Source organism: Kluyvera sp. 1366 (assembly GCF_054823405.1).
In genome coordinates this window covers 517,056-572,942 of the sequence record NZ_JBTRDW010000002.1, presented here as the reverse complement: position 1 = coordinate 572,942, position 55,887 = coordinate 517,056, and the positions used below count along the sequence as shown (strand labels likewise).

Below are 55,887 nucleotides of genomic sequence, written 5' to 3'. Positions count from 1 at the left end.
CTGGGCTTCAAAGATGGTACCGCTAATCCCGATACGCATAATCCGGCATTGATGGATCAACTCTTGTGGGTCACGCACGAACAGCAGGAACCGGCGTGGACGCACGGCGGCAGCTATCAGGCGGTGCGTATCATCCGTTTTCACGTAGAAATGTGGGACCGTACGCCGCTCGGCGAGCAGCAAACCATCTTTGGTCGTGAGAAGTTATCAGGCGCGCCGCTGGGTATGAAAAACGAGCATGACGTACCGGATTACAGCAAAGATCCCGATGGCGATTTGATTGCGCTGGATGCGCATATTCGTCTCGCCAATCCACGCACGCCGGAAACCGACAGCAGCTTGATGCTGCGGCGCGGTTACAGCTATTCCAGCGGTATTACCGGCTCGGGTCAGCTGGATATGGGTTTATTGTTTGTTTGCTACCAGCATGATTTAACCAGGGGCTTTATTACCGTACAGCAGCGTCTCAATGGCGAAGCGCTGGAAGAATATATTCGCCCGATTGGCGGCGGATACTTTTTCGCGCTGCCGGGCGTGGCGGATAAAAACCATTATCTCGGGCAACCTTTATTGCAGGCCTGATTAATAAATGTGCAGCGCCTGCGATGGTCACCTCTTCGCAGGCGCATTTGTTAAGTATTCCTTAAACTTTTCGCTGGAAGTAATCACTTCCGAATGTTCTTAAAAAGTTATGTTACCCGTTAATAAATCATCTATATGATAAATATGAGAAATTTAATTTAAGGTAAAACACCTTAGGCTTCGCTTATCTTTTTTTCTTTACTGCTACGTAAAAATAATGTTGCAAACCACCGCAAATATGATGCACTTTATTCATAAGCGTTGTCAGTTGTGTGGCTAAGCCACTGGAGTTCGCGCATGATTCGTCTCTCTTTGGGACAGTTAAATAGTTTCACCACACGCAGTCCACTGCGGGGGATTTCTTCCCTCCAACGTAACCTCGCTACTTTTCAAACATCGTTCTTGTTCAATCTCATTTTCTTTACCGGTGCGCGCCTGCGTCTCGGCGCTGATGCACACCATTCTCACTGGCTCGACACGGCTTACAAGGAAGCCAACTAAACCTCTAAAGCGTTCAAGTCATCGCCGCGGGTGATCCGCCGCGATAAATGAAACCAACTGTAAGGTGCCACTATGGGAAGACAGAAAGCAGTGATCAAAGCACGTCGTGAAGCAAGACGCGTTATTCGTAGCGACTCTCGCAGTCACCGTCAGCGTGAAGAAGAATCGGTCACTTCGCTGGTGCAAATGGGTGGGTTGGATTCGATTGGTATGGCACGTGATGCACGTGACCGCGGGCCGATTGAAGCCAGAAATGAAGCTCAGGCACACTATCTCCATGCCATAGAAACGAAACAGCTTATTTTCGCTACTGGTGAAGCCGGCTGCGGAAAAACCTGGATTAGCGCAGCCAAAGCGGCTGAGGCCCTGATCAATAAGGATATCGAAAGGATTATCGTAACGCGCCCGGTTCTGCAGGCGGATGAAGATCTCGGTTTCCTCCCCGGAGACATTTCCGAGAAATTCGCGCCTTATTTCCGACCGGTTTATGACGTTCTGGTTAAACGTCTCGGCGCTTCCTTTATGCAATACTGCCTGCGGCCCGAAATTGCCAAGGTAGAGATCGCGCCCTTCGCCTACATGCGTGGACGTACCTTTGAAAATGCGGTGGTGATCCTTGATGAGGCACAAAACGTCACCGCCGCACAGATGAAGATGTTCCTGACTCGCTTGGGGGAAAACGTGACGGTTATCGTCAACGGCGATATTACCCAGTGCGACCTGCCATCTCACGCCAGGTCTGGCCTTGCCGATGCGTTAGCGCGCTTCGAAGAGGATGAAATGATCGGCGTGGTGCGTTTCGGCAAAGAGGATTGCGTCCGTTCAGCGCTGTGCCAACGCACGCTGCACGCTTACAGTTAACCGTTTGATTGAGAATGTAGCTTAAGTAAAACCCGGCGCGCGCCGGGTTTTTTTATTGTGTCCCCCCTCGGCTCGACACCATCCCCCTGCGGTAACAATTAGCGCCATTGTATTATTGATGCCTGTAAAAGTATTTTTGGTGATAAATGGCACTTCCGGTCAAAAATAATTTTAAGAACAATCCTAGTCACTTTATCAGGGTTCATCAGGGGCTTAACTCAAATCATAAGAAATTTCCTATATAAATCAGACCGCAAAGATCATCTCGCTTTATTGCCTTCCTAAAATTCCAGCTATATATTCGCGCGGTAACACACAGGGAAAGTGTGCCTACGCGTGCTTTCCGCGCCATTTTTACAAGGAGTAAACATGAGCAACTCTTACCAGAATGAAATCCCTAAAGCCCGTATCAACCTCAAGCTAGACCTGCACACCGGTGGAGCGGCGAAGAAAACCGAGCTCCCTCTCAAGCTGCTGGTGACCGGCGATTTCAGTAACGGCGCGGAAGACCGCCCGCTGTCTGAACGCGAAAAAATCAACGTCAACAAAAACAACTTCAACAGCGTGCTGGCCGATATCGCGCCAACGGTGTCATTTGCCGTGCCGAACACCCTGGCCGGTGACGGCAGCGAAGAGAACGTTCAGCTTAACTTCCGCGACATGAAGGATTTCGAGCCGGAGCAGGTTGCCCGCCAAATCCCTCAGCTGCGCGCCATGCTGGCGATGCGCAATCTGCTGCGCGACCTTAAATCCAACCTGCTGGATAACGTCACTTTCCGCAAAGAGCTGGAAGCCATCCTGAAAGATCCGGCACTCAGCGACGAACTGCGCAGCGAGCTGTCTGCGTTAGCCACCGATCAAGCCTGATCATCCCCGTACGCCGTTTGCCGATGAGGTGACGCTCGGCTGGATACAGCAGCAGGTCATGAACACCGAACCCGGTTGGGGCGAAGGGGCGTCAGCTTCTCCCGGTGCCAGCAATGAGGATGACATTCTGCAACTGGAAAGCGAAGCCGTAGAGCTAGCCGATCGCGAAGGTATCGAAACGGCGCTGACATGGCTGCAGCATCGGCCGGGAACTGCTTTACCGCGACAGCAGTGGCTGCTGCGTCTGCTGATGGCGCGCGTCGCCGAGCAGTTTGGCCGTCAGGAAATGGCGCTACACCTGCTTAGCGGGCTGGATAACAGCGCAGATGACATGACGCTCGGTCAGTGGGAACCGTCACTGCTGTTTGAAGTGAAATCAAGAAGGCTGAAATTAATGCGCGCCCGCGCTGGGCGCAGTGAAGCGGATAAAGCGCGAGTGCAGCCGGAAATGGAACAACTGTTAGCTGGGCTGGTTCATATCGATGCGGCACGCGCTGTGGTGTTACTGGGTTAAAACAAAAGGGATTTATTATGCTGATTTTACGCGCGATTATTGTAATGATGGTTTTTTCATTAACAGGCTGTACTTATTACTTATGGAGCTTAAGTGACACCCGATCAACAACTGTGCGAGAAATGAATTTCTCTGATCGAATTAGCGGGATGTTTGAGTATAAAAATGTAAATCTGACTGAAGAAGATAATGGCACTGGAAAAGACATTATCAGACTTCCAGATGAAGGCGTAGGATTCGTTGGGGACGATAATATCTATTTTGTGACGGTTAACGGTAATGAATTATTGGCATTGAACGATTTGATGAAGAAAGTGCCATTAAGAATGAACAATGATGATAAATTTATCGATATGAATCTCAAAGGCCACTACAGTAAGAACACTAATGCAGAATTCCAACAAACAATGAGCGTTAGAACTCGAAAACCTGTAACTGCATTAACTCAATCACAAAAGAAAGCGCTTGAGGATAAGCGGTTTTCATCAGTGGACGGTTATTTACAGCGTTCAGTGACCGTTGAGGGCATCATTATCAATAGAATGAGGTTAGGTTCATCTTTCCCTCAGACAACATCACTCGATGAAAGCTATCAGGTGCGATTTTATTCATCATATCGTTACGATAAGTTCGACAGTGGCTCGTTAGCCTTAAAACTTGCATTGACACCTGTCACGTTAATTGGGGATGTTGTTTTTATTCCGCTATATCTACTCACTGCAAAGTAGTAATAGGATAGGGATATTCATCAATCTAATAAGAGGGTGAGATGATTAGATGCATCATCAGATGTTACATCGGTGGGGGGCGAAACATATTTAATTATAATGGATGCGCAAGTCGGAAAGAGTTTTGGGTTTTCATTTTGGTAAACTTATTAGCTTTGAATTTATATTCAGCAATAACTGGAATGCTGACTCTGACCGGCAGTGGCATAGTTGATGTCTTGTTGTTCCTTTCAATGGGTTTTTCTCTTCAACTGTTATTTATATGCATCCTTATCATCCCTGTAATCTCCTTAGGCGTAAGAAGAATACATGATATCGGCAGGAGTGGCTGGTGATTTAGTAGCCTGCTACTCAGCAATATTTTTATTATTCCTGTATTTCTTGGTGCTATGGTCAACAGTATTGCAAATCACTTTTCATGGGATATCGAACTCTCTATATCGATTTGGGCAAGCCTGGTATTGAATTTGAGCGTTATTTTTTTCCTGACATATCTGTGCTGCAAGCCTCAGTAGAGCCATCACCGCTTCCACATTAACGCAATAAAAAAACAATCAGAGTGCCGTAATGAAAGATCTCACCCTGCGCTATTACGACACCGAAATGCGCTAGCTGCATAATGCCGCTAAGGAATTTTCCGCCACGCAACCTGATAGCACTAAGAAGGACAAAATAGACCGGGCTGGCGCGCCGTATCCGATAGGTGGGTTAACTGTTAGGGATTAAATGATGAACGACCGCTTAGCGGAATGTTACGCCGGAGCCTGGCGTAAAACATTCGATTATAAAAACTGCGCCACGCGCAAGGAATTCTGGTCATTTATTCTGGTCAGCACGCTCCCATCTTTATGCTCAGGCGCCGTGCTTCTTATTGCTCTTATTTGGGTTGATTTATGGGTGGTTATATTTTGTGGAATTGGTCTTGCGACTGTTATGTCATTTTTCAGCGTAATCATTATTTTTCTTTTATGTCGCTGGGAATTCGACGCATGCACGATATTGGCCGCTCAGGTTGGTGGTTTGGCTTCCTGTTTATAGGAAGTGTTTTTTTCTTTCCTGTAAGTCTGTTTTTATTATACCTATGCAGTAAGCCTTTGCTCCATCTGCATCCGGTTTATCTCTGAATAAATAATTAGAGCTCTGTGTAAGATTTTTAAGATTCACTATTAAACTTAATTATTAGTATCTTTACGTCATGGAGGACATGATGAATACATCCGGTATTCTACAGAAAGTTTTGTCGGTCTCATTAAATCGCTATTATCTCGATTTACCGGGCAGCACCTTTAGTACTGATGTTGAAGAGATTGAGGGAAAGGAGGAGATGAGCGAACTGTATCGTTACACAGTTCGTTTCACCAGCGATGCTGGCGACATACAGCCTCAGCAGATGCTGCGGAAAAAAGTCTGGTTAAATATGCAAGCTACCTCAGATGAGCTGAAATCGGTATTGCCTGAAAAAATCGTTAAAGTCATACACGGAGTGATAACTCACTTTCGGCGATTGCAAGGTTCACGCGATCAAGTAAGCTATGAAATTATTATTGAGCCATTTGTTTCACTGCTAGGTAAACAATTCCACAGTCATCGATTTTTCGTCAATAAATCAGTGCCTGAAGTGGTAACGAAAATACTTACTGAACATGGTCTGGAAGCCTGGCAATACCAATTTAGCCTGAAGCAAAGCTATCCAAAGCGCGAACAAATTAATCAGTACCAGGAAAGTGATCTAAAATTTATTCAACGTTTACTGGCTGAAGTAGGAATTTTTTTCTACTTTCGCTTACAGGAGGATGCGCGCACTGAAGTAATCCATTTTGGTGACAGTCAGGTGTCATTTAATACTGTCAAATCGCTGCCGCTTAACAGCCCTTCAGGTATGGGTGATGGCGGAAAAGATTCGATCTGGGAACTAAATCTTAATCATCAGGTTGTGGAAGCTAGCGTATCCGCTAAAGATTATAACCATCGTGAGGCGCAATATATTTTACGGTCTGCGGAAGCGGATATGACACGGGGCGATGGCGATGAAACTAATTATGGCAAGGTTTATCATTATCGACCTCGCCATCCGCAATCTGGTGACAAGTACACACCAGCTGCAGAAACCGCAAACTTCTATGCACGTTTGGATCATGAACGCTTCCTCGCTAGCCGAACATCCATTACAGCAATAAGCACCGATCCCTCTCTGGCTGCTGGGCAAACGCTGATAATAACCGACAATAGTGTTCCTTCAACCTTGCCAGAGTTGCTGCATAACCCACTGCTAATTATAAAGTTGAAGTTCGTTGCCAGTCGGGAATCAGCCATGCGAGTGACGATTGGCGCCGTGCCATACAGTGAAACAATTTGCTGGCGTCCAGCAATGCTTGTACGCCCTAAAGTCAGCGGCACCATGACAGCGCGAGTCACTAGCGCAAAAGATAATGATATCTACGCCTGGCAGGACGCTTCAGGTCTTTATCGTGTGGTGTTTGATGCGGATGAAGAGAGCAAAGATCGCGGGCAGGAGAGCATGCCAGTGCGACTCGCCAAACCTTATGGCGGCGATATGTATGGCTTCCACTTCCCACTGATTCAGGGAACGGAAGTAGCGATAGCCTTCCGCGAAGGTGATCCTGACCAGCCTTATATTGCTCACGCGCTTCATGATTCGCGCCATGTCGACCACGTCACCGAAAAGAACAGCACACGCAACGTTATCCGCACCGCAGGTTTAAACAAACTGCGCATGGAAGATAAGCGCGGTGAAGAGCACGTCAAACTCAGCACCGAGTATGGTGGTAAATCACAGCTAAGCCTGGGGCACCTGGTGGATTCCTCGAGAGCCAAACGCGGTGAAGGTTTTGAACTGCGCACGGACAAGTGGGGCGGGATTCGTGCTGGAAGCGGTATTTTTATAAGTGCAGATAAGCAACCTGGCGCTGGTGCAGAAGTGCTTGAGATGCAGGATGCACTTAACCGCTTGCACAATGCAGGCAATCAAATGCAGCAGTTAGCTGATGATGGAAAAGCCGCAGGCGCAGAACCTGCGCAAGTGGAAACTCAACTTAATTTCATGCGCGAAGAGTTAGAACAGCTCAAGCAAGCAGTCGCACTGCTTAGTGCGCCGCAGGGAATCGCGTTAACCAGCGGTAAACATTTACAGCTTGCAGCGGCAAAGAACTTAATCGCCACCGCAGAGGCAGACGCTGATGTTGGCATCGTCAAACGCATGTTTATCGGTGTGGGCGAGGGACTGAATGTATTTGTGCGCAGGATGGGTATCAAGCTATTAGCAAATCAGGGGCCGGTTTCGATTCAGGCGCAGAACGATCAATTGCAATTGCTTGCAAGGCAAGGACTGGAAATTACCAGCACCGAAGAAGAAATTCATATCATTGCTAAAAAGAAAATCGTGCTGAATGCCGGGGGAAGCTACATTACGCTGGATCCGTGCAAAATTGAGTTGGGCACCGATGGTGACTTTGCGGTGAAATCAGCAGATTTCGCCTATAGCGGACCGGCAAGTATGACGGCGGAACATCCTGAATATCCCGAAATCCAATCCACCGCTAAGCAATTATTGAATCTCAAAGTACCAATGTCACCTGATGCAGAAGCCGGAAGCTGGGCTGGCATGCCGTATACGTTGTACGCCGATGGAGCAGCGATAAAACAGGGCGTGCTGGATAACACCGGCAATTTACCGGTTGAACATCAAACCGTGACGAAATCTTATCGCTTGGTAATGGCAAACGGTGTTAGCTACCAGATTCCCGTCGCCGCCACTTATCGCAATCCAGAGCAAGGTGTTCTAGCGAATCGCGGCATTCATCATCATCACTCGCAACCTGCAGAAGAAATTAATGCTCCGGATTCGCACACCGGGCACCGTTCGCTCTATGCCGCATTACTTGATGGTATTAATGACAGGGTAAAAGACGCATGAGTCAGTCAGATATCGTTTCACCTATTGCAACTGATATAACCCATCAATGTGTGATTACACCGCCGTGGTTTGTACAGGGCAGCGAATATCAACCTTTACCGGCGACCTATTTTCCGCTGATTAATGGTGAGGAAGCATTTGGTGCGGTGCATCATGCCATCGAAAATGCGCGAAAATCAGTGGATATTATTTGCTGGGGTTTTCAACCTTCAATGTATTTTGTGCGTGATGGTCAAGCCCCCTGTATTGGGCAACTATTAGAAGATCTTGCACAGAAGCGTGACATTGAAGTGAGGATCCTAGGTTGGGAAATGCCGTTTAATACCGCTGGATTTGGTGGTGAAGCTAATTTGCCGGGTAAATTTATTACTGGAGTTAAAAATAGAGCGGGTCAAACCTCGACTAATGATCAATTTTCTTTTGATCAGGATTGGTTTGAAAAATATGCGCTTGCTAACACCATTAAAGAGATATCGCGTGGAATAGGAACTACACCAAAAAAACTGCAGCAGTTCCCACAATTTGTCAGCCGTGGCTTTAATGTAGATGAGCGTGCGGAAATTGCTTATCAGATTAAGTTCAATAGCCTTGATAAAAATCTGAGCAATATGAGCACTGCTACTATGGCAGCGAGTGTTACACACCATCAAAAAACAGTGTTAGTGGATTATGAACTGCCGGAGAGAGCGGTTGGTTTTGTAATGGGTCACAACATGCTGGATGAATACTGGGACACAGACGCGCATTCAGCTGCTAATCGAGGTGAGAATAGACTCCCACCGAATAAAGGTGCGACTGGTGCACTGCCACGTCAGGACATTTCCAGCCGGGTAACCGGACCAATACTAGAGCATTTGCATCATAATTTCGCGACTGCATGGAAGAGAGAAACCGGGCAGGATCTCTTGTTGCAGCGTCACGCCAGTGAAGTGGCTAAAAAAATGAAGCCGCAAAGATCGCTTGGTGCTCCATTAATGGCACAATTGCTGCGCACTCAGGCGCAGGAAGGTAAGCGAGATATTGAGAAACTCTATTTGCAGGCAACAAACAATGCAACGCAGTTTATCTATATTGAGAACCAGTATTTCCGCTGGCCTCCACTGGCAGAATTGATCAAGAAAGTCGCAGCAGATCAGACTCGTGAAGGACGCGATCCAGGAAAACACGGATCACTATATCTTTTTGTTACAACCAATGTGAGTGAGCAGGGAATTGGGCCTGGCAAAGTGAATACGCAACGTATGCTCGAGAGTTTGGGGCGTGCTGATACTATACCTGGAATTACCAAATTAAGACGTAAAGAGATGTTGTGGAATGAAATGCCAACTCCACCATCTATTGATGCAACCTACGCTGATAAATTAAAATATATTCAGGGGCGAGATAAGAAAAAAGCTGAAATCAGAGCAAAAGAAAAGGAAGTTGATAATAGTGTGGTTGTTTCAGTAGAACATCCCGGGTTAAAAATTCATGTCTGCTCTTTAGTTGCACCTGACTCTGATCCAAATGATTGGATGCCAGTATATATTCACTCTAAGTTAATGATCATCAATGATGTATTTACCACGCATGGGTCGGCCAATATCAATACTCGAAGCATGCAGGTTGATAGTGAAATGAATATTGCTCATTGTAATACATCAGTAACAAAGGTGATGCGGAAGAGATTGTGGAATTTGCATACTAATAATTTAGGTGGGCAGGATGATGCAGGGGAAGCATACATAGAATGGGATAGATTAATTCAAAGTAATAAGGTTTTTGAAGGTGAACATCACCCTCCAGAAGTTTCTCTTATTGAGTTTTACTATGCTGAAACAAAGTTAACCGATTTGGATTAATCATGAAAAATATTTTGTGTTTTATTTTACTGCTTATTGCCTGCGATCAGAGCAGGGGACATGCTTCATTGATAGGTAAAGGCACCATGGATTCATTGTTAAATTTAAATTATAAAAAAGAGTTTGTTTGCAGCCGGCAAAAAATGATTGAGTCATCGCCTGATGCAGAGGTTATATTTAACTATGCGCGTTGGATGCAAAAAAATAATCAACTTAAACAAGATGAGAACGTGTACTCTCAAGTAGAACGCCTTTATCGTATTGCTTCAGAGAATGGTAATGCTAAAGCTAACATAAACTTACAAAATGGTTCACTTAGAGGATATTTTTATTTAAAAGATGATGAGCGTTTGCGTATGAGTCAGGAGTTAATTAATCATGGCATTGGTGCTGGGTATTATTTTGTTGCGATCTATCTTCAGCATGGTGTTGCAGGTTTACAGAAAGACCAAGAGATGGCTTTACGATATATGCGTAAAGCTGCTGATGAAGGAAATCCACAAGCGCAGGCTTATGTTGGTGATAAATTAGCACCAAAAGATATTGCTCCTGAGATTGGTTTACAACTCCGCCGTTGTGCAGCAGAGCAAGGAGAAGGAAGGTCTGCGCTTTCCTTAGGGATTTACTATCAATTAAACAAGCAATTTGAGGCTGCCATTGAAGCATTCCAATTAGGCGTTTCTGCAGGTGATGCAGCATCTGCAAGCTTCCTAAAACATGGTTTTGACGGTCCGACAATATCAGAAAAAATTAATTATTTAGGGCAACAAAAAGATACTGAACGTACTAAAAGATATGAAATTATAAGTACAATTCTGAATGATTATTCTTATGCAAACCCTTCCATTCCAGAAATAGATGAAATTGTGCCACTTCCACCCGCACCGTTACCCGCCTGGGATGGAAAATTGAAATGGCTGGAAGAAAGAGAAGCCAATATTCCACCTGAAAAGCCCAGTGAAGCACTGATTAACCAAATGGCACGAGATAAACAACTCGATCCTGCTACCGGCAAACCATTACCAGAGTCACCACATTTTGTTCGTGATGATTCCATCAAGCTATCATGCCGTAATGGTGAGGTGTGTCCCGTGAGTGGATATTGGGAAATGGAATGGTGGGATTACAATAGCCTTAATACTCAGAGGATAGTGCGTTTTAATCAGGGAGATATTCTGCCTGCTGACAGAGTACGGCGCGTGGTCACTCGTCCCTGGCCATTCGAGGACAAAATTGTGATTGAAGAGAAAATGATGGCGTGGCGTTTAATCGCTGAAGCTTAAGGTGTTCTTTTAAAAGTTCTGATGTTACCTAACTTTGACGTCCGAAGTCTGGCGGCATGCCATAAACGTTACATTTTAATTCTTCAGTAATAAAGAGGGTCATGCTGGCAAATCGCGGCATTCATCATCATCACTCGCAACCTGCAGAAGAAATTAATGCTCCGGATTCGCACACCGGTCACCGTTCGCTCTATGCCGCATTACTTGATGGTATTAATGACAGGGAAAAAGACGCATGAGTCAGTCATATATCGTTTCACCTATTGCAACTGATATGACCCAGCAATGTGTGATTACACCGCCGTGGTTTGTACAGGGCAGCGAATATCACCCTTTGCCAGCAACATATTATCCATTGATTAATGGTGAGGAAGCATTTGGTGCGGTGCATCATGCCATCGAAAATGCGCGCAAATCAGTGGATATTATTTGCTGGGGTTTTCAGCCTTCAATGTATTTTGTGCGTGATGGCAAAGCACCATGTATTGGGCAATTATTGATTGATATTGCTGAAAAGCGTGGCGTTGAAGTAAGAATACTGGCCTGGGAAATGCCATTTAATACTGCCGGATTTGGTGATGAAGCAAACTTACCTGGAAAGTTTTTGCCGATTGTAAGAAACCGCGCAGGTCAGACTTCTACCGATACACAATTTGATTATGACTGCTGGTGGTTTAAAACCTCTGCGCGCTTTAATACCATGAAAAAAATGGTCCGGGGAAAAGAAACCACGCTTGAGAAACTTTATCCTTTTCCTCATTTTGTTAGCCGTGGTTTTAATGCGAGGGATCGTGCTGAAATTGCCTACCAGGCAAAATTCAAGGCTCTTGATAAAAATCTGAGTAACTCAACGATTGCTACTATGGCAGGAACTGTCACACATCATCAAAAAACCGTATTAGTGGATTATGAACTGCCCGAGAAGGCCGTGGGTTTTGTGATGGGACATAACATGCTGGATGAGTACTGGGATACTGATGCACACTCAGCCAGAAATCGGGGTGCTCATGCACCCGAACCGAATAAAGGCGCGACCGGTGCTCTGCCACGCCAGGATATTTCAAGCCGGGTAACCGGACCAATTCTTGAGCATTTACATCATAATTTCGCGACCGCCTGGCAGAAAGAAACCGGGCAGAATCTTCTGTGGCAGCGTAATGCCAGTGAGGCGGCTAAAAACATGCGGCCGCAAAAATCACTTGGCACGCCGATTATGGCGCAATTGCTGCGCACCCAGGCGCAGGCAGGTAAGCGCGATATTGAGAAACTCTATTTACAGGCAACAAATAACGCCACACAGTTTATCTATATTGAAAACCAGTATTTCCGCTGGCCACCACTGGCAGAATTGATCAAGAAAGTCGCTGCGGATCAAACTCGAGGAGGGCGCGATCCGGGTAAACACGGTTCGCTTTATGTTTTTGTTACCACTAATGTGACTGATGGCGGTATTGGAGCCGGTACAGTTAATACGCAACGCATGCTGGAAACCCTGGGACGTGCGAATTCCATACCTGAACTCACTAAGCTAAGACGTAAGGAAGCGTTACGAAATGAGATGCTAGCTCCACCCTCAATTGATGCTTCTCTCGATGAGAAAATGAAATATATTAAGGAAAGAAAAGAGAAAGAGGCAGAACTCAGGGCCAAAGAAAAGGAAATAGAGAACAGTGTTGTTCTTCCTGTTGAACATCCTGGTTTAAAAATACATGTCTGTTCACTGGTGGCTCCTGATTCAGAAGCTAATAACTGGATGCCTGTATACATTCACTCAAAGCTGATGATTATTAATGATGTTTTCACCACTCATGGTTCAGCTAATATCAATACCCGCAGTATGCAGGTCGATAGTGAAATGAATATTGCACATTGTAATGCATCGGTAACTAAGGCAATGCGTAAGCGGTTGTGGAATTTGCATACAAATAATTTGGGTGGGCAGGATGATCCCAGAATTGCTTTTGACAACTGGAATGATCTGATAAAAGAAAATCAAGGGTTAATGGATGTGGAGAATTCGCCTAGAGCTTCTATTATTCCTTTTTTATATGAAAGTGCAAAATCTAGTGACTTGGACTAAATATGAAGTTTTTAATGATTGTTGCTTTTCTGCTTTTTGCTTTTGAACTGGATGATGAACCCTTATTAAAAAAGAACTATGCCATGAATCATTTAACAAAGGTTAATTTCGATTTAGACTTTCTCTGTAAGCATCAGACTTTGAGTGATGGAAAATCTGAAGCAAAATTATTGTTTGACTACGCTCGCTGGTTACAAAAAAACAACCAACTTAAACAGGATGAAGTTGTATATGCTGAAATAGAGCGCTTGTACCGCATAGCAGCAGGAAATGGCAATACTAAAGCTATTATCAATTTGCTAAATGGTTCTTTAAAAGGTCAGTTTTTTCTTCGTGATCAAGAGAAGTTGGGTTTAAGTCAGCAACTAATTGATGAAAAAGTTGGTGCTGGATATTATTTTATAGCTCTCTTTTTGGAACATGGAGTTGCAGGTCTTCAGCAAGACACCGATATGGGGTTACGTTATATGCGCAAAGCTGCGGATGAAGGTAACCCACAAGCTCAGGCTTATATAGGTAATAAGCTCGCCCCACTAAAAATGGCACCAAGCATTAGTCGAAAATTGCGTCGTTGCGCTGCTGAACAAGGAGAAGGTAATGCTGCAAACGCTTTGGCTATTAATTATAAAATAAGTGGTGAATTTGATAGTGCAATAGAGTTATTTCAATTGGGGGTGGCTGCTGGGGATTCAAGTTCGGCTAGTTATTTATCCAATGGCTTTGATGGAATTGATAAAAAAATGATATTTATTATTTGAATTTAAAGGAAGATAAAGAAAGATCTCGACGTTATAATGATATTAAGAAAATTTTATCCCGTTACTCGTATGCTAATCCCAAAGTTCCAGAAATAAACGAAATAGTTCCATTGCCACCCGCACCGTTACCCGCCTGGGATGGAAAATTGAAATGGCTGGAAGAAAGAGAAGCCAATATTCCACCTGAAAAGCCCAGTGAAGCACTGATTCACCAAATGGCACGAGATAAACAACTCGATCCTGCTACCGGCAAACCATTACCAGAGTCACCACATTTTGTTCGTGATGATTCCATCAAGCTATCATGCCGTAATGGTGAGGTGTGTCCCGTGAGTGGATATTGGGAAATGGAATGGTGGGATTACAATAGCCTTAATACTCAGAGGATAGTGCGTTTTAATCAGGGAGATATTCTGCCAGCTGACAGAGTACGGCGCGTGGTCACTCGTCCCTGGCCATTCGAGGACAAAATTGTGATTGAAGAGAAAATGATGGCGTGGCGTTTAATCGCTGAAGCTTAAGGTGTTCTTTTAAAAGTACTGATGTTACCTAAGTTTGACGTCCGAAGTTTGGCGGCATGCAGTATACGTTATATTTTAATTCTTCAGTAATAAAGAGGGGCATGCTGGCAAATCGCGGCATTCATCATCATCACTCGCAAAGTGCATATGAAATAAATACTCCGGATTTGCACACCGGGCACCGCTCGCTTTATGCCGCATTACTTGATGGTATTAATGACAGGGAAAAAGACGCATGAGTCAGTCAGATATCGTTTCACCTATTGCAACTGATATAACCCAGCAATGTGTGATTACACCGCCGTGGTTTGTACAGGGCAGCGAATATCAACCTTTACCGGCGACCTATTTTCCGCTGATTAATGGTGAGGAAGCATTTGGTGCAGTGCATCATGCCATCGAAAATGCGCGCAAATCAGTGGATATTATTTGCTGGGGCTTTCAGCCTTCAATGTATTTTGTGCGTGATGGCAAAGCACCCTGTATTGGGCAATTATTGATTGATATTGCTGAAAAGCGTGGCGTTGAAGTAAGAATACTGGCCTGGGAAATGCCGTTTAATACTGCCGGATTTGGTGATGAAGCAAACTTACCTGGAAAGTTTTTGCCGATAGTAAGAAACCGCGCAGGTCAGACTTCTACCGATACACAATTTGATTATGACTGCTGGTGGTTTAAAACCTCTGCGCGCTTTAATACCATGAAGGAGATGGTCCGGGGAAAAGAAAGCACGCTTGAGAAACTTTATCCTTTTCCACATTTTGTTTGCCGTGGTTTTAATGCGAGGGATCGTGCTGAAATTGCATACCAGGCAAAATTTAAGGCTCTTGATAAAAACCTGAGTAACTCAACGATTGCTACTATGGCAGGAACTGTCACACATCATCAAAAAACCGTATTAGTGGATTATGAACTGCCCGAGAGGGCCGTGGGTTTTGTGATGGGACATAACATGCTGGATGAGTACTGGGATACTGATGCACACTCAGCCAGAAACCGGGGTGCTCATGCACCCGAACCGAATAAAGGTGCGACCGGTGCTCTGCCACGGCAGGATATTTCAAGCCGGGTAACCGGGCCAGTCCTGGAACATTTACACCATAATTTCGCGACTGCCTGGCAGAAAGAAACCGGGCAGAATCTTCTGTGGCAGCGTAATGCCAGTGAGGCTGCTAAAAACATGCGGCCGCAAAAATCACTTGGCACGCCGATTATGGCGCAATTGCTGCGCACCCAGGCGCAGGCAGGTAAGCGCGATATTGAGAAACTCTATTTACAGGCAACAAATAACGCCACACAGTTTATCTATATTGAAAACCAGTATTTCCGCTGGCCACCACTGGCAGAATTGATTAAGAAAGTCGCTGCGGATCAAACTCGAGGAGGGCGCGATCCGGGTAAACACGGCTCGCTTTATATTTTTGTTACCACTAATGTGACTGATGGCGGTATTGGAGCAGGTACAGTAAACACGCAACGTATGCTGGAGAGTTTAGGCCGGGCAGATACCATTCCAGGTATTACCAAATTAAGACGTAAAGAGGCGCTGTGGAATGAAATGCCAAATCCGCCATCGATTGATGCCTCACTTGATGAAAAAATAAAATATATTAAGGAAAGAAAGGATAAAGAGGCGGAAGTCAAAGCGAAAATGCAGGAAATAGACAATAGTGTCGTTGTCCCCGTAGAGCATCCGGGATTAAAAATCCACGTCTGTTCGCTGGTGGCACCTGATTCAGAAGCTAATAACTGGATGCCTGTATACATTCACTCAAAGCTGATGATTATCAATGATGTTTTCACCACTCATGGTTCAGCTAATATCAATAGCCGCAGTATGCAGGTCGATAGTGAAATGAATATTGCACATTGTAATGCATCGGTAACTAAGGCAATGCGTAAGCGGTTGTGGAATTTGCATACGAATAGCGAGGGTGGACAGGATGATGCAGAAGAAGCATTTGATGCCTGGAGTGATTTATTAGGTAAAAATATGTTAAACAAAAATGGTGGGGACGGTGAAAGCAATGAAGTTAAACAGCCTATTTGTTCAATTTTAGAATTCCACTATTACGAATCGAAACTAACAAACTTGGATTAAATATGAGGCTAATCATTTTTTTTGTTTTTTTTATTACTGCTTGTGACCAGTCTGGTGAAAATGCATTCTTTAATGAGGGTGGCGTAATGGAACCATTATCTAAAGTAAATGTTAACTTGTCTTTTGTCTGTAAACATCAATCAATACCTGATGCTAATAGTAATGCTGATTTGATTTTTAATTATGCGCGTTGGTTGCAAAAAAATAATCAGCTAAAGCAAGATGAAAATATATATTTCGAAATATCTCGTCTTTATCGTATAGCTGCTGAAAACGGAAGTCTAAAATCCAACGTTAATTTACAGAATGGTGCACTTCAAGGGCTTTTTCTTCTACATGGTGAAGAGCGGCTGCGTTTTAGTCAAAAGTTGATAGATGAAGGCGTTGGCGCTGGATATTACTTTATTGCGTTGTACCTTCAACATGGAGTTGCTGGTTTAGAGAAAGATCAAGAAATGGCGTTACGTTATATGCGAAAAGCAGCTGATGAAGGCAACCCTCAAGCACAATCCTATGTGGGTGATAAATTAGCTCCAAGAAATATGTCTCCAAGTGTTAGCACCCAATTTCGTCTATGCGCTGCCGAACAAGGTGAAGGATTAGCAGCCAGGAACTTAGGGATTATGTATCAAGGAAGTTCAAATTATGAGGCTGCTTTAAAGATTTTTCAGGTAGGAGTAAAAGCAGGAAACTCAAGTGCAGCAAGTTTCCTTGCTAACGGTTTTAACGGTCCAGAGCCCTCTAATGAGCTCTATTACATGGGCTTAAATGAAGATAAAGAGCGTGCTCGTCGTTATGGTGTGATTAGGAAAATATTATCTAATTACTCTTATGCCAATCCTAAAGTGCCAGAAATAGATGAAATTGTGCCACTTCCACCCGCACCGTTACCCGCCTGGGATGGAAAGTTGAAATGGCTGGAAGAAAGAGAAGCCAATATTCCACCTGAAAAGCCCAGTGAAGCACTGATTCACCAAATGGCACGAGATAAACAACTCGATCCTGCTACCGGCAAACCATTACCAGAGTCACCACATTTTGTTCGTGATGATTCCATCAAGCTATCATGCCGTAATGGTGAGGTGTGTCCCGTGAGTGGATATTGGGAAATGGAATGGTGGGATTCCAACAGCCTAAATACCCAGAGGATAGTGCGTTTTAATCAAGGGGATATTCTGCCAGCTGACAGAGTACGGCGCGTGGCCACTCGTCCCTGGCCATTCGAGGACAAAATTGTGATTGAAGAAAAAATGATGGCATGGCGTTTAATTGCTGAGATTTAAATATTATGGTTTGTTTTATTTAAATGTATTGCCGCAAAAAAATGTTGGCGTTTTCTCAGTTTAAAGGAGTGATTTAATGAAAGGAATTATCCGTTTAGGCGATAGCCATACTAGTGGCGGCACGGTGTTGGAAGGTTCAACCACAATGAAATTTTCTGGTATCGGCGCAGCACGTAAGGGGGATGCGGTTATTTGTCCTATTATTGGTCACGGTAAGAATTTCATTGCTGAGGGCCATGCTACGTTTAAAGATAATGGTGTGCCAGTGGCATTTCAGGGGCATCGGTGTGCGTGTGGTTGTGAATTAATCTCCAGCCTGACACAAGCTGTGGCAGAGTAATTATGGCAATCAACTTCAGGCAGGTACCTACTGCGCTCAAACAACCTGAATTACCAAGATGGTGGATCTGGCTATTATTACTCGCTCTGTTTTTGGTATCTGGCACCGCTTATCAAATGTCAGTAAACATGGAAAATAAAGCCATCGATGCTGAAGCCTTTTGGGAAAAAGCATTAGTGATTCCAGCCGCTATTTGGTTGACTCTGTTAGTCTTGCGAATGGTTTATTATTCCTGTGATATTGCAACAGTGGATAAACTGAATGCTAAAAGAGAAAAGGCTATTCAGCAACAAGTACAATTGGGTCAGCGCTACCTCAACATCTTAGACGTCAGCCTTCATACTGCATTGCGTTTTCCTGATGATCAGGATGGTAAAAAACAATGGCAGGCGATCCAACAAAAACAGCAGGCACTGAAAACCCAGCCTTCATGGCAAAGCGAACGTGGTATTAGACATAGCCGGTTACCCGATGCACAGCTAAGCTGCCGTGAAGCTGATGCAGTGCTGCTGGGACGCACTGCCGTGCTGCCCCAGTTGAGCGCATCACATTCTAAAAGAGATGACGTTATTACTATTCAGCTCGGCCGCTATGAGCGCGTCCGGGTCAACACATCAAGGATTGAGACCGATGAAGAAGGCGATTACCGCTGGTAAAACCCTGCTCCCTATAATATTCGCGCTGGCCGTCAGCGGATGCGGACTGACGCAGAAAGTGTCGGACGGCACTGTTTCGATGACCAGAGCCATTTTCTACAAACAGATTAAAACGCTGCACCTCGACTTTGTCGCGCGCGAAGGTGTTAACCGCAATGCTCAGGGCGCAGCGCTGACAACCGTGGTGCGCGTCTGGCAGTTGAAGGATCGTAAAGCGTTCGACAGCTCGGACTATCCATCGCTGCTGGCCGCCGACAGCCAGGCGCTGAAGACCGATTTAGTGGCGGAGAAATCGGTGAGCGTGCGTCCCGGCGAGTCAGTGAGTATTGATGTGCCGATGGAAGAGAATGCAAAGTTTGTCGCAGTAGCGGGCATGTTTTTGTCACCGGACCAGCAGAATGAGAAATGGCGGCTGGTGCTAACGCGTGACGACCTCGATCCCGACAAGGCGCGCATTATTGAACTGGGCGACGGTACGTTGACGTTGCTGGCCGTGAAGAAGGAGTAATCATGACACCTTCACTTTACGACATTCTGTACGGCAATTTTGAAGGTGATCTGGAGCTGGAACGTGTTGGCGAAGAGAACCAAGTGATTTTGTCGGTGCTGGATAACATGCAGCGCATTCTCAACAGCCGCGCCGGTTCGCTGGCGCACCTGCCGGATTACGGCCTGCCGGATATGACGCGCATCCTGCAGGGCATGCCCGGCACCGCGCACCAGTTGATGCACACACTTTCCGGCGTGCTACTGAAATATGAGCCGCGTCTGAAGCGGGTTGACATTGTGATGTTGGAGCAAACGCAGCCCGGCGAATTGCGCTACGCGATTGATGCCGAGTTAAAGGAAGTAGGACTGGTGCGCTTCGGCACCGAATTTATGCCGGAAGGGCGCGTGATGATCCGTCACATGAAACAGCAGCAATATCTGGATGCCAGGGCATCTGTTTAATTTTTTTGCCTGATTAGGGCTTTTCGGAACACAGCAATGACTTCATCTCAACCTCGCTTCGTCAAAACCGGCGGCGATCCACGCGCGTTCGCGGAATATGCTGCGCTGCGTCAGGAAATGCAGAAACTCACGCATCCGGCGCGTCCGGATGTCGATTGGCCGCACGTCTCCACGCTCTGTTTAACGCTGTTCGAAAAAAACGGTGTCGAGCTGCAAAGCGCGGTCTGGTACACGCTATCGCGCGCGAACACAGCAGGATCGGCCGGTATGACGGAAGGCCTGGCGGTGCTGGTGGCATTGATTACCCGCGAATGGCCGACGTTATGGCCGCAACCGGCACATTCACGTATCGAACTGCTGGCGGGACTGAGTCGTCGGTTGCAGCAATTCCTGCGTACTCAAACGATAACCGATGCAGACTTGACGGCGCTGAGCCAGGCGGCGCGCTTGCTCAGCGAAGCCGGCGATCATCTGCAACGTCTTGAACTGCGTCAGCTTAGTCAGATTGATCCGCTGCTGGACCGCATTCGCAGTGCGGTGGTGATGCTGGAACACTGCGATGTTTCAACATCTGATGCTGTGGCTAAGCTGCCTGAAGTCGTTCCGATTGAGAAGCCCGCAATGGCGTTAGCTAGTGCAGAAGTCAGTGGCTGGGTGTACGTTCCGTCTCCGGGTGTGCCTGCACAGGATGTGAGGCGGCTGCGCCGTCGGGCATTTGTGAGTGGCGTTGGCGCGACGCTGCTGAGCGTGTCACTCATCGTCGCCACTGGCTATTTCGTTGAGCAAAATACTGAGCAGGAATCTCCGTTGCAGCAGGCATTACAGGCTTCAGTATCACCAGTTGCTGCGCCTCTCACACCGGAAATGATGGCTGAGCTCCAGGCGAATCCCCCCGAATGGCTGAACGACGGAGCATGGCTGGAGCAAATGCAGCAGCAACTGAACTGGCTGCAGGGCGCATCGCCGGACTGGAATCTGCAGCATGGTAATGCGTTAGTGATGCAGGCCAGCCAGTTGTTGCCTGATTCGGATGCGGTTAAAACGATGAGCGCACGCTGGAACAAGCAGCTTAAAGCGGCAGCAATACCAGCAGATAAAATGCAGGGATGGCAACAGGGCATGGAGCAGCTCAACATGTTGTCGCAGCGCCTGAACGGACTTGACGAGCAGCGCGGCAAATACCTGACGGTGAGCGAACTGAAAACAGCGGTCTACAATATGACGCAGGCGTTCAACGGAACGGTGCCACTGGAAGAGGAACTGCGCGTGTTGCTGCAATCGGACGATGACGCTACACAGAATCAGCTATCACAAGCGGAAATGCACCTGAAGCAGCTTATCGCCAGTTACCAAACGACAGCTACATCGTCAAAAAAGCAGGACTAACAAAATCCGCAGCCAACCGGTATTCGCAGCTATCAAACTCTGCGGGGGTTTGAATCCCCCTTGCAGAAAACAGGCAAAAAAAAAGCCTGAACTTTCGTTCAGGCTCTTCTTTAGAATGTGGCGGTGAGAGGGGGATTCGAACCCCCGATACGTTGCCGTATACACACTTTCCAGGCGTGCTCCTTCAGCCACTCGGACACCTCACCACATTTTTTTTGTCAACCGCGCTGGGTCAACGGGGCGCTACTATAGGGAGATCGCTGAAAAGGGTCAAGCGCTATTTTCTCCTTTTGTTCTATTCGCTTAAGCTCTGAGCGTATTGCCGTTGGCCTGCTCATCATGGCGATTCTGTCATCAAATCATTCCCTCTCTGTCACAAAAATGTCACCGCACTGTCGCAGACTTGTCCGCGGAAACATTTGGTTATATCTATGGAAAAGGATGCTTATAAATGAAACAGATACCTCTCTTAACGGTTACTCTGCTGGCTTCTCTGGTCGCGACATCGGCAGTGGCAGACGATGCACACTATTCCCGCGCTGCTACCGGCGATGTCACCGAGCACGGCGGCGCGCGTCGTCTCACCGGCGACCAGACCGAAGCGCTAAGAGCGTCATTAAGTAATAGCACCGCAAAAAACGTGATTCTGCTGATTGGTGACGGCATGGGAGATTCGGAAATCACCGCCGCGCGTAATCAGGCGCGGGGCGCAGGCGGTTTCTTCCCCGGCCTTGATGCGCTGCCGCTCACCGGTCAATACACGCACTATTCACTGGATAAGAAAACCCACAAGCCGAATTACGTGACGGATTCCGCCGCGTCGGCCACGGCGTGGGCCACCGGCACCAAATCCTATAACGGTGCGATTGGCGTCGACGTGAACGGCAAAGATCAGGTAACGATTCTTGAGCTGGCGAAAGCCGCCGGTAAAGCCACCGGCAACGTTTCCACTGCTGAACTGCAGGATGCCACGCCAGCAGCGTTGATCGCGCACGTCACTTCGCGCAAATGCTACGGCCCGGAGAAAACCAGCGAATTGTGCCCGACTAACGCGCTGGAGCAGGGCGGTAAAGGATCGATTACCGAGCAGATGCTAAAAACCCGTGCGGACGTCACGCTGGGCGGCGGCGCGAAATCCTTCGGCGAAACCGCCAAAGCTGGCGAGTATCAGGGTAAAACCCTGCGCGAACAGGCACAGGCGCTGGGTTATCAGTGGGTTGATAATCTCGATGGCATGAACGCCATTCAGCAGGCCGACCAGAGTAAACCGGTGCTTGGCCTGTTTGCCGACGGCAATATGCCGGTGCGCTGGCAGGGACCGAAAGCCAGCTATCACGGCAACATTGATAAGCCGGTGGTGACCTGTGAAGTGAATAAAGAGCGTCCCGCTTCGGTACCGACGCTGGCGCAGATGACCAAAAAAGCCATCGATCTGCTAAGCACTAATGAGAAAGGCTTCTTCCTGCAGGTGGAAGGCGCGTCAATTGATAAGCAGGATCATGCGGCCAATCCATGCGGTCAAATTGGTGAAACCGTCGATCTGGATGAAGCGGTGCAGCAGGCGCTGGCCTTTGCGCGCGAACATGGCGACACGCTGGTGGTGGTGACCGCCGACCACGCGCACAGCAGCCAGATCGTGGAAAACGGCACCAAAGCGCCGGGTCTGACGCAGGCGGTGAATACCAAAGATGGCGCAGTGATGACCATCAGCTACGGCAATTCAGAAGAGGATTCGCAGGAACACACCGGTACGCAGGTGCGCATTGCGGCGTACGGCCCGCATGCGGCTAACGTGGTGGGCTTGACCGATCAGACCGATCTGTTCTTTACCCTGAAGGATGCGATGGGGTTGAAGTAGCCAGGATAACGGTCGCCATTAACGGCGACCGTTATACCTTACAATCCGCGTTTTGCCATCAACCGCGCTAAATCCACCAGACGATTGGAGAAGCCCCATTCGTTATCGTACCAGGCGAGAATCTTCACCAGATTGCCGCCAATCACCAGCGTAGAGAGACCATCAATAATCGATGAACGGGCATCGCCCTGATAATCGCTTGATACCAGCGGCTCGTCGCTGTATCCAAGAATCCCCTTCAGCGGACCTTCTGCCGCCGCGGCTTTAAACGCGTCATTCACCTCTTCTGCGGTCACGTCGCGTTTCAGCGTCACGGTCAAATCCACAATCGATACCACCGGCACCGGCACGCGCAGGGAATAGCCGGTCAATCGACCCTCCAGCTCCGGAATCACCCGACCGAGCGCCTTCGCCGCCCCGCTTGAGTAAGGCACAATCGACAACGCCGCCGCCCGTGCACCGCGCAGATCTTTCTCCGGCTGATCGTGCAGCACCTGGCTGTTGGTATAAGCATGCGTGGTGTTCATTAAACCGTGCTCGATACCAAACGCCTGATGCAGCACCGCCGCCGCTGGCGCTAAGCCGTTGGTGGTGCAGCTGCCGTTACTCACCACAAAGTGCTGCTGCGGATGGTAACGTTGATCGTTCACGCCCAGAACAATTGTCAGGTCATCGTTCTTGCCCGGCGCGGAGATAATCACGCGCTTAGCACCACCGCTGGTGATGTGCACTGCGGCTTTGTCGCGTTCGGTGAAGAAGCCGGTGGCTTCAATCACGATATCCACGCCGACATCGCGCCAGCGAATATTCGCCGGATCGCGCTCGCTAAACACGCGCACCGCTTTGCCATCAATGCGTAATTCGCCTTCACCGGCTTCCACTTCCGCCGGTAACCTGCCGAGCAGGGAGTCGTGTTTCAACAGATGCGCGAGGGTTTTACTGTCGGTGAGGTCGTTAATGGCGACGATTTCAATATCATCGCTGCCCAGCGCTGCACGAAAAACGTTACGTCCGATACGGCCAAAGCCGTTAATGCCGATCTTAGTCATGATTGACTCCTTTTCCGAAGATGCTGGAGTCACTCTAAGCCGATGGTGTGATGGCGTAAACGCCAAAAAAGGATCACTTTACGCCAATTTCCGGCAGTGGAAGCGCTGGCGATATTCGCCCGGCGTGAGATGGAGCTGACGCTCAAAGCTGCGGCGTAAATTGATGCTGCTACCAAAGCCGGTCTGTTGCGCGATGCGATCCAGCGTGTCGTTGCTTTGCTCCAGCTGTTCACGCGCGGCGGCGAGACGCGCTTCGGCCACATAGTGCGCGGGCGGCGCGCCGGTTTCACGGGTGAACACGCGGGTAAAGTTGCGCGGGCTCATGGCGACGCGCTCCGCCAGTTTCTCGACAGAGAGATCTTCGGCGAGGTTGGCGCGGATCCAGCGCTGCAGTTCAGCGATCGGGCCAATGCCGCTCGGCGTCTGCAGATGAAAACGGCTGAACTGCATCTGTCCGCCGGGACGGCGCAGATACATCACCATGTCCTGCGCAATATCACGCGCCACGCTAAAGCCGAAATCCTCTTCCACCAGCGCTAATGTCAGGTCAAAGCCCGAGCTGACGCCGCCGGAGGTCCAGATCGGTCCGTCCTGAATAAACAGCGGACCGCCTTCCACCTGAATCGCTGGATAGCGCGATTGCAAGGTATCGAGCAAGCGCCAGTGCGTGGTGGCGCGGCGACCTGCCAGCAAGCCGGATTCCGCCAGCAGCATCGCGCCGCCACATACCGACACCACGCGACGCGCCTGCGGAGCCGCCAGCTTGATGAAATCGACCACCATATTGCCTTCTTCCACGCTGTCGCCTCGCCCGGTGATCATGATGGTGTCCCACGCAGTGCGCGGATCGAGATCGGCCAGTTTGAGGTCGGCTAATAGATTGAGGCCGGATTGGCCATGGATCACCTGATGCGATTGGGTGGTGGCGAGGCTGACGCGATAGCGCTGCTGATCGACGCCAGCCGGCAGATGCTGATTGGCGCGCATCAGGATATCGGCGATACCTGCCGCTTCAAACAGCATGCCGCCGTCGGGCACAATAATCAGAAATGTTTTCATGGCGTGAAATAGATATTTTGACAGGATAAGCCAGAGTGTCTCATGGCATCTGGATTATTTCCAGGCATAGCAGATCACGATATGCGGCAACTTTGATTAATGATTTTCCTCCCTGGCGCAACGTCATTTCACGCCATTATCTTCACAATCACATCCGCTAACATGGATGAATTCGATCTCGCTGGAATTCAACATGGATCACGCCTCAATGCGTACGTAATCCTTTACCGTCAAGTCGAGTGGTTTGCCGTTTATCCTCATTCTGAGTGGGTTAATGGTGATCACTTCGTTTTCCACGGATATCTATCTGCCCGCCATGCCGATCATGGCGCGCGAGCTGCACGGCGATGCGGAACTTACAGAGTGATTGTTGAACGTTATCCTGCTGCTCTGCAGGAGCGGGTTAGCGGCTAAGCCAGACTAACGTTTGCGGCGTGACGTTCAGCTGCCGCAAGCGTTGTATGTCGAAGCATTTTCGATTGCATCGACATTTTTTTGTATTTGACGTTTTTTTCTCAGTGGGTATGCTCAGCCACGTCAGGATCCCCCGGCCAGGGTTGGTTGAGACGATTACAGAGAGCCCATGAAAAACAGTAATGACAAACAGTTATGCGACATCGCGATTGGTGATGCGGTGATGGAATTATTTAACCAGGATGCGCCGGTTTCGCGTACCACGCTGCTCGCGCAATTAGAGAAGATGATACATGCGGGTGTGACGGCGGAAGAGGTACGGATCGCCAGACTGGCTTTAGAGCTGGTGACGAACAGCAGCACAGCCGACAAGGTTGAGCAATCGGAAGAGAACGTGATGAGCTTTAGGGCGAAAAACGTTTCGGCGGATGACTCAACGCAGCACTGATCGCTGTATGCCGGACAAAGGTTGTCCGGCATAACGGCGCGGCGTTACCAGCGGTACTTATTCGAATCTTCCCACTCTTTAACTTCTTTCTCCGCACGGTCTTTTTCATAACCGTAGCGTTCCTGGATTTTGCCGACCAGCTGATCGCGTTTTCCTTCAACCACGGTCATGTCATCATCGGTCAGGTCGCCCCATTTTTCCTTCACTTTCCCTTTGAACTGCTTCCAGTTGCCGCTAATACGATCTTCGTTCATGTTGATCTCCCTATTTCGTGGTGACTGTGTGCTGCCCTTCGCTGGCCTGATGCCAGCGGGTGAATTAATCCTGGCACAGGATTTGCGCTTTGCTTGCCTGAGCTGTGAGCTGACTCATAAATTTGCGAATGTGTGAGCCAGCGTGGAGAAAAAAGCCGTTAATAGCAAAAAGTGATTCTCTAACTCTTTGCTCTATAAGGCATTATGTTTGCCCGGCTATACAGACAATGCCGGGTTGCGATATAGTAACCGCCGATAAGACATTTCCGTCAACTTTTGGAAACCCGCATTCCCTGATGCCATCCGTATGAGTAAAACGCAACCCACCGACATGAAAAGCAGAGAACGTGGCCGCCCAAGAGAGTTCGATATCGAACAGGCTCTGGACAAAGCCATGATTGTTTTTCGTCAGAAGGGGTTTCATGCGGCTTCACTTAACGATCTGGGCGAAGCGATGGGGTTGACAGCGGGCAGCATCTACAAAGCTTTTAAAGATAAACGCAGCTTGTTTCTGCTGGTGTTTGAACGCTATCTTTCGGTGCGTAATGCCGATCTGCGCCAGCGTCTGGCACAGTTCACCAGCGGCCGCGAGAAGCTCGGCGAGCTGCTGCAGTTTTACCTTGATTCCGCGCGGGCGGTGGAAGGTCGCACCGGCTGTTTAGTGGTGGGCAGCGCGGTAGAGCTGCAGGTGCTGGATGACGATCTTTCGCAACTGGTGAGTGAAGCGGTCATTCGTAATAAAAACTTCCTCGCCTCGCTGCTCAAACTGGGCCAGGAAGATGGCTCGGTCACGCCCAATCTGGATGTGGACACCGCCGCGGGATTGATCCTCTGCATCGCCTTTGGCATGCGCGTTGTGGGCAAGATCACCGATGTAAAAGATGAACCAGAAACCATCAAGTTAGTTATGAAGCTGCTGGACTAAAATTTGTCTAATTAGGAGTCGGATACTTCCTAAATAAGCGAAGCGTAAAGACGGAGGGCAAGTGAAAGACGAAGATTCAGATATTACGGAAGAGATTCGCGCATTGGTGGGCAGGGTAGTGACACGTATCCTGCGTCCTGATGAAGCGCTTACCGTTCAGGAACTCATAGGCGCGTTGTATCGCCTAAGTTTGCGCTCCACCGACAGCAAAACCAAAGTCGCCTGCGAGAAAGCCATTCGTATCCTGGCGAAAAAACTGCACTAATAGGGTCGCGCGTGCCGCGCCTTGTTGTTCTCCTCTGCTGAAGTCTGGCAATCCCTCGCCAAACACCTCTCTGATTAAAGCGGGCGATGCGCGGTCTCTTTTGCCTTCCACAGCGCAAACAGCGTGATCAGCAACGCCAGGCTGACATACAGCGATACCCACAGCGTGCTGCCCATCTCTTTATACAAGGTCGTGATGATCAGGGGCGCAAAGCCACCGCCAATGATTCCTGCCAGCGTGTAAGCCAGTGACGATCCGGCGTAGCGCACGTGGCTGGGGAACTGTTCGGTGACAAACGCCGCCTGCGGTCCGTACATCACCGCATGAATCAGCAAGCCGCCAATGACCGCCAGCACAATCAGCACCGGCTGTGAGCTATCCAGCAGCACAAAGAACACAAACGACCAAACGATTGCCAGCAGCGCACCGGCAATGTAGACCGGACGACGGCCGAGCTTGTCAGAGAGCGCACCAAACATCGGCACCGTAATCGCATTGCCAATTGCGCCGAGCATAGTGGCCATTAACGCCAGCGGACGCGGCAGTTGCAGCACGGTGGTGACGTAGGTGAGGGTGAACACCACCACCAACGCATACAACACGTCGGAGCCGATACGTGAACCGCCAGCGATCAGTAGCTCACGCGGATAGCGAACAAACACCTCTTTCAGCGGCGTATGCGTGGTTTTCTCCGCCTGCTGCATCGCGACAAAGGTTGGCGTCTCTTCTACGCCGCGACGCAGCCATAAGCCAAACATCACCAGCAGCAGACTCAGCAGGAACGGAATGCGCCATCCCCACTCCTGAAACTGCTCGCCGCTCAACGCAACCGTTACCAGCGTGATAAATCCGGTGCCAATCAAGGTACCGCACGAGGGACCTACCTGCGCAAACGAGGCGTTACGGCCACGCTTGTTGGCATCGCCATGCTCCATCGACAGCAACACTGCACCGGCCCATTCGCCGCCTAATGCAATACCCTGAATAAAGCGTAAGGCCACCAACAGCACTGGACTCCAGATGCCCCACACCGCATAGCCAGGCAGCAGGCCCATTAGCGCGGTGGTGACGCCCATAATCACCAGGGTGGTGATCAATACTGCTTTACGCCCGGCGACATCGCCGAGATGACCAAAGATAAAGCCGCCCACCGGACGGGAAATGTAGCCGACTGCATAGGTGGAGAACGCCAGAATGGTACCGACCAGCGGATCAAAGCTGGGGAAAAAGACGTGGTTAAACACCAGCGCCGCCATGATGTTGTAGACCGTGAAGTCATACCACTCCAGCGCGGTACCGATGGAGCTGGCCGCCGCGAGGCGACCGGTTTTGCTGTGGCTGGCGCGCGCGCCTGACGCGTGCGGCAACGTTGAATCGGTATTAGCCATGAGCCATCTCCTGTTGGGTTAACTGCCAGCTGAGGGAGTAGAGCTGTACGTCCGCGTTGAGTGCCTGCGCGGCATCGGCGGCGAGGGTTTTACACACCTGGGCGTCGCGGCAGGTCAGCAGCAGCATCGGATGCATTGGTCGCGTTGCGCTGGTTTCCCGTGGCAGCGGCGAGCTCAGCGTGGTGTCAGGCGTCAGCAAACGTGAGGCGATATAGCCGGGCGTTTGCTGCACGCTGCTTTGCCAGCTGCCTAGCGATGCAACATCTGTACCCGCTTTTAAGGTCAGCACCGCCAGATGGCTACCGGTGCCTTGTCCATGCTGATGCGATATGGCGCAGACGCGGCGCATCGGATTGACCATTTTGCTGAGGTTCTTCACCGACCATTCGGTCTGGCGCGTGAAGGCGGCGTGATAATCCGCGCTGGTAAAGGCTTCCAGCGATACGGTTTCATACAGGCCGAGGTATTTGCGTTCGGCATCCACCGCCTGATAACGCGTGCCGCTAAGAAAGCCGCTGATGGCCACGCGCTCTTCAACGTGTTCGTGGTCGTACCATTGGTTGAAATCCGCTTCATCTGCAGCATCGATATGGGTGGCGACAAACAGCATGCCGTGGGGTTGAGTCATGATCAGCTACTCCGTTTCAGGGTGGTTTCAATCGCGGCAGCCCAGCTGAGTAACGCAGCATCGTTGCCATGGGTGGAAGAGAGCATCAGGCCAACAGGCGCAGCGCCGGGCTGATGACAAGGCAGAGAAATCGAACAGCCATCCAGCATGTTGATCACGCTGGTGTTGCGCAGCATCAGCAGGTTGACCTGCATGTAGCGCGCGGGATCGTCGAGCTCAGTCAGCGTCGGCGCGATCAACGGCACCGTCGGCATCAGGATGCCGTCGAAAGGCGCAACCGCCTGCTCGACGCGCTGTTTCCAGTCGGCGCGCAGTTGGTAAAGTTCGGCGGCATCCTCTTCGTTCAGTAAGCTGCCGCGATTAATGCGCGTCAGAACCTGCGGATCGTAGGCTTCTGGCTGGGATTGGGCGTAATGCTGATGCCATTGCCAGGCTTCCCACGCGGTAATGCCGCCACGCGCGTTAATGGAGTCCAGTTCTGCCAGCTCTTGCAGCGGCAGCTCGGTGATTTTCACGCCCTGCGCGCGCAGCACATCAAGCGCATGCAGCCAGGCGGCGCTGACGTGTTCGTCAAGGTCAGCCAGCACGCGCGTCTGCGGGATGACGAAATGCGCTTCTGAAAGATTCCGCTCATCGATTGTGAGGGGCCGATCGGCGATCACGCTATCGAGCAACCAGCAGCTGCGCACGTCGTGAGCGATCACACCGATGCTGTCGAGCGATGCCGCCAGCGGCAGCGTTCCGCGTTGATCGATGCGGCTGGCGCTCGGTTTGAAGCCGGTTAAGCCGCACAGCGCCGCCGGAATGCGCACCGAACCGCCGGTATCGGTGCCAACCGCCGCCAGACACATGCCGTCGCTCACCGCGACTGCCGCACCGGAAGAGGAACCGCCCGGAATGCGCTGCTGCGCGCGCTGCCACGGATTGGCGGGTGTGCCGTAATGCGGATTGACGCCGAGGCCGGTGAAGGCGAACTCGCTCATATTGGTTTTGCCAACGATGACGGCACCGGCCTGCTGCAGCCGATCCACCATGCTGGCGTTCGCCGTGGCTGGGCTGGCGCTACTGAGCAAGCGGGAGCCGGCGGTGGTGACTTCTCCGGCGACATCAAACAGATCTTTAATGCTGATGGGCAGACCATCAATCGCGCTGCGTGGCTGTTGCTGCTGCCAGCGCGCGCCGGCTTGTGCGGCCTGCTGCTGCGCAGCAGCGGTATATACCTTGGTGTAGACGCGTTTGCCTTCTCCGCTTTCCGCTGCAATGGCACTCAGTGCATCCTGGGTCAGGGTTTCAGGGCTGATTTGCCCGGCGAGCAGCTGCTGGCTCGCTTGCCATAACGTTGTCATAGGGAACCTCAGGCGATAACCGGCAGCGAGCCAGTGATGTAGGTGTGTTCCAGCGTGCGGTTCAGCACCGGATCGTGCAGCGCCATACGGAATTCACTGGCAGGACGAATCCCGCCGATGGCGCTGAGCGTGCCGCACGACATGGCGAAACCTTCCTCAACCTGGCCCGCGGCAAAATAGCGGCTCAACAGATCGATCGGCGTCAGCAGCGAGGAGAGGGCGCCTTGCTGATAAGTCACCCAATCACCGTTGACGTTGATCCAGGCGCGCAGCTCCAGTTGATCCCAGTGCGCTTTGACGTCCGCCATGCGCCACGCGTGACCGGCCACCGGTTTGACGCACGCCTGTTTAGATAGCGCTACGCTGAACGTTTCCAGATGACGATCGGTATGATCAGAAATCAGCGAAACCCAATATTCGCCGCGATGGAAAAACACAAAGGGTTCAGCTTCACCGGACGTCTGATCGCCGACCACCTCCAGCTGAGTTTGCTGAGTTAATTGATTGGTTGCGACGCGATAAAACAGCGGCACTGCACCAGGAGCGGGCACGCCCAGCGCTTCCAGCTCCCTGATATGGTGCAGCACCGCTTTCTGATCGCGTCCTACCCAGCCCGCGATAACAAGTTGATTAATCTCAACATCCAGCACTGCCGCATCGGCGTAATCTGTTGTAAACCGTAATTGCATGGGATCGAACTCCAGGTGAGAAATGCGTGTGAAATTTCACTGTGATTTCAATCTAGCCATTTTCATGCCAGGTTTTTGTGTAATATGTCTCAGTTACCTAATAAGGATTTGCGTGATGAGTAATGTGATGGCTGAAAATGTGAGCTCGCCGACGACCCCGAAAAGCATTTCGCTTAACGAGCGCGCCTATCTGGCGTTCAAGCACCGGCTGATCACGCTGCGCTACAAACCGGGCGACTATCTCAATATCGCGCAGGTGATGGATGATCTTGAGATGGGCAGAACGCCGGTGAATCAGGCGGTGCATCGGCTGGAGACGGAAGGGCTGTTGCAGATTATCCCGCGCAAGGGCGTGATGGTGTCGCCGCTGTCAATTGATGATGCGCTGGAGTTAATTGAGGTGCGTCTGGTGAATGAGGCGCTGTGCTTGCGGCTGGCTTCGCAGCGGGTCAATGCGGCGCAGATCGTCTATCTGCGGGAGATGAATCAGCGCATTGCCAATGCCAGCGCCTCACGCGATCGCGAACAGATGATGCTGCTGGACCGCGAATTTCATCAGGTACTGGCGGACATCGCCGCCAACGGTCGGCTGGCCGATATTCTCAGCATTATCCACGCGCAGGCGCAGCGCTTCTGGGCCACCACGCTTTCCAGCGCTGCGCACATGAACGAAGTCATCGCCGAACACGAAGCGATCATTGCGGCGCTGGAGCAGGGAAATGCCGAGCTAGCGGAAGAGGCGGCGCGGGTGCATATCTATTCGTTTAAACAGGCGCTGCTGAATAATTAATATTCGGCTTCTTCACCCGGCAGCGGAATAGAGAGTTCCATGCCCTCAACCCCGGCGTAGAAAATAATCAGCTCGGCACGCTGATCCGTGGTGAAACCACGATGGGCAATGTCGATGGATTCATTAAAGGCTTCGCCAGCGTTAAACGTTTTAGTCTCGCCGCTGGCTTTGTCTTCGATAGTCAGCGATCCCGATAAAATATACGCGGTATTCGGCATAGGATGCGTATGCCACGGCAGCTCGGAATGTGCAGGAATGGTCATCTTCATCACCGTGATCTCGGGCTTACCGGCTGGATAGTGTTCAATATGCTGGCCATTCCAGGCTTGCCCGCTTTGCAGTAGCGTTTCTGCACTGTTTTCATGTTCGTTATCGGCGCTCATCCCATTCCTCTGAATCGTCATTAAAATCTCTCCCGCACAGGATAGTGCAAATCAGCAAGGCTGCGCGTGCAATCACTGTCAGCCTAAGCCGCTCGGTGATGCTCGGGTCACTTGTAAAAGAATTGTGATCGGTCACCAGGAACTGCTCAAAGTAATCGATTACTTTGTTTCTCTCTGTGGAATGTAATCGATTTCTTTTTGGCGCGAGGTCAGCATGGTTTCGACAACTACAGGTTCTGAGATTGCGGTGAGGCAGCAGCGTCTGCTGATTCCCCGCTTGTCATTGATGATGTTCATGCAGTTTTTCATTTGGGGAAGCTGGTCCGTAACGCTCGGGCTGGTGATGACGCAGCACAACATGTCATTGCTGATTGGTGATGCTTTCTCAGCAGGGCCGATCGCCTCAATACTGTCGCCGTTTGTGCTGGGCATGTTGGTTGACCGCTTCTTCCCTTCACAGAAAGTCATGGCGGTGATGAACCTGGCGGGCGCGGTGATTTTATGGTTTGTCCCGGGCGCGCTGGTGGCCGAAAACGGCGCGCTGCTGATTGGCTTGCTGTTTGGCTATACGCTGTGTTTTATGCCGACGCTGGCGCTCTCTAACAACATTGCCTTTCACAGCCTGGCCAGCAGTGACAAAAGTTTTCCGGTGGTGCGGGTGTTCGGCACCATTGGCTGGATTGTGGCGGGCATCTTTATTGGTGTTACCGGCATCGCCTCCAGTACCGCGATTTTCACCCTGGCCGCAATCTGCTCGGTGGCGTTGGCAATTTACAGTCTCACGCTGCCGCATACGCCTGCACCGGCGAAAGGCATGCCGCTAAAAGTGCGCGATCTGTTCTGCGCGGATGCCTTTGCGCTGCTGAAAATCCGTCACTTCTTCGTCTTTGCTCTCTGCGCCACCTTGATCTCCATCCCGCTCGGCACCTATTACGCCTACACCGCGTCCTGGCTGGCGGATGCGGGCGTGAGTAACGTCAGTACCGCGATGTCATTTGGTCAGATGTCGGAAATCGTCTTCATGCTGGTGATCCCGCTGCTGTTCCGCCGCCTTGGCGTCAAATACATGTTGCTGGTCGGCATGGTGGCGTGGTTTGTGCGCTACGCGCTGTTTGCCATGGGCATGAACGATGAAAGCCGCGCACTGATCTACATGGGCATTCTGCTGCACGGTGTCTGTTATGACTTCTTCTTTGTGGTGGGCTTTATCTACACCGACCGCATCGCCGGCGAGAAAGTGAAAGGGCAGGCGCAGAGCATGGTGGTGATGTTCACCTACGGTATTGGCATGCTGCTGGGTTCGCAGATCTCGGGCGCGCTGTATAACCGCCTGATTGCCGGACAGGGCACGGCGCAAAACTGGGCAACATTCTGGTGGATCCCCGCGATTGCCGCGGCGGCGATCGCCGTTCTTTTCCTCTTCACCTTTAAATACCGGGATGAAGCGGTTTGATTGACGGGAGGTGTAGGTGAAAACGTTAAAAGGACCGGGAATTTTTCTCGCGCAGTTTATTGGGCAACAGCCACCATTTAATTCGCTGGCAGGGTTGGCGCAATGGGCCTCTGCGCTCGGTTACAAGGCGCTGCAGATGCCTTGTAATCACCCGCTAATTTTTGATCTGCCGCGCGCCGCAACCAGTCAAACCTATTGCGATGAAGTGACGGGTTTGCTGGCCAACTACGGCTTGCAGATCAGTGAATTATCGACGCACCTGGAAGGCCAGCTGATTGCCGTCCATCCGGCGCACGATCGCGCCTTCAACGGCTTTGCCCCCGCCGCCTTGCACGGCGACAAAGAAAAGCGCACCGCGTGGGCGATTCAGACGGTGAAGCTGGCAGCGGCCGCGTCAGCCAACCTGGGATTGCAGGCCCACGCGACGTTCTCCGGTTCGCTGGCTTGGCCATATCTCTATCCGTGGCCGCCACACAATCCTCAGCTATTGAGTGAAGCTTTCTCAGAACTGGCGCGGCGCTGGCTGCCGGTGCTGGACGAGTTTGATCGCTACGGCATTGATGTCTGCTACGAGATCCATCCCGGTGAGGATTTGCATGATGGCGTGACGTTTGAACGCTTCCTGGCGTTGGTGAACAATCACCCGCGCTGCAACATCTTGTTCGATCCCAGCCACTTGCACTTGCAGCATATCGATTATCTGCAGTTCATCGATATCTACCATCAGCGCATTAAGGCCTTTCACGTTAAAGATGCCGAATATCTGCCGAACGGACGCAGCGGCGTGTATGGCGGTTATCAGCGCTGGATAGATCGTGCTGGTCGCTTCCGCTCACCCGGCGACGGACAGATCGATTTCCCGGCCATTTTCAGCAAGCTGGCGCAGTACGATTATGCCGGGTGGGCGGTGCTGGAGTGGGAGTGTTGCCTGAAAGAGGCGGAAACCGGCGCGCGCGAGGGCGCCGACTTCATTCGTCGCCACATCATTCCGGTGGCCGAACGGGCATTTGATGACTTTGCCGCACAACCGCAGCAGGCGGCCAGCATCCGCGCCCAGTTGGGGTTAAATGCGGCAAAGTCGCATGATTAAGGCGGGCGCGAAATTATGCTAGCCTCCGTAGTATCTGACTGAGCAAGAGTTGCAAGCATGTCCATCCAAAAAATCGCCCGCTTAGCGGGCGTTTCTGTGGCGACAGTTTCACGAGTACTGAATAACAGCGATACGGTAAAAGCGCTGAATCGTGAGAAAGTCCTGCACGCTATTAAAGCGAGTAATTACCAGCCAAATTTATTAGCGCGTCAGTTGCGAACTGCACGTAGCTCAATGATTCTCGTGATGGTGTCGGATATCTCCAATCCCTTTTGTGCCGAGTTGGTAAAAGGCATTGAGGAGCAGGCGGAGAAAAACAGTTATCGCATTCTGTTGTGCAATTCTGGCTCAGATATCGAGCGCTCCCGCTCCAGTTTGCAATTGCTGGCCGGGAAAATGGTGGATGGCATTATCACTATGGATGCGTTCAGTAAGTTGCCAGAACTGGCGCAGCTGATTGGCGAAACGCCGTGGGTGCAATGCGCGGAATATGCCGATGCCGGTGATGTCTCCTGCGTGGGCATTGATGATGTGCAGGCATCAAAGCACGTCGTGGCGTTTCTGGCGGGCAGGGGACGACAGCGTATTGCCTTAATCAACCACGATCTCAGCTATAAATATGCGCAGCTGCGGCAAGCGGGTTATCAGCAGCAACTTATCCATGAAGCGCGCAGCTGGCAGGCCATCACGTACGCCACCGAGCTGAGTTTTAATGCCGGTAAACAGGCGATGGAGGCCTTGCTGGCAGCGCCCGAGCGTCCAGATGCCGTGTTTGCCGTGTCGGATACCTTAGCGGCGGGCGCGCTGTCAGCCATTCATGCCGCCGGGCTGCGCGTGCCGCAGGATATAGCGGTGACGGGATTTGATGGATCCGACCTCGCCGAAATGGTCACGCCGCCGCTGAGCACGCTGGCGCAGCCGTCGCGCGCTATGGGGCGCAAGGCGTTTACCTTGCTGCTGAATAAGATCGATCAACCTGATTCGCCGGCTCAACGCATTATGATGGACTGGCACTTTGTGGTGCGCGCCAGTACTTAATCGGCGTTTACGAAGGCTGCGAAGTATATGGTCTGATGTTGTAAAGGTGCCGTTCAGAGCTTCAGGTCCGTATTTTTCGGCCAAACAGGTGCTGGCGATTTTGCGTCAGCGCGTGCGCCACATCAGGCAGCATCGGGAAAGAACTCTGACCACCATATTTCTGGATTGAGCAGGAACTGATTTCAGCCGCGAAAGGAATCGCTTCTTCCAAATCGATGTTGTTCACCAGGCAATAGGCGATGCCGCCAATAAAGGAATCCCCTGCGCCGGTGGTATCCACCACATCCGGACAGAACACGGCAGGATAATGTCTGGCACCGGCATCACCGGATAACACCGCGCCTTTCTCGCCCAGCGTGATAATCACCCGGCCATTCACCTTCTGCTGTAGCGCTGCCGCACAGGCCATCGCCTCTTTAACCGAAGTGACAGCGGTTTTACTCATAAAGCTGGCTTCGGTCTCATTCACCACCAGTAAATCGACCTGACTCAGCGCCTGCGGAGAGATTTCGCGCGCCGGCGCGTTGTTGAGCAAAATCTGGCAATCATGACGGCGTGCCACGCTGATGGCTCGTTCAACCACACGATCGGGAATTTCCGACTGCAGGATTAACAGAGGCCGATCGCTAAATAATCCATCGTGAATATCGGGTTCGCTAATCAGGTAGTTTGCGCCCTTAATAATGGTGCTGCAATAATCGCCGGATTCCAGAATCTGCACGATGCCAATGCCGGAGGTTTTTCCGCGCTGGCTAATGTTATCTACCGATACCCCGTTTTCATTCAGCGATTTTATGAGTTCGCTGCCATAAATATCATTGCCCACACAGCCCACCATATTGACGTTCAGCCCCAGCTTGGCGCACTGAACCGCCTGGTTTGCCCCTTTACCGCCCGGCATCAACATTAATTCGTTGCCGGTAAACGTCTCCCCAATTTCCGGCAGGCGATCCTGCTGGACAAGAATGTCGTAGTTAAGACTGCCAATAACAACAATATTATGTTTCATCATTTCGGCCCTTAATTGGCGGTGCGCTTGGACGCAACCGCATTTCTGGTGTTGTGTAAACTGGTCTGACTTTTTTCGCTGGTCTTGCTGGCGATAAGGGTAAAGATGGCATCCAGAATATTCAGATGCACAATGCGCGTGGTGGCGTTCTCTCCGGTAATTGGATTGTTTTTAACCGACGAGATAATCGAGTGCCGGGCAATTAAACTCAGTGGGCTGTTGGGATAATTGGTCAGGCAGATGGTTTCTGCGCCGTTCTCATTCGCCGCTTTTACCATCTGAATAATGTCCGTGGTTTGGCCGGAGTGAGAAATCGCCAGCAGGATATCGCCGGGTTGCATCAATGAGGCGGTCATCAGCTGCTTGTGGCTGTCACTAAACACCGACGAGAAGATGCCGATCTTCAGCAGCTTATGATTGAAGTCATCACAGATAGAACCTGAACCACCGCACCCGGCAATAACTATGCGTGCGCTTTCTGGTTTATTAATAAACAGATACGCCACTGCTTTTATCACGGCACTGTTAATCACGCTCAGGGAATCCTGCAGTGCCAGCACCGAATTTAAAAAGGTGCTTTCAATCACCTGCTCGACATATTTTTCTGAATCCGGGATTACCGGAATATCGATGATATCTTCCTGCGTGCTGACTTGCCGGGCGATATTGATTTTCAGATCGTGAAAACCGGTAAAACCGAGTTTCTTCGATACTTTAGTAATGCTCGAGACGCTAACATTCAGATAATTCGCAATATCAGTGATGCACATTTTAGATAAAGACTGCGGATTGTCGTCAATAAAACGTGCAATTGAACGTTCCTTTTTTCCCAGCTCAGGCGCAAGGGTGCGAGCCAGCAGGAATATCTCATTGCCTTTAAGTCGATTATGCATTTTGCGCGCCCATTAAAAAAGTTGTCGCTAAGCTAGCATGGCATTTAGGGGAAAAGTGTTAACTGGATCACACACTGTAAAACGTTTTACTGATGCATTTTACTGTTAGTAAAATAAAAGTATCCTTATTGCGACTGTTATTTCATTAACAGTAAAATGGCCATTTAACCTATTGTATTACAATGATTTTTCTAGCAGTAAAATTTTTACTATTATAAATCTATCGTTTATTTTATTAGCGGTAGTATTTAGCTGATCGCATTTACCTGATGAATATTCTCATTTATAAGGAAATGGAAATCCCATTAAAGGTAATTTAAAAAATGAAATTCTCATCACGTATAAATTCATTTCGCTCCAGAGCCGATCTGTTTGCGGCGAAGAACAAAATGGATACTTGCGATCTTATTACGCGTATGGGTAGCGTTGCGGGCTTGACGCATATTGAGCTGAATTATCCGGAGCACTTTATTGGTCAGGATAAAGCGCTGATTAAACAGACCATCGCTGATAACAATTTGCAGGTGGGCGGCATCGCTCTGCGTTATAACAAAGAGTTCATCGAGGGTGAATTCACCAATCCTGATGCCGCACTGCGTAAAAAAGCGATCGAAATTACCCTCGAAGCCGCAGAGATGTGCAAATACCTCGGCGGCAATACCGTCACGCTGTGGTTTGGCTATGATGGTTACGATTATCCATTCCAGCAGGATTACTTCCGCGCCTATGAGTGGCTGGTCAGCGCACTACAGACCGTGACCCAGGCACACGCGGATATGCAATTCAGTTTTGAATATAAGCCGTATGAACCGCGCACCTTCTCCTTTATTGGTGATGTCTCTTCAACGCTGATGCTGATTGATGATGTAGGCTCCGACAATCTCGGTATTACCCTCGATTTCTGTCACATGATCATGAAGAAAGAGAATCCCGCTTTCTCACTGTTCCAGTCGGCACGCAAAAACCGTCTGGTGGGCTTCCACCTGAATGATGGTTATGGCCATTTTGATGATGGATTGATGCTGGGTTCAGTGCATCTGATGCAGACGCTGGAATACATCTATTACGCAAAACGCGTCAACTTCAGTGGCCTGATCTATTTCGATACCTTCCCAAGCCGTGAAGATCCGGTTGCCGAATGTGCGCAAAACATTCGCATGTATAAAGCGCTCTCCAGCTTTATCGACCGCCTGAGCATTGATGAGATCGATCAGCTGATTAAAAGCCAGGATGCGCTGAAAGTGCAGGGCATGCTGATGAAAATCATCGCTGAATAAAAACAAAATCAAAACTTACCTCTATTAACTACCACCAGTCAGTGTCTGACACTGGGGGAAACTATGTTCGACAAAATAGGTTTGCCTAAAAACTTGCTTTGGGGCTATATCGGCCTCGCGATATTCATGATCGGCGATGGCGTAGAACAAGCGTGGATTGCCATCTGGCTGGTGGATAAAGGGCTGTCTGTCGCGCAAGCCTCTTATCTGATCACCGCATACGGTGTCACCGTGACGCTGGCGGCCTGGGTGACCGGCGTACTGGTGCAAACCCTTGGCCCGCGCAAAGTGATGCTGTATGGGTTGATCACCTTTGTTATCGGCAGTATCGGGTTTATCGGTGTTGGCCTCAAGACCATGCACATGGCCTGGATGCTGCCGTTTTATGCCATTCGCGGCATCGGTTATCCGCTGTTTGCCTACTCGTTTCTCATCTGGATTAACTACAGCACGCCGGTGGAGCGCCGTTCTACCGCGGTGGGTTGGTTCTGGTTTACCTTCTCGCTGGGTTTGAGCGTCATCGGTCCGTTCTTCTCATCGCTGGCATTGCCGGTGATGGGCGAAATTCATGTGCTGTGGGTCGGCATGGTATTTGTGGTCGTCGGCTCCGTGTTAGGCATTTGGGTGAACCGCGACGTGGTACCGGCATCTGAAATTCATCCTTTCAGCGCGGCGGAGTTAATTAAAGGCATCACCATTTTGCAGCGTCCGGTGATTGCGATGGGATTGGTGGTGAAATCGGTCAACGGCATCGCCCAATATGGTCTGGCGACCTTCCTGCCGCTCTATCTGATCAGTTTCGGCTACAGTAAAACCGAATGGTTGCATATGTGGTCGGCGGTGTTCCTGGTGGCGATTTTCGCCAACTTGTTCTTTGGCTTCTTCGGCGATAAGTTTGGCTGGCGAACCACCATCATGTGGGTTGGTGGCTTTGGCTATGCCGCGGTGCTGATTTTGGTCTGGGCCGTGCCGCAGCTGCTGGGTCACAACTTCTATGTGATGGCATTGGTGCTGTGCCTGTGCGGTATTACCATGGCCGGTTATGTGCCGCTGTCGGCGCTGTTCCCGTTGCTGGCCCCGGACAGCAAGGGCGCGGCCATGTCGGTGCTGAATCTGGGCGCAGGTCTCGGCGCCTTTATCGCACCTGCCATCACTGCGCTGTTCTACTCATCGCTGGGCGCGGGCGGGGTGCTGGGTATTTATGCCGGGCTTTATGTTCTGAGCGGCGTATTGACGCCATTCCTGAAAACGCCTGAAGAGCTGGATGCGCGGGTGGCGATGACGGACAAAGCGGCCTGAAAGACGTGAGATTTTGGTTATAAAAAAAGCCCAGTTAAGAAACTGGGCTTTTTATTGCGGTTAAGAGATTAGACGTTGAACAAGAAGTTCATCACGTCGCCATCTTTAACGATGTACTCTTTACCTTCTGAGCGCATTTTACCGGCTTCTTTCGCGCCTTGTTCGCCTTTGAAGGCAACGAAATCTTCAAACGCGATGGTCTGAGCGCGGATAAAGCCTTTCTCGAAGTCGGTATGGATTTTACCCGCCGCCTGTGGCGCTGTGGCGCCAACAGGAATGGTCCATGCACGCACTTCTTTCACGCCTGCGGTGAAGTAGGTTTGCAGGTTGAGCAGCGCATAACCGGCGCGGATCACGCGGTTCAGGCCCGGCTCTTCCAGACCCAGTTCAGCCATGAACTCGTCGCGTTCGTCATCTTCCAGCTCAGCGATATCAGACTCAACGGCAGCACACACTGGCACCACCACCGAACCTTCGGCTTCGGCAATCGCACGCACCTGATCGAGGTACGGATTGTTTTCGAAACCGTCTTCGTTGACATTAGCGATGTACATGGTTGGCTTCAGCGTCAGGAAGCTGAGGTAGCGGATTGCCGCTTTCTCGTCAGCATCCAGATTCAGTGCGCGCAGCATGCCCGCTTCTGACAGGTGCGGCAGGCACTTCTCCAGCGCAGCCAGTTCTGCTTTAGCATCTTTGTCGCCGCCTTTGGCTTTCTTCTGGCAACGCTGAATCGCACGTTCGCAGGTGTCGAGATCCGACAGCGCCAGCTCGGTGTTGATCACGTCAATATCTTCCGCCGGGTTAACTTTACCCGCAACGTGGATGATGTTGTCGTTTTCAAAGCAGCGCACCACGTGACCGATGGCTTCGGTTTCACGGATGTTAGTCAGGAACTGGTTGCCCAGGCCTTCACCTTTGGACGCGCCTTTCACCAGACCGGCGATATCGACGAATTCCATGGTGGTGGGCACGACGCGCTGTGGCTTAACAATCTCGCTCAGCTGATCGAGGCGCAGATCGGGCATTGGCACCACACCGGTGTTTGGCTCGATGGTGCAGAACGGAAAGTTGGCTGCTTCGATACCCGCTTTAGTTAGCGCGTTGAACAGGGTGGATTTACCGACGTTCGGCAGGCCCACAATACCGCATTTAAATCCCATGGTCTGATTACCTTTCTCACTGAGTGCGCAGCGCTATTGGATAGCGCCGACAGATTCAAAAAATTTCGCGCATTATACACAGAATTGCCTTCTGCGGCGCGGGAATTGGCCTTAGCCCGCCTTGAACGCGTGCAGGCGGTTCATCGCCTTAATCTTGTCTTCTTTCAGCCACAGTTCGGTGCAGCGCACCGCTTCGTCTACGGCATCATCAATCAGCTTTTGTTCGCTGGCTGGCGGCTTACCCAGCACGAAACCGGTCACTTTATTGCGGTCGCCAGGATGACCAATACCCACGCGTAAACGGTGAAAATTATTGTTGTTGCCCAGCTTGCTGATGATGTCTTTCAGGCCGTTATGGCCGCCGTGGCCGCCACCTTGCTTGAATTTCGCCACGCCCGGCGGTAAATCCAGCTCATCGTGCGCTACCAAAATCTCTTCTGGCGCAATGCGATAAAAAGTCGCCATCGCCGCCACCGCTTTGCCGCTGAGATTCATAAAAGTGGTGGGCACCAGCAGGCGCACATCTTCTCCCGCCAGCGACAGGCGCGCGGTGTAGCCATAAAACTTTGGCTCGTCTTTTAACGACTGATTGTTGCGGCTCGCCAGTAAATCGACATACCAGGCGCCAGCGTTATGGCGGGTTGCGGCGTATTCAGCGCCGGGATTGGCCAGCCCCACAATCAGTTTAATGCTGCTCACGATGTTTATCCTGTCTTGCTGCGGAAAGGGCGATAGTTTACTGCCTGGCGGCACGGATGACAAAGGCCATGCGCCATAGATAATGTCTCTACGTGACTAATCATTTTCTATCGAAATCAAGGCACTGGCGGTAAAGATTTGTCAAAGGTTGTGAAGGATATGTGATCCTGTACACAACTTAAGCGGCAGGTATTGCCTAAGCTTATGGCTAGTTAACCATACGTGCTGTTTTGCTTTTAAAAGGATGGAGGTGGATCATGAAACGTCAAAATTGCCGCTTTGTAGGTAACGGTTTGATGTGTTTGGGTTTACTGACGATGGTGTTAGGCGTCGGCTATTCCATTATTAACCAGCTTCCTTCACTCAACCTGCCGCAATTCCTCGCGCACGGTGCGATGTTCAGCATCTTCGTTGGCGCTTTACTGTGGCTGGTGGGCGCGCGCGTCAGCGGACGTGAGCGCGTGGAAGATCGTTATTACTGGTTACGTCATTACGGCGATAAGCGTTGCCGTCGCAATCACTCATCACATTAAGTGAGTACGGTTTGCTGCAGCGGCTGTAACTGCGCGAGATAACGTTCGATGCGGTTACGGCCGCTGGCTTTTGCACGGTACAATGCTTCATCGGCCAGCGCCAGCAACAGCGGGAAGGGTTCGCCAGGCTGCAGCGCGGTGGCATAACCGATGCTGACGGTATAACGCACGTCGTTGGGTTGCGACAGCTGTGTCGCTAAACGAATACGTTCACACACCCGCTGCGCCTGCTCGGCATCGCCGGGAATGATCGCCGCGAACTCCTCGCCACCCAAACGGGCAAAATGGCCACTCTCCGGCATCAACGCCTGCACCACCTGACAAAAATCGATTAATACTTGATCGCCTTGTTGATGGCCGAAACGGTCATTGATGCTTTTAAAATGGTCCAGATCGAACAGCACCGCGCTATAGACAAAGTGTTGTGACTGTCGCGCGCTGCGCAATATCATTTTATCGGCCTGCTCGAACAGCGCGCGGCGATTCCACACGCTGGTGAGCGGATCGTGCATTGATGCTAGCTTGTGGGCGATTTGCGTGCGTTCGTTGACCATCGCCAGAATGGTGAAACTCAGGCCAATAACAAACAGGATCGATTCAAGAATCACATACACCGAGAAGCTGGAACCGCCAATCGCACCGCGCACCGGCGTCGCCACCGCATCGTCCAGAAAGATACGCGCCACGTGAAACAGCAAATGGATCCATAGCAGGATTTGCGCCGGCCAAAAGGTGACGGTCAACGACGCGCGCACGCGCCACAGCAAGCGGATTAGCGCGCCGGTATAGATGATGCACAGCAGGCAAACCACCAGCACGCGCTTCGGCTGGCTGTGATAAAACGCGGGGAACAGGCACAAAATCGCCCACAACAAACCGCCGCCTAACCAGCTGAGGCCAATTGCTTTTCCGCAGAAGATGCGGAAGGCATTGAGCAGATTGCCATAAGCCAGCAACAGCATGACGTTGCCGACCGCGACCGGTAAAAAATGGAATCCCGCACTGCGTAAGCTGCTAAGGAACACCGCCGCCAGGGTTAAAACCAGCGCCAGCGTGGTGCAGCCCAATACGCGATCGTACTGCGCACCGACCCAGGCAAAAATCAAAATGATACTCAAAAACCCCAGCACAAAGAGCTCGCAAACAAACAGCGTGTAGAGGTCGAGAGTCATAGTGGTCGGAGCTCGGGGAAAAAGTGGGAAGAAAATAGCATTAAACATTGGACCGCTAAAGGGCGGCAATGCGAGTCACCAGAAAAGAGTGGATGGCAGCGAGAATAGCGAGATTTAACGAAATTTATCGCGCAAATATCAATGGCGAAAGTGGCTTAATCGGTGAGTCAGATTGAGGGCAGGGTGCAAAGAAAAACCGGGCACGAGGCCCGGTTTCACGCGATGAATTAATGCTCAAACATCGCGGAGATTGATTCTTCGTTGCTGATACGACGAATCGCTTCGGCCAACATGCCAGACAGCGTCAGAGTACGCACGTTTGGCAGAGATTTCATCTCTTCAGACAGCGGAATAGTATCGCAGACAATCACCTGGTCAATCACCGACTTACGCAGGTTTTCCACCGCGTTGCCGGAGAAGATTGGGTGAGTAGCGTAAGCGAAAACACGTTTCGCGCCGCGCTCTTTCAACGCTTCAGCCGCTTTGCACAGCGTACCGCCGGTGTCGATCATATCGTCGACCAGTACACAGTCACGACCCGCAACGTCACCAATAATGTGCATCACCTGCGAAACGTTCGCGCGCGGGCGGCGTTTGTCGATGATAGCCATATCGGTATCGTTGAGCAGTTTGGCGATGGCGCGGGCACGCACTACGCCACCGATGTCTGGGGAAACTACAATGGGATTTTCCAGGCCAATTTGCAGCATATCTTCCAGCAGGATTGGGCTGCCGAAGACGTTATCCACCGGGACATCAAAGAAGCCCTGAATCTGTTCAGCATGCAGGTCAACGGTGAGAACACGGTCAACGCCCACGCTAGAAAGGAAATCGGCAACCACTTTGGCGGTGATCGGTACACGAGCAGAACGCACACGGCGGTCCTGACGCGCATAGCCAAAGTAAGGAATGACAGCAGTAATACGACCAGCAGAAGCCCGACGCAAGGCGTCGACCATCACAACCAGCTCCATCAGATTATCGTTGGTGGGGGCACAGGTGGACTGGATGATGAAAATATCACCACCGCGTACATTTTCGTTAATCTGTACACTTACTTCACCATCACTGAAACGGCCAACAGCGGCGTCTCCGAGGCTAGTGTAAAGGCGGTTGGCAATACGTTGTGCTAGTTCCGGGGTGGCGTTACCAGCAAATAGCTTCATATCAGGCACGAGAAGAACCTCAGGCTTGGCGTCCAGAGAATGAACGGCTCTAGAGTAACCGGCGAATACCAAAGAGCATGTTCATACGGGTGTGTTAATGCGCAACATGCAGTGTCTGGAACGGGTGACACTGTCACGTAGACGCTTTTAGCCCAGAAAGTGTGCGCTGCAACGGCGAGAGGTTAAGCCCGCGCGCCACAAATCCGCAAATCCATTTCGGGGCAAGCTCCAGCACCTGACGTGCGTCGGATTCGGTGTCAAATTCAGCAAACACACAAGCTCCGGTCCCAGTCAGGCGCGACGGCGCGTATTCTAGCAGCCAGGAAAGCAGCTCATCAACCTTACGAAAACGTTTTCTTGCCACAGCCTCACAATCATTGTGAAAAGGACGCTGTAACAGTTCATCTAATGTGCGGATTGGTGAATCGCGCGTCAGTTCGGGATCGCGGAACAGATCAGGCGTCGCGATGCTCACGCCTGGATGCGCCACCAGATACCATTTTTCTGCCGGTTCAGCCGGCTGCAATAGTTCGCCCACGCCTTCTGCAAAGGCCGCGTGACCTCCAATAAACACGGGCACATCCGCGCCCAGTTTGATGCCAATCGTCGCCAGCTCAGCAACACTTAATCCGGTTTGCCACAGATGATTCAGCGCCACTAACACCGTTGCCGCATCTGAAGAGCCGCCGCCAAGCCCGCCGCCCATCGGCAAAACCTTCTCCAGCGCGATGCTGGCACCGGCCTGCGCGGGCAAGGTGCCACGCGCAGCGGCAACGGTTTTTAACGCCTGCGCAGCACGCACAATCAGGTTCTCGTCATCCGGCACGCCAGTCAGCGGCGTCAGCAGCGTTATCTTGCCGCTGCTGTCCGGTGTGATTTCCAGCGTGTCACCGTAATCGAGGAACTGAAACAGCGTTTGCAGATTGTGGTAGCCGTCAGCACGACGGCCAGTGATATACAGGAACAGATTCAGTTTTGCCGGCGCGGGCCACGTGGTGATCATTGGGTGGTCCAGCTATCCATGCGTAATTTGATGCGCTGACCGCCTTCAGACAGCTCCAGATTCGCCGGCAGCGGCGGATTCACTTTGCTGTCGTAATCAGAGATGTTCACTTTCCACTGCTGACCGTTGCGGCTGTAGTTCAGGCTTTGCAGCTGGTAATGGTTATTCAGCTGATAATCGCTGGCATCGCCCGGCAAGCCCATCATCCACTGACGCAGATTGGCGAGCGGGATATCCATGCCGGTAAGCTGTGAAATCATCTTCTCTGCATCGTTACTCACGTAGCGCTTGCCTTTGTTATCCACGATCTGCACCACGGAACCTTGCGCATCCAACTGCAATTCGGTGCTGCCAAGCGGATTGGTCAGCAGCAGGCGATAGCGATCCGCAGCGGTTTGCTGCCAGTTAAAGCGTGCATACACTTTTTGCTTATCCGACAGGTAAGCGAACGCACCGCGCGTCTGATACTGGCTGATTTTCGCCACGGCTTGCTGATGCTGCTGCCATTGCGGTGACGTGGTGCTTGGGCCCGGACCTTGTGGTTTGTTAATGGTACATGCAGCTAGTAACACGCTGGCAAGGGGTAAAAGGCGCAGTAACTTGCGCGGGGGCAAATGCATCACGTGGTCATCTCCTCAGACACGTTTTTACTTCGTAACCGGTAACGCTAACCATCCGCATGTAAGCCGTCAATGCTGTTATGGCAATAATTGCGCACGATCAGTTTAATCTTATTACTGTCATAGGCTTTGTATGGCTTTTCTTGACCTGTGGCATCTTGTAGAATGCGCTGCACAAAACCCTGACAACACTTGGGATATCCCAACCCGAATCACATGACGCTGCTTGCACTCGGAATCAACCACAAAACTGCACCTGTTGCGCTACGCGAACGCGTTGCGTTTACACCAGACACGCTGGAACTGGCGCTGAATAGCCTGCTGTCCCAGCCGATGGTGCAGAGCGGTGTGGTCCTTTCGACCTGCAACCGTACGGAACTCTACCTCAGTGTAGAGCAGCAAGCCGACCTGCAGGAGAAGCTGGTGCGTTGGCTGTGTGACTATCACGACCTGCGTGAAGAGGATGTGCGCAACAGCCTCTACTGGCATCAGGATAACGCGGCGGTCAGCCATCTGATGCGCGTGGCCAGCGGGCTGGATTCACTGGTGTTGGGTGAACCACAGATTTTAGGTCAGGTTAAAAAAGCTTTTGTTGATTCGTCACGCGACCACGCGCTGAGCAGTGAACTGGAGCGCATGTTCCAGAAAACCTTCTCGGTGGCCAAGCGTGTGCGCACCGAAACCGAGATTGGCGCCAGCGCCGTATCGGTCGCCTTCGCTGCCTGTTCACTGGCGCGTCAAATTTTTGAATCGCTCAGCACCGTTAACGTGCTGCTGGTCGGCGCTGGTGAAACCATCGAGTTAGTGGCGCGTCATCTGCGCGAACACTCCGTCAAGAAGCTGATGATCGCCAACCGCACCCGCGAACGCGCACAGCTGCTGGCCGATGAAGTGGGGGCAGAAGTGATTGGCCTCGGCGATATCGAAACCCGTCTGGCCGATGCCGACATCATTATCTCTTCCACCGCCAGCCCGCTGCCGATTATCGGTAAAGGGATGGTGGAGCGCGCGCTGAAAGCGCGTCGCAATCAGCCGATGCTGCTGGTGGATATCGCCGTACCGCGCGATGTCGAGCCGGAAGTGGGCAAGCTGGCGAACGCCTATCTCTACAGCGTTGATGATCTGCAAGCGATCATCGAGCAGAACATGGCGCAGCGCAAAGCCGCCGCCGTGCAGGCTGAAAGCATTGTGGTGCAGGAGAGCGGCGAATTTATGGCCTGGCTGCGCGCGCAAAGCGCGGTTGAGACCATCCGTGAATACCGTTCGCAGGCCGATCAGGTGCGCGCCGAGTTACAGGAACGCGCGCTGGCCGCGCTGCAGCAGGGCGCTGACGCCGAAAAAGTGCTGCAGGAACTGGCACACAAGCTAACCAACCGTTTAATTCATGCACCAACCAAATCACTGCAGCAGGCCGCGCGCGACGGCGACAGCGAACGCCTGCAGATCTTACGTGACAGCCTCGGTTTAGAGTAATCTGGTCAGTCACGACCTATCACTGGGATACCCGCTATTACATGAAGAGCTCTATTGTTGCCAAGCTGGAAGCGCTCCAGGAACGCCACGAGGAAGTGGAAGCGTTGCTGGGCGATGCCGGCGTGATTGCCGATCAGGATCGTTTCCGTGCGTTATCACGCGAATATGCCCAGCTTAGCGACGTCACCCGTTGTTTCCGCGAATGGCAGCAGGTGCAGGAAGACGTTGAAACTGCCGAAATGATGCTGGAAGACCCGGAAATGCGCGAGATGGCGCAGGAAGAATTAAAGCTGTCACGTGAGAAGCGTGAAGCGCTGGAACAACAGCTGCAAGTGCTGCTGCTGCCGAAAGATCCCGACGATGAACGTTCGTGCTTTGTCGAAGTGCGCGCCGGAACCGGCGGTGATGAAGCGGCGATTTTTGCCGGCGATCTGTTCCGTATGTACAGCCGTTACGCCGAAGCGCGTCGCTGGCAGGTTGAGATCATCAGCGCCAACGAAGGTGAGCACGGCGGCTATAAAGAAGTGATCGCCCGCATCATCGGCGATGGCGCCTATGGCCGCTTTAAGTTTGAATCGGGCGGCCATCGCGTACAGCGCGTGCCAGAAACCGAATCGCAGGGCCGTATTCACACCTCGGCTTGTACCGTTGCGGTCATGCCGGAACTGCCCGAAGCGGAAATGCCGGAAATCAACGCCGGCGATTTGAAAATCGACACCTTCCGTTCTTCCGGTGCCGGTGGTCAGCACGTTAACACCACCGATTCCGCGATTCGTATCACCCACTTGCCAACTGGCATTGTGGTGGAGTGTCAGGACGAACGTTCACAGCACAAAAACAAAGCCAAAGCCTTGGCGGTGTTGGGCGCGCGTATTCACGCGGCGGAAACGGCAAAGCGTAATGCCGCTGAAGCTTCGACGCGTCGTAACCTGCTCGGCAGCGGCGACCGTTCGGATCGTAACCGCACCTACAACTTCCCGCAGGGCCGCGTCACCGATCACCGCATCAACCTCACGGTTTACCGTCTCGATGAGGTGATGGAAGGCAAGCTGGATGCGCTGATTGAGCCGATTGTGCAGGAGTATCAAGCCGATCAGCTGGCCGCGCTGGCTGGACAGGACTAATGATCATCCGTCGCTGGCTACAGCAGGCTGTGGTAGCGCTCTGTGGCGGCGACAGCCCGAAGCGCGATGCGGAAATATTGCTGGGTTTTGTGACGGGCAAAGCGCGCAGTTGGCTGATTGCCTTTGACGATGCGGAACTGGACGCGCAGCAGTTGGAACAACTGAATGCGCTGCTGGCGCGCCGCGTCAACGGCGAGCCGATTGCGCATCTGGTCGGCGAGCGTGAATTCTGGTCGCTGCCGTTGCGCGTCAGTGATGCCACGCTGATCCCGCGTCCGGACACCGAAGTGCTGGTGGAGCAAGCGCTGGCACATCTGCCGGCCGCCGCGACGTCTCTGTTGGATTTAGGCACTGGCACCGGCGCGATTGCGCTGGCGCTGGCCAGCGAACGGCCAGGCTGCCAGGTTATCGGCTGCGATCGCATCGCGGCGGCGGTGGAACTGGCGCAGGACAATGCGCAGCGTCTGCACATTGATAACGCCCGCTTCATCCTCAGCAACTGGTTTAACGATCTTCCCGCCCAACGTTTTGATCTGATTGTCAGCAATCCGCCCTATATTGATGCCGCCGATGAACATCTGCAGCAGGGCGACGTGCGCTTTGAACCGCGCAGCGCGTTGGTGGCGGACGATCAGGGTTTGGCCGATTTACGTTTTATCATTCACACCGCACCGCACTGGCTGCACGCTGGCGGCTGGCTGCTGCTGGAACATGGCTGGCAGCAAGGTGCAGCCGTGCGCGCCATCATGACGCAGCACGGTTATCAGGCGGTGAGCACCGTTGACGATTACGGCGGTAATCCGCGCGTCACACTAGGACAATTTTTTAATAAGGAATAACGATGGCGAGCTGGTATCCCCTGATTAAACATTTTCACTTGCTGACCGTTGCGCTGACGATTTGTCTGTTTTTGCTGCGCTTCTACTGGCAAACCACCGGCTCAGCGATGCTGCAACGCCGCTGGGTGCGCATTGCGCCGCACGTTAACGACACCTTTTTGCTGTTAAGCGGTGCGCTGCTGGTGATGATTACGCATTTTTATCCGTTCACACCGCAAGGAAGCTGGCTGACGGAGAAGCTGTTAGCGGTTATTATCTACATCGCCTTAGGTTCCGTGGCATTGAGCCGTCGCCCACGTAAAATGGGGACACGTTGGATCGCCTTCCTGATTGCAATCGTAGCGTTGCTGTTTGTGATTAAGCTGGCGATGACCAAAATGCCGTTATTGGGGATTGTATGACCTCGCCAGAGCAACTCGATTACAGTAAAACACCGCTGAGTGAAGCGGTGATTGGCGCCACATGCGCCATACGCAATGATTTTTCCGCGCCTTCTGTGCAACAACAGTTGGCGGCGCTGGTAGATGAAGCCCGTGAGTTTGTCAGCAGCGAACAGGACGCCGATTTGCAGTTGGGTAAGCTGCTGGAGCTGTTCTATCGTCAGTGGGGATTTGGCGGCGCCAGCGGCGTCTACAATCTCTCCGACGCGCTGTGGATCGACAAAGTCTTGAAGAGCCGTCAGGGCACGGCGGTGTCGCTGGGCGTGATCCTGCTGCACATCGCCGATGAGCTGGAATTGCCGCTGATGCCGGTGATTTTCCCGACACAGCTGATTCTGCGTGCCGACTGGTTAGATGGCGAAATGTGGCTGATCAACCCGTTCAACGGCGAAACGCTGGATACGCATACGCTGGAAGTGTGGCTGAAAGGCAACATCAGCCCAACCGCCAAGCTGTATAACGACGATCTCGACGAAGCCAAGACCATCAACGTGATGCGCAAGATGCTCGACACCTTGAAATCCGCGCTGATGGAAGAGAAGCAGATGGAGCTGGCGCTGAACGTCAGCAAAGTGCTGCTGCAGATCGATCCTGACGATCCTTACGAGATTCGCGACCGTGGTTTGATTTACGCGCAATTAGAGTGTGAACACATCGCGCTGAATGATTTGACCTATTTCGTTGAACAGTGTCCTGAAGATCCGGTCAGCGAGATGATTAAAGTGCAGATTCACGCAATTGAACAGAAACAGGTAACGCTGCACTAAGCGTTACCCGATAAAAGGAAAGGAAAGGGCATGACACAGAAAGTAGTGAATATCGGCGATATCAAGGTCGCAAACGATCTGCCATTCGTTCTCTTCGGCGGCATGAACGTGCTGGAATCGCGCGATCTCGCCATGCGCATCTGCGAACACTACGTTGAGGTCACCGACAAACTCGGGATCCCTTACGTATTCAAAGCCTCTTTTGATAAAGCGAACCGCTCTTCAATCAAATCTTATCGTGGTCCTGGCCTGGAAGAGGGCATGAAGATTTTCCAGGAGCTGAAGCAGGCTTTCGGCGTGAAAATCATCACCGATGTGCATGAAGCATCGCAGGCGCAGCCTGTGGCTGACGTGGTTGATGTGATTCAGCTGCCGGCCTTCCTCGCGCGTCAGACCGATTTGGTGGAAGCGATGGCGAAAACCGGCGCGGTAATCAACGTCAAGAAGCCCCAGTTTGTTAGCCCAGGCCAGATGGGTAACATCTACGACAAATTCGTCGAAGGCGGCAACGATCAGGTTATCCTGTGCGATCGCGGCAGCAACTTCGGCTATGACAACCTGGTTGTCGATATGCTCGGCTTCAACGTGATGAAGAACGTCACCCAAAATAGCCCAGTGATCTTCGACGTTACCCACGCGCTGCAAACGCGCGATCCGTTCGGCGCTGCGTCAGGCGGTCGTCGTGCGCAGGTCGCCGAGCTGGCGCGTGCCGGCATGGCGGTTGGCATTGCTGGCCTGTTCATCGAAGCGCACCCAGAGCCAAACAGCGCCAAATGCGACGGTCCATCCGCGCTGCCGCTGGATAAGCTGGAACCCTTCCTGGTGCAGATGAAAGCCATCGACGATCTGGTGAAGAGCTTCCCAGAGCTGGATACCAGCAACTGATTGTTTTCAAATGTGAAAAAGGCGCCGATGGCGCCTTTTTTATTGGCTGGTCGCCATTAATGGCGATCCTACAACATGCACGATTTCCGTATGGTTGGCATTTATGCCGACCGCTAGTCTCACAGCATAATCGTCAACAAATACCCGGCAAACAGCGCCAGATGCGCGGCACCGTTCAACACGTTGGTGCGGCCCGTTGAGAACGAGATGTGACACAGGATCAGCACGGCGCTCATGATCACCATCTGCGGTGGCTCAAGGCCGAACACCAATTGCTGGTCGGTCAGGGTAGCGATGATGGTCACTGCAGGCACCGTCAACGAAATGGTCGCCAGCACCGAACCGAAGAACAGATTCATTGCGCGCTGCACCTGATTCATCAGTACCGCTTTGATTGCACCTAAACCTTCCGGCGACAGGATCAACAGCGCCACCAGGAAGCCGGTGAACTGCGCCGGGGCGTTCAGTTCTGTCAGCAGACTCTCCAGGGGATTGGCGTTCATCTTGGTCACGCTAATCACCGCAATCAGATGCACGATCAGCCATGCGGTGTGCCACAACGAGCTGTGCGCAGAAGGCTTACCGTGGTGCGGATCGTCGCCATCATCTTCATGCTCATAAACGAACAGGCTTTGGTGGGTTTTGGTTTGAATCAGCAGGAACACGCCGTACATGGCCGCAGAAATCGCCGCGATGATCAGCGCCTGCGTGGTCGTGAAGTTACCGCCAGGTAACGCATTGGGGAACACCAGCACCAGAATCGCCAGCGGGAAAATGGCGATCATGTACTGTTTTACGCCCGCCAGATTAACGTACTGCGTGGCAAACTTGCGTCCGCCCAGCAGCAGGGCAAAGCCGACTAAACCGGCGGTCACAATCATGATGATCGAGTAGAGCGTGTCGCGCATTAGCGCGGGCGCGGCATCACCGGTGGCCATCAGCGCGGAGATCAGACTCACTTCAAGTATGACGACGGAAAGACTGAGAATCAGCGAGCCATAAGGTTCGCCTAAACGGTGTGCCAGCACGTCGGCGTGACGCACGACGCTGAAGGCGCTAAACAGAATGGCAACTAATGCCAACAGGTTGATGCCGATAACCGGCAGAAGCGCTGTCTGGTTGCCGAAGAAGCTCAGCACCGCCAGCGCAGCAACGGGGAAAATCAGTGAGTACTCGGTATGGCGGGTTTTCTCATGTCCAGGCATTTACCATCCTCTCCGGAAAAAGTACAAAGCAGGCAATCATTGCCTGATAAATATAATGAGTTTTCTGACGTAACGCAGTGTAACTTTTCATCAGCTGTGCTGCTGTGACTTTACGCGATTTTACCAAAAGCGTTTATTATGCATAACACGGCAAAAGAGTGTGTTATCGCTGGATTAACGCCTGTATTCATTATGTTGCATGAGTCACTCAACCAATTAAAGATGAGATTGGTCTGGTTAATCGTCGTATAGGGTGAAGTTTATAGAGGTTTAAACCTGTTTTACGCCATCTTTCAGTGAAAGTACCAGTTTGCGTTTTGACCCAGATGATCCAGACTTAAACTCTGAGTATTAATCCGGAGGAAATATGCCTTATTCATCAAACAAAGAGCTGCCAGACAGCGTGCGTCATGTCCTGCCGGCTCACGCACAAACCATCTATCAAAAGGCCTTTAACAGCGCCTGGGACCAATACAAAGATCCCGACGACCGGCGTGGCGATGAGTCGCGCGAAGAGGTGGCACACAAAGTCGCCTGGGCAGCTGTCAAGCATGAGTACTCAAAAGGTGACGATGACAAGTGGCACCCTAAAAACTAGTTTGTCTTGCGGGCCGGTGCGGCCCGCCTCGCACTTTTCCCTTCGCCATTCAAGTTCCTCACCAGGCAGCCGATGCTATTTACACAGAATTTCCCTTTTGTGATCGGGGTCAATCTTGAATGTTTTGTTAAAAATGAATTAATGTCTTCTCTTAAGACGATGCAATGAGCGTCGCCTGTAGACATCAGTTTTGAGGAACCACACCGGCAAGATGTCAGCGTAGTAGAGGAGACCACAGTGTTAACGCGGGAATTTTTGTTAAAAGCAGATTGTAAAACATCGTTTGGCGATATTGATGAAGCGTTGTTCTGGAGCTGTGAAAAGCGTGCGGCATCGCTGTCCGCGACGCTGGCCTGTCGTCCTGACCAAAGCCCGGTGTGGATTTTTGGCTACGGCTCGCTGATGTGGAATCCCATTTTTGAAGCGGCCGAAGTGGCGCCGGGTCGTTTAGAGGGCTGGCACCGTGCGTTTTGCCTGCGTCTGATTGCCGGTCGCGGCACCGTAACCGCGCCTGGCCGTATGCTGGCGCTGAAAGAGGGCGGTTCCACCAGCGGACTGGCGTTCCGTTTACCGGAATCGCGTTTGCATGATGAGCTGGAGCTGCTGTGGAAGCGTGAAATGATCACCGGCTGCTATCTGCCAACCTGGTGTGAACTGGAGCTGGAGGATGGACGCAACGTCACCGCGCTGGTGTTTATCATGGATCCGCGTCATCCGCTGTATGAAACCGATTCCTGCCGCAGCACCATTGCGCCGTTGATTGCCCAGGCCAGCGGTCCGCTCGGCACCAACGCACAATACCTCTACGCGCTGGAGCAGGAGCTAGGCAAACGTGGCATGCAGGAAGCGGCATTGACGCGCCTGGCAGCAGATGTCAGAGCGCTGCAGAGTCATTCGGCAGCGCGCTGATACGGATTACTGCGCCGGATTAATCAGCCAGGTTCCCGGCTTATCGATGGTCAGCGATTGGCTATGCACCTGGTTGCCGTTACGCACCTCAATGCGATAGTTCCCCGCCGCCAGATTCAGTGAAGCGAATCCGCTGGAGGAGGGCTTCACATCGCGGGCTTCGCCATTCAGCATCACATTCTCACCCGCCTGCAAACGCAGATAAACCGTCGCCACCGTCGGTGCGCTGCTCGCTACACTGTTGCCTGCTGCGGCAGGCGCAGCGGGCGCAGTGCTGGCGGCGACCGGTGGTGCTTCGCTGTGATGATTCGCTTTCCAAACCACCACCACAACCGCCAGCACCGCAATCGCAGCGGCCACCACTAAACCTGGCGACAAACGACGCACGTTGCGCGGCGTCAAAGGTTCAACGGAGGCAGCAGCATGATTGACGGCCAACACTTGCGGTTCCGGCGTTGCAACACTCGGCTCCACCGGCACAACCGGCTCAGCCACGAGCGGAATAGTGGTGGAGAGCGCTTCGACATCGCTGACCGGCAGATCGATCAAGCT

Annotated in this window: 60 protein-coding genes, 1 tRNA gene and 2 pseudogenes (2 of these 63 running past the window's edge); 44 read left to right on the top strand and 19 right to left on the bottom strand. The window is 51.5% G+C overall.

All coding sequences use genetic code 11. The features are described 5' to 3' along the window. The 24 genes and pseudogenes from efeB to ACVLVH_RS06095 all read left to right on the top strand — a co-directional run. Positions 1-582, top strand: partial view of an iron uptake transporter deferrochelatase/peroxidase subunit gene (efeB, locus tag ACVLVH_RS06210; RefSeq protein ID WP_498948976.1) — the 3' end only. The gene continues 696 nt to the left of window position 1, outside the view; the window shows 582 of its 1,278 coding nt (coding positions 697-1,278); its start codon lies off the left edge, out of view; the stop codon is at positions 580-582. Positions 583-879: 297 nt separating this feature from the next. Then, positions 880-1,083 carry a hypothetical protein gene (locus ACVLVH_RS06205; protein WP_110866394.1) on the top strand — a complete coding sequence of 68 codons (204 nt, stop codon included), beginning with the start codon at positions 880-882 and terminating at the stop codon, positions 1,081-1,083. A gap of 72 nt (positions 1,084-1,155) precedes the next feature. Further along, a complete protein-coding gene (gene phoH / locus ACVLVH_RS06200) occupies positions 1,156-1,944 on the top strand; it encodes a phosphate starvation-inducible protein PhoH (RefSeq protein WP_101764056.1) in 789 nt (262 codons plus the stop codon). Between the two features lie 369 nt (positions 1,945-2,313). Then, positions 2,314-2,811, top strand: coding sequence for a type VI secretion system contractile sheath small subunit (gene tssB / locus ACVLVH_RS06195; protein ID WP_192411615.1), 498 nt, complete (start codon positions 2,314-2,316; stop codon positions 2,809-2,811). 10 nt (positions 2,812-2,821) lie between these two features. After that, positions 2,822-3,325, top strand: a pseudogene (locus ACVLVH_RS06190) (type VI secretion system domain-containing protein); the annotation flags it as partial. 17 nt (positions 3,326-3,342) lie between these two features. Next, the gene (locus ACVLVH_RS06185; protein WP_192411634.1) at positions 3,343-4,053 is read left to right on the top strand and encodes a YidX family protein; all 711 of its coding nucleotides are present in this window, start codon (positions 3,343-3,345) and stop codon (positions 4,051-4,053) included. 41 nt (positions 4,054-4,094) lie between these two features. Then, positions 4,095-4,388: a DUF805 domain-containing protein gene (locus tag ACVLVH_RS06180; RefSeq protein ID WP_192411635.1), complete on the top strand. Its 294-nt coding sequence runs from the start codon at positions 4,095-4,097 to the stop codon at positions 4,386-4,388. Positions 4,389-4,779: 391 nt separating this feature from the next. Then, positions 4,780-5,091: a DUF805 domain-containing protein gene (locus ACVLVH_RS06175; protein WP_225614411.1), complete on the top strand. Its 312-nt coding sequence runs from the start codon at positions 4,780-4,782 to the stop codon at positions 5,089-5,091. Then, positions 5,022-5,177, top strand: a complete 156-nt coding sequence (locus ACVLVH_RS06170) for a DUF805 domain-containing protein (RefSeq protein WP_225614389.1) — start codon at positions 5,022-5,024, stop codon at positions 5,175-5,177. Before ACVLVH_RS06175 ends, ACVLVH_RS06170 begins: the two co-directional genes overlap by 70 nt. 80 nt (positions 5,178-5,257) lie before the next feature. Then, positions 5,258-7,987: a type VI secretion system Vgr family protein gene (locus ACVLVH_RS06165; protein ID WP_498948973.1), complete on the top strand. Its 2,730-nt coding sequence runs from the start codon at positions 5,258-5,260 to the stop codon at positions 7,985-7,987. Further along, positions 7,984-9,828 (top strand): phospholipase D-like domain-containing protein, encoded by a 1,845-nt coding sequence (locus ACVLVH_RS06160; protein ID WP_462061791.1) that lies wholly within the window; start codon positions 7,984-7,986, stop codon positions 9,826-9,828. Before ACVLVH_RS06165 ends, ACVLVH_RS06160 begins: the two co-directional genes overlap by 4 nt. Before the next feature lie 2 nt (positions 9,829-9,830). Then, a complete protein-coding gene (locus tag ACVLVH_RS06155) occupies positions 9,831-11,111 on the top strand; it encodes an SEL1-like repeat protein (protein ID WP_192411638.1) in 1,281 nt (426 codons plus the stop codon). A 101-nt stretch (positions 11,112-11,212) separates the two neighbouring features. Beyond that, positions 11,213-11,350 (top strand): hypothetical protein, encoded by a 138-nt coding sequence (locus ACVLVH_RS06150; RefSeq protein WP_192411639.1) that lies wholly within the window; start codon positions 11,213-11,215, stop codon positions 11,348-11,350. Next, positions 11,347-13,191, top strand: coding sequence for a phospholipase D-like domain-containing protein (locus tag ACVLVH_RS06145; protein WP_192411640.1), 1,845 nt, complete (start codon positions 11,347-11,349; stop codon positions 13,189-13,191). The genes ACVLVH_RS06150 and ACVLVH_RS06145 overlap by 4 nt, the downstream gene beginning before the upstream one ends. 2 nt (positions 13,192-13,193) lie before the next feature. Next, complete coding sequence (locus ACVLVH_RS06140; protein ID WP_498948972.1) at positions 13,194-13,949, top strand: tetratricopeptide repeat protein; 756 nt, start codon at positions 13,194-13,196, stop codon at positions 13,947-13,949. Beyond that, positions 13,946-14,470 carry a DUF6396 domain-containing protein gene (locus ACVLVH_RS06135; protein ID WP_498948970.1) on the top strand — a complete coding sequence of 175 codons (525 nt, stop codon included), beginning with the start codon at positions 13,946-13,948 and terminating at the stop codon, positions 14,468-14,470. Before ACVLVH_RS06140 ends, ACVLVH_RS06135 begins: the two co-directional genes overlap by 4 nt. A 101-nt stretch (positions 14,471-14,571) precedes the next feature. Then, positions 14,572-14,709 carry a hypothetical protein gene (locus ACVLVH_RS06130; protein ID WP_192411642.1) on the top strand — a complete coding sequence of 46 codons (138 nt, stop codon included), beginning with the start codon at positions 14,572-14,574 and terminating at the stop codon, positions 14,707-14,709. After that, positions 14,706-16,571 carry a phospholipase D-like domain-containing protein gene (locus ACVLVH_RS06125; RefSeq protein WP_498948969.1) on the top strand — a complete coding sequence of 622 codons (1,866 nt, stop codon included), beginning with the start codon at positions 14,706-14,708 and terminating at the stop codon, positions 16,569-16,571. The genes ACVLVH_RS06130 and ACVLVH_RS06125 overlap by 4 nt, the downstream gene beginning before the upstream one ends. A gap of 2 nt (positions 16,572-16,573) precedes the next feature. Next, positions 16,574-17,854, top strand: a complete 1,281-nt coding sequence (locus tag ACVLVH_RS06120; protein ID WP_498948968.1) for an SEL1-like repeat protein — start codon at positions 16,574-16,576, stop codon at positions 17,852-17,854. Between the two features lie 76 nt (positions 17,855-17,930). Beyond that, a complete protein-coding gene (locus ACVLVH_RS06115) occupies positions 17,931-18,194 on the top strand; it encodes a PAAR domain-containing protein (RefSeq protein WP_192411644.1) in 264 nt (87 codons plus the stop codon). Positions 18,195-18,196: 2 nt separating this feature from the next. Continuing rightward, on the top strand, positions 18,197-18,850 hold the full coding sequence (locus ACVLVH_RS06110; protein ID WP_498948966.1) for a KPHS_23130 family T6SS system protein: 654 nt from the start codon (positions 18,197-18,199) through the stop codon (positions 18,848-18,850). Beyond that, positions 18,825-19,358 carry a type VI secretion system lipoprotein TssJ gene (gene tssJ / locus ACVLVH_RS06105; protein WP_192411648.1) on the top strand — a complete coding sequence of 178 codons (534 nt, stop codon included), beginning with the start codon at positions 18,825-18,827 and terminating at the stop codon, positions 19,356-19,358. Before ACVLVH_RS06110 ends, tssJ begins: the two co-directional genes overlap by 26 nt. A 2-nt stretch (positions 19,359-19,360) precedes the next feature. Beyond that, complete coding sequence (gene tssE, locus ACVLVH_RS06100) at positions 19,361-19,801, top strand: type VI secretion system baseplate subunit TssE (RefSeq protein WP_192411649.1); 441 nt, start codon at positions 19,361-19,363, stop codon at positions 19,799-19,801. A gap of 36 nt (positions 19,802-19,837) precedes the next feature. Next, the gene (locus ACVLVH_RS06095; RefSeq protein WP_312463990.1) at positions 19,838-21,187 is read left to right on the top strand and encodes a VasL domain-containing protein; all 1,350 of its coding nucleotides are present in this window, start codon (positions 19,838-19,840) and stop codon (positions 21,185-21,187) included. 118 nt (positions 21,188-21,305) lie between these two features. Here ACVLVH_RS06095 and ACVLVH_RS06090 read toward each other — a convergent pair. Beyond that, positions 21,306-21,393: transfer RNA gene (locus ACVLVH_RS06090), tRNA-Ser, on the bottom strand. 245 nt (positions 21,394-21,638) lie between these two features. On the opposite strand from ACVLVH_RS06090, the gene phoA reads away from it, so the two are divergent. Further along, entirely contained in the window at positions 21,639-23,045 is a 1,407-nt protein-coding gene (phoA, locus tag ACVLVH_RS06085) for an alkaline phosphatase (RefSeq protein WP_312463330.1), read from the top strand. Positions 23,046-23,083: 38 nt separating this feature from the next. Here the strand turns inward: phoA and gap are convergent, their stop codons facing one another. After that, positions 23,084-24,094 carry a type I glyceraldehyde-3-phosphate dehydrogenase gene (gap, locus tag ACVLVH_RS06080; RefSeq protein WP_498948964.1) on the bottom strand — a complete coding sequence of 337 codons (1,011 nt, stop codon included), beginning with the start codon at positions 24,092-24,094 and terminating at the stop codon, positions 23,084-23,086. 78 nt (positions 24,095-24,172) lie between these two features. After that, positions 24,173-25,153: a GlxA family transcriptional regulator gene (locus tag ACVLVH_RS06075; RefSeq protein ID WP_498948963.1), complete on the bottom strand. Its 981-nt coding sequence runs from the start codon at positions 25,151-25,153 to the stop codon at positions 24,173-24,175. Between the two features lie 244 nt (positions 25,154-25,397). Between ACVLVH_RS06075 and ACVLVH_RS06070 the strand changes: the two are divergent. Then, positions 25,398-25,514, top strand: a pseudogene (locus tag ACVLVH_RS06070) (Bcr/CflA family drug resistance efflux transporter); the annotation flags it as partial. 222 nt (positions 25,515-25,736) lie between these two features. Further along, positions 25,737-26,015, top strand: a complete 279-nt coding sequence (locus ACVLVH_RS06065) for a hypothetical protein (RefSeq protein WP_101764090.1) — start codon at positions 25,737-25,739, stop codon at positions 26,013-26,015. 44 nt (positions 26,016-26,059) lie between these two features. Here the strand turns inward: ACVLVH_RS06065 and ACVLVH_RS06060 are convergent, their stop codons facing one another. After that, positions 26,060-26,269, bottom strand: coding sequence for a CsbD family protein (locus ACVLVH_RS06060; protein WP_007892931.1), 210 nt, complete (start codon positions 26,267-26,269; stop codon positions 26,060-26,062). A gap of 307 nt (positions 26,270-26,576) precedes the next feature. Between ACVLVH_RS06060 and ACVLVH_RS06055 the strand changes: the two genes are divergently transcribed. Together ACVLVH_RS06055 and ACVLVH_RS06050 are read left to right on the top strand one after the other, a co-directional pair. Then, complete coding sequence (locus ACVLVH_RS06055) at positions 26,577-27,194, top strand: TetR/AcrR family transcriptional regulator (protein WP_137385989.1); 618 nt, start codon at positions 26,577-26,579, stop codon at positions 27,192-27,194. Between the two features lie 61 nt (positions 27,195-27,255). Then, positions 27,256-27,459 carry a hypothetical protein gene (locus tag ACVLVH_RS06050; protein WP_101764092.1) on the top strand — a complete coding sequence of 68 codons (204 nt, stop codon included), beginning with the start codon at positions 27,256-27,258 and terminating at the stop codon, positions 27,457-27,459. 74 nt (positions 27,460-27,533) lie between these two features. On the opposite strand, the gene ACVLVH_RS06045 is transcribed toward ACVLVH_RS06050, so the two are convergent. The 4 genes from ACVLVH_RS06045 to ACVLVH_RS06030 are packed head-to-tail and all read right to left on the bottom strand — an operon-like array spanning position 27,534 to position 31,510. Next, complete coding sequence (locus tag ACVLVH_RS06045; protein ID WP_222233300.1) at positions 27,534-28,847, bottom strand: MFS transporter; 1,314 nt, start codon at positions 28,845-28,847, stop codon at positions 27,534-27,536. Continuing rightward, positions 28,840-29,475 carry a DUF4286 family protein gene (locus ACVLVH_RS06040; protein ID WP_192411654.1) on the bottom strand — a complete coding sequence of 212 codons (636 nt, stop codon included), beginning with the start codon at positions 29,473-29,475 and terminating at the stop codon, positions 28,840-28,842. The genes ACVLVH_RS06045 and ACVLVH_RS06040 overlap by 8 nt, the downstream gene beginning before the upstream one ends. A 2-nt stretch (positions 29,476-29,477) precedes the next feature. Further along, positions 29,478-30,821 (bottom strand): amidase, encoded by a 1,344-nt coding sequence (locus tag ACVLVH_RS06035; protein WP_498948962.1) that lies wholly within the window; start codon positions 30,819-30,821, stop codon positions 29,478-29,480. Between the two features lie 8 nt (positions 30,822-30,829). Then, positions 30,830-31,510 carry a DUF2848 domain-containing protein gene (locus ACVLVH_RS06030; protein ID WP_498948961.1) on the bottom strand — a complete coding sequence of 227 codons (681 nt, stop codon included), beginning with the start codon at positions 31,508-31,510 and terminating at the stop codon, positions 30,830-30,832. Between the two features lie 115 nt (positions 31,511-31,625). Here ACVLVH_RS06030 and ACVLVH_RS06025 point away from each other — a divergent pair, with 115 nt between their 5' ends. After that, on the top strand, positions 31,626-32,300 hold the full coding sequence (locus ACVLVH_RS06025) for a GntR family transcriptional regulator (RefSeq protein ID WP_137385984.1): 675 nt from the start codon (positions 31,626-31,628) through the stop codon (positions 32,298-32,300). Here ACVLVH_RS06025 and ACVLVH_RS06020 read toward each other — a convergent pair. Then, complete coding sequence (locus ACVLVH_RS06020) at positions 32,297-32,683, bottom strand: cupin domain-containing protein (protein ID WP_167391207.1); 387 nt, start codon at positions 32,681-32,683, stop codon at positions 32,297-32,299. The two genes, ACVLVH_RS06025 and ACVLVH_RS06020, sit on opposite strands and share 4 nt — an antisense overlap. A gap of 214 nt (positions 32,684-32,897) precedes the next feature. Between ACVLVH_RS06020 and ACVLVH_RS06015 the strand changes: the two genes are divergently transcribed. From ACVLVH_RS06015 to ACVLVH_RS06005, 3 genes are read left to right on the top strand one after another with little or no spacing between them, the layout of a single operon-like run. After that, the gene (locus tag ACVLVH_RS06015; protein ID WP_277973708.1) at positions 32,898-34,136 is read left to right on the top strand and encodes an MFS transporter; all 1,239 of its coding nucleotides are present in this window, start codon (positions 32,898-32,900) and stop codon (positions 34,134-34,136) included. Between the two features lie 16 nt (positions 34,137-34,152). Continuing rightward, a complete protein-coding gene (locus ACVLVH_RS06010) occupies positions 34,153-35,226 on the top strand; it encodes a sugar phosphate isomerase/epimerase family protein (RefSeq protein ID WP_309834293.1) in 1,074 nt (357 codons plus the stop codon). Between the two features lie 57 nt (positions 35,227-35,283). Then, positions 35,284-36,264 (top strand): LacI family DNA-binding transcriptional regulator, encoded by a 981-nt coding sequence (locus ACVLVH_RS06005; RefSeq protein WP_110866355.1) that lies wholly within the window; start codon positions 35,284-35,286, stop codon positions 36,262-36,264. 61 nt (positions 36,265-36,325) lie between these two features. On the opposite strand, the gene ACVLVH_RS06000 is transcribed toward ACVLVH_RS06005, so the two are convergent. Continuing rightward, complete coding sequence (locus tag ACVLVH_RS06000; protein WP_309836660.1) at positions 36,326-37,273, bottom strand: ribokinase; 948 nt, start codon at positions 37,271-37,273, stop codon at positions 36,326-36,328. 11 nt (positions 37,274-37,284) lie between these two features. Then, on the bottom strand, positions 37,285-38,166 hold the full coding sequence (locus ACVLVH_RS05995) for an SIS domain-containing protein (RefSeq protein WP_137385979.1): 882 nt from the start codon (positions 38,164-38,166) through the stop codon (positions 37,285-37,287). A 323-nt stretch (positions 38,167-38,489) separates the two neighbouring features. On the opposite strand from ACVLVH_RS05995, the gene ACVLVH_RS05990 reads away from it, so the two are divergent. Both ACVLVH_RS05990 and ACVLVH_RS05985 read left to right on the top strand, forming a co-directional pair. Beyond that, positions 38,490-39,443 (top strand): sugar phosphate isomerase/epimerase family protein, encoded by a 954-nt coding sequence (locus ACVLVH_RS05990; protein ID WP_312463311.1) that lies wholly within the window; start codon positions 38,490-38,492, stop codon positions 39,441-39,443. A 63-nt stretch (positions 39,444-39,506) separates the two neighbouring features. Then, positions 39,507-40,742 (top strand): MFS transporter, encoded by a 1,236-nt coding sequence (locus tag ACVLVH_RS05985; protein ID WP_110866351.1) that lies wholly within the window; start codon positions 39,507-39,509, stop codon positions 40,740-40,742. A gap of 68 nt (positions 40,743-40,810) precedes the next feature. On the opposite strand, the gene ychF is transcribed toward ACVLVH_RS05985, so the two are convergent. Continuing rightward, positions 40,811-41,902, bottom strand: a complete 1,092-nt coding sequence (ychF, locus tag ACVLVH_RS05980) for a redox-regulated ATPase YchF (protein ID WP_008107633.1) — start codon at positions 41,900-41,902, stop codon at positions 40,811-40,813. Between the two features lie 111 nt (positions 41,903-42,013). After that, positions 42,014-42,601 (bottom strand): aminoacyl-tRNA hydrolase, encoded by a 588-nt coding sequence (gene pth, locus ACVLVH_RS05975; RefSeq protein WP_008107639.1) that lies wholly within the window; start codon positions 42,599-42,601, stop codon positions 42,014-42,016. A gap of 257 nt (positions 42,602-42,858) precedes the next feature. Between pth and ychH the strand changes: the two genes are divergently transcribed. Continuing rightward, a complete protein-coding gene (gene ychH / locus ACVLVH_RS05970; protein ID WP_061723496.1) occupies positions 42,859-43,134 on the top strand; it encodes a stress-induced protein YchH in 276 nt (91 codons plus the stop codon). On the opposite strand, the gene ACVLVH_RS05965 is transcribed toward ychH, so the two are convergent. The 4 genes from ACVLVH_RS05965 to lolB all read right to left on the bottom strand — a co-directional run bounded on the left by ACVLVH_RS05965 (position 43,131) and on the right by lolB (position 47,095). Continuing rightward, a complete protein-coding gene (locus tag ACVLVH_RS05965) occupies positions 43,131-44,306 on the bottom strand; it encodes a GGDEF domain-containing protein (RefSeq protein WP_309834302.1) in 1,176 nt (391 codons plus the stop codon). The genes ychH and ACVLVH_RS05965 overlap by 4 nt on opposite strands. A 227-nt stretch (positions 44,307-44,533) precedes the next feature. After that, on the bottom strand, positions 44,534-45,481 hold the full coding sequence (prs, locus tag ACVLVH_RS05960) for a ribose-phosphate diphosphokinase (protein WP_006118899.1): 948 nt from the start codon (positions 45,479-45,481) through the stop codon (positions 44,534-44,536). Between the two features lie 124 nt (positions 45,482-45,605). Beyond that, positions 45,606-46,475 carry a 4-(cytidine 5'-diphospho)-2-C-methyl-D-erythritol kinase gene (gene ispE / locus ACVLVH_RS05955; RefSeq protein ID WP_217546367.1) on the bottom strand — a complete coding sequence of 290 codons (870 nt, stop codon included), beginning with the start codon at positions 46,473-46,475 and terminating at the stop codon, positions 45,606-45,608. Continuing rightward, positions 46,472-47,095: a lipoprotein insertase outer membrane protein LolB gene (gene lolB / locus ACVLVH_RS05950; RefSeq protein WP_137386885.1), complete on the bottom strand. Its 624-nt coding sequence runs from the start codon at positions 47,093-47,095 to the stop codon at positions 46,472-46,474. The genes ispE and lolB overlap by 4 nt, the downstream gene beginning before the upstream one ends. Positions 47,096-47,311: 216 nt before the next feature. Between lolB and hemA the strand changes: the two genes are divergently transcribed. Genes hemA through kdsA form a run of 6 tightly spaced genes read left to right on the top strand, consistent with a single transcriptional unit; the run spans position 47,312 to position 52,623 of the window. Next, on the top strand, positions 47,312-48,568 hold the full coding sequence (hemA, locus tag ACVLVH_RS05945) for a glutamyl-tRNA reductase (RefSeq protein ID WP_061718543.1): 1,257 nt from the start codon (positions 47,312-47,314) through the stop codon (positions 48,566-48,568). A gap of 41 nt (positions 48,569-48,609) precedes the next feature. Next, positions 48,610-49,692, top strand: a complete 1,083-nt coding sequence (gene prfA, locus ACVLVH_RS05940) for a peptide chain release factor 1 (RefSeq protein WP_101764110.1) — start codon at positions 48,610-48,612, stop codon at positions 49,690-49,692. Next, positions 49,692-50,531: a peptide chain release factor N(5)-glutamine methyltransferase gene (gene prmC, locus ACVLVH_RS05935; RefSeq protein WP_222233307.1), complete on the top strand. Its 840-nt coding sequence runs from the start codon at positions 49,692-49,694 to the stop codon at positions 50,529-50,531. The genes prfA and prmC overlap by 1 nt, the downstream gene beginning before the upstream one ends. Positions 50,532-50,533: 2 nt before the next feature. Further along, on the top strand, positions 50,534-50,932 hold the full coding sequence (locus ACVLVH_RS05930; RefSeq protein WP_101764112.1) for a SirB2 family protein: 399 nt from the start codon (positions 50,534-50,536) through the stop codon (positions 50,930-50,932). Then, on the top strand, positions 50,929-51,738 hold the full coding sequence (gene sirB1, locus ACVLVH_RS05925; RefSeq protein ID WP_101764113.1) for an invasion regulator SirB1: 810 nt from the start codon (positions 50,929-50,931) through the stop codon (positions 51,736-51,738). The genes ACVLVH_RS05930 and sirB1 overlap by 4 nt, the downstream gene beginning before the upstream one ends. Before the next feature lie 30 nt (positions 51,739-51,768). Further along, positions 51,769-52,623: a 3-deoxy-8-phosphooctulonate synthase gene (gene kdsA, locus ACVLVH_RS05920; RefSeq protein ID WP_101764114.1), complete on the top strand. Its 855-nt coding sequence runs from the start codon at positions 51,769-51,771 to the stop codon at positions 52,621-52,623. Between the two features lie 119 nt (positions 52,624-52,742). Here kdsA and chaA read toward each other — a convergent pair whose 3' ends face one another. Continuing rightward, a complete protein-coding gene (gene chaA, locus ACVLVH_RS05915) occupies positions 52,743-53,828 on the bottom strand; it encodes a sodium-potassium/proton antiporter ChaA (RefSeq protein WP_101764115.1) in 1,086 nt (361 codons plus the stop codon). A 367-nt stretch (positions 53,829-54,195) separates the two neighbouring features. On the opposite strand from chaA, the gene chaB reads away from it, so the two are divergent. Both chaB and ACVLVH_RS05905 read left to right on the top strand, forming a co-directional pair. Beyond that, positions 54,196-54,426, top strand: a complete 231-nt coding sequence (gene chaB / locus ACVLVH_RS05910; RefSeq protein ID WP_101764116.1) for a putative cation transport regulator ChaB — start codon at positions 54,196-54,198, stop codon at positions 54,424-54,426. Positions 54,427-54,663: 237 nt separating this feature from the next. Then, entirely contained in the window at positions 54,664-55,335 is a 672-nt protein-coding gene (locus tag ACVLVH_RS05905; protein ID WP_168197458.1) for a gamma-glutamylcyclotransferase, read from the top strand. Positions 55,336-55,341: 6 nt separating this feature from the next. Here ACVLVH_RS05905 and ACVLVH_RS05900 read toward each other — a convergent pair whose 3' ends face one another. Then, on the bottom strand, positions 55,342-55,887 hold the end of the coding sequence (locus ACVLVH_RS05900; RefSeq protein WP_192411665.1) for a serine/threonine protein kinase. It continues 870 nt past the right edge of the window; 546 of the gene's 1,416 nt are visible here — the last part of the coding sequence; the start codon falls outside the window, past its right edge; it ends in the stop codon at positions 55,342-55,344.

Bases quoted from the DNA above. Each gene is read 5' to 3' on its own strand.
- ACVLVH_RS06205 (WP_110866394.1), top strand. From the start codon at position 880: ATGATTCGTCTCTCTTTGGGACAGTTAAATAGTTTCACCACACGCAGT.
- phoH (WP_101764056.1), top strand. From the start codon at position 1,156: ATGGGAAGACAGAAAGCAGTGATCAAAGCACGTCGTGAAGCAAGACGC.
- tssB (WP_192411615.1), top strand. From the start codon at position 2,314: ATGAGCAACTCTTACCAGAATGAAATCCCTAAAGCCCGTATCAACCTC.
- ACVLVH_RS06185 (WP_192411634.1), top strand. From the start codon at position 3,343: ATGCTGATTTTACGCGCGATTATTGTAATGATGGTTTTTTCATTAACA.
- ACVLVH_RS06180 (WP_192411635.1), top strand. From the start codon at position 4,095: ATGATTAGATGCATCATCAGATGTTACATCGGTGGGGGGCGAAACATA.
- ACVLVH_RS06175 (WP_225614411.1), top strand. From the start codon at position 4,780: ATGATGAACGACCGCTTAGCGGAATGTTACGCCGGAGCCTGGCGTAAA.
- ACVLVH_RS06170 (WP_225614389.1), top strand. From the start codon at position 5,022: ATGTCGCTGGGAATTCGACGCATGCACGATATTGGCCGCTCAGGTTGG.
- ACVLVH_RS06165 (WP_498948973.1), top strand. From the start codon at position 5,258: ATGATGAATACATCCGGTATTCTACAGAAAGTTTTGTCGGTCTCATTA.
- ACVLVH_RS06160 (WP_462061791.1), top strand. From the start codon at position 7,984: ATGAGTCAGTCAGATATCGTTTCACCTATTGCAACTGATATAACCCAT.
- ACVLVH_RS06155 (WP_192411638.1), top strand. From the start codon at position 9,831: ATGAAAAATATTTTGTGTTTTATTTTACTGCTTATTGCCTGCGATCAG.
- ACVLVH_RS06150 (WP_192411639.1), top strand. From the start codon at position 11,213: ATGCTGGCAAATCGCGGCATTCATCATCATCACTCGCAACCTGCAGAA.
- ACVLVH_RS06145 (WP_192411640.1), top strand. From the start codon at position 11,347: ATGAGTCAGTCATATATCGTTTCACCTATTGCAACTGATATGACCCAG.
- ACVLVH_RS06140 (WP_498948972.1), top strand. From the start codon at position 13,194: ATGAAGTTTTTAATGATTGTTGCTTTTCTGCTTTTTGCTTTTGAACTG.
- ACVLVH_RS06130 (WP_192411642.1), top strand. From the start codon at position 14,572: ATGCTGGCAAATCGCGGCATTCATCATCATCACTCGCAAAGTGCATAT.
- ACVLVH_RS06125 (WP_498948969.1), top strand. From the start codon at position 14,706: ATGAGTCAGTCAGATATCGTTTCACCTATTGCAACTGATATAACCCAG.
- ACVLVH_RS06120 (WP_498948968.1), top strand. From the start codon at position 16,574: ATGAGGCTAATCATTTTTTTTGTTTTTTTTATTACTGCTTGTGACCAG.
- ACVLVH_RS06115 (WP_192411644.1), top strand. From the start codon at position 17,931: ATGAAAGGAATTATCCGTTTAGGCGATAGCCATACTAGTGGCGGCACG.
- ACVLVH_RS06110 (WP_498948966.1), top strand. From the start codon at position 18,197: ATGGCAATCAACTTCAGGCAGGTACCTACTGCGCTCAAACAACCTGAA.
- tssJ (WP_192411648.1), top strand. From the start codon at position 18,825: ATGAAGAAGGCGATTACCGCTGGTAAAACCCTGCTCCCTATAATATTC.
- tssE (WP_192411649.1), top strand. From the start codon at position 19,361: ATGACACCTTCACTTTACGACATTCTGTACGGCAATTTTGAAGGTGAT.
- ACVLVH_RS06095 (WP_312463990.1), top strand. From the start codon at position 19,838: ATGACTTCATCTCAACCTCGCTTCGTCAAAACCGGCGGCGATCCACGC.
- phoA (WP_312463330.1), top strand. From the start codon at position 21,639: ATGAAACAGATACCTCTCTTAACGGTTACTCTGCTGGCTTCTCTGGTC.
- gap (WP_498948964.1), bottom strand. From the start codon at position 24,094: ATGACTAAGATCGGCATTAACGGCTTTGGCCGTATCGGACGTAACGTT.
- ACVLVH_RS06075 (WP_498948963.1), bottom strand. From the start codon at position 25,153: ATGAAAACATTTCTGATTATTGTGCCCGACGGCGGCATGCTGTTTGAA.
- ACVLVH_RS06065 (WP_101764090.1), top strand. From the start codon at position 25,737: ATGAAAAACAGTAATGACAAACAGTTATGCGACATCGCGATTGGTGAT.
- ACVLVH_RS06060 (WP_007892931.1), bottom strand. From the start codon at position 26,269: ATGAACGAAGATCGTATTAGCGGCAACTGGAAGCAGTTCAAAGGGAAA.
- ACVLVH_RS06055 (WP_137385989.1), top strand. From the start codon at position 26,577: ATGAGTAAAACGCAACCCACCGACATGAAAAGCAGAGAACGTGGCCGC.
- ACVLVH_RS06045 (WP_222233300.1), bottom strand. From the start codon at position 28,847: ATGGCTAATACCGATTCAACGTTGCCGCACGCGTCAGGCGCGCGCGCC.
- ACVLVH_RS06040 (WP_192411654.1), bottom strand. From the start codon at position 29,475: ATGACTCAACCCCACGGCATGCTGTTTGTCGCCACCCATATCGATGCT.
- ACVLVH_RS06035 (WP_498948962.1), bottom strand. From the start codon at position 30,821: ATGACAACGTTATGGCAAGCGAGCCAGCAGCTGCTCGCCGGGCAAATC.
- ACVLVH_RS06030 (WP_498948961.1), bottom strand. From the start codon at position 31,510: ATGCAATTACGGTTTACAACAGATTACGCCGATGCGGCAGTGCTGGAT.
- ACVLVH_RS06025 (WP_137385984.1), top strand. From the start codon at position 31,626: ATGAGTAATGTGATGGCTGAAAATGTGAGCTCGCCGACGACCCCGAAA.
- ACVLVH_RS06020 (WP_167391207.1), bottom strand. From the start codon at position 32,683: ATGAGCGCCGATAACGAACATGAAAACAGTGCAGAAACGCTACTGCAA.
- ACVLVH_RS06015 (WP_277973708.1), top strand. From the start codon at position 32,898: ATGGTTTCGACAACTACAGGTTCTGAGATTGCGGTGAGGCAGCAGCGT.
- ACVLVH_RS06005 (WP_110866355.1), top strand. From the start codon at position 35,284: ATGTCCATCCAAAAAATCGCCCGCTTAGCGGGCGTTTCTGTGGCGACA.
- ACVLVH_RS06000 (WP_309836660.1), bottom strand. From the start codon at position 37,273: ATGAAACATAATATTGTTGTTATTGGCAGTCTTAACTACGACATTCTT.
- ACVLVH_RS05995 (WP_137385979.1), bottom strand. From the start codon at position 38,166: ATGCATAATCGACTTAAAGGCAATGAGATATTCCTGCTGGCTCGCACC.
- ACVLVH_RS05990 (WP_312463311.1), top strand. From the start codon at position 38,490: ATGAAATTCTCATCACGTATAAATTCATTTCGCTCCAGAGCCGATCTG.
- ACVLVH_RS05985 (WP_110866351.1), top strand. From the start codon at position 39,507: ATGTTCGACAAAATAGGTTTGCCTAAAAACTTGCTTTGGGGCTATATC.
- ychF (WP_008107633.1), bottom strand. From the start codon at position 41,902: ATGGGATTTAAATGCGGTATTGTGGGCCTGCCGAACGTCGGTAAATCC.
- ychH (WP_061723496.1), top strand. From the start codon at position 42,859: ATGAAACGTCAAAATTGCCGCTTTGTAGGTAACGGTTTGATGTGTTTG.
- ACVLVH_RS05965 (WP_309834302.1), bottom strand. From the start codon at position 44,306: ATGACTCTCGACCTCTACACGCTGTTTGTTTGCGAGCTCTTTGTGCTG.
- ispE (WP_217546367.1), bottom strand. From the start codon at position 46,475: ATGATCACCACGTGGCCCGCGCCGGCAAAACTGAATCTGTTCCTGTAT.
- lolB (WP_137386885.1), bottom strand. From the start codon at position 47,095: ATGCATTTGCCCCCGCGCAAGTTACTGCGCCTTTTACCCCTTGCCAGC.
- hemA (WP_061718543.1), top strand. From the start codon at position 47,312: ATGACGCTGCTTGCACTCGGAATCAACCACAAAACTGCACCTGTTGCG.
- prfA (WP_101764110.1), top strand. From the start codon at position 48,610: ATGAAGAGCTCTATTGTTGCCAAGCTGGAAGCGCTCCAGGAACGCCAC.
- prmC (WP_222233307.1), top strand. From the start codon at position 49,692: ATGATCATCCGTCGCTGGCTACAGCAGGCTGTGGTAGCGCTCTGTGGC.
- ACVLVH_RS05930 (WP_101764112.1), top strand. From the start codon at position 50,534: ATGGCGAGCTGGTATCCCCTGATTAAACATTTTCACTTGCTGACCGTT.
- sirB1 (WP_101764113.1), top strand. From the start codon at position 50,929: ATGACCTCGCCAGAGCAACTCGATTACAGTAAAACACCGCTGAGTGAA.
- kdsA (WP_101764114.1), top strand. From the start codon at position 51,769: ATGACACAGAAAGTAGTGAATATCGGCGATATCAAGGTCGCAAACGAT.
- chaA (WP_101764115.1), bottom strand. From the start codon at position 53,828: ATGCCTGGACATGAGAAAACCCGCCATACCGAGTACTCACTGATTTTC.
- chaB (WP_101764116.1), top strand. From the start codon at position 54,196: ATGCCTTATTCATCAAACAAAGAGCTGCCAGACAGCGTGCGTCATGTC.